The sequence below is a fragment of the Rhodococcus sp. TAF43 genome, assembly GCF_052113525.1.
GTDB lineage: Bacteria > Actinomycetota > Actinomycetes > Mycobacteriales > Mycobacteriaceae > Prescottella.
Genome location: NZ_JBFRDL010000020.1, coordinates 57,427 through 115,097, shown reverse-complemented (window position 1 = coordinate 115,097; position 57,671 = coordinate 57,427). Strand labels below are relative to the sequence as shown.

The window sequence follows — 57,671 nt, the reverse complement described above, 5'->3', positions numbered from 1 at the left end:
CGGTCCGCGCCTCATCGAGTTCGCTACTCATGCCGGATCACCTTCGTCAGCCAGCAGATCCATCTTTCGGAGCACGGACCGCAGCTGCTTGTCGAGTTCCCGGGAAGTCGCGGTCGCCGAACCAGGCAACGCGCGAATCACAACGTCGGTGTCGACGGGAACGGTCTCGACCAACCCGGCACAGATATGACGAAACCGGCGGGCGACTCGATGTCGAATCACCGCCGGCCCGACAGCCTTGCTGACGACGAGCCCGAAACGGGGACCGTCGATACTCACCAGGGTGTCGGTCGAGCCACGCTCGAGAGCGTGGACGACCAGATCTCGTCTACCCATTCGACGTCCGCCACGCACCGTCGCGGAGAAATCCGAGCGACGACGCAGGCGGTACGGCTCAGGTAACACCCCGAGCTCCTGAAGTCGGTATCGAAATCAGGCGGTGAGCTCGGCGCGGCCCTTACGGCGACGCGCCGACACGATTGCACGACCCGCACGGGTCCGCATACGAAGACGGAAGCCGTGAACGCGCGCGCGGCGGCGATTGTTCGGCTGGAACGTCCGCTTGCCCTTGGCCACGGTCAACACTCCTCGAAGCTCGGTGACGCCGGTCGGCGTCGGTCTAACATTTCAAATGGAAAATCTGGTGATCACACGAGAGCGCTGGGGCGCGACCTCTGGCCAGCGCACATCCTCCACCATCGGGTGACTGTTCGAGGGTACTGATCGCCACAGGCAAGGTCAAACCGGATCGGTCTCGAGACCTCGAGAGATCCTCGACCGGGATCCGCGGCGGGGCCGAACGCGCCAATTGCGTGGAATCGCCGTGCAGGAACCGACCGATTGTTACCGTCCCTGCATGGCACAGCCGAAGCCCGGATGCTCGCGTCGCACCGTGGATCTCGCCCGCTGCGAATCAGCCTTCCCCCTGCGACGCTCGAGAATCGGGACTGTAAGGCAACTAACATCACCACGCGCGGCCCGTGTCGACGCCGGCAGTGCCGGCACTTCCCCCGCCTGAGCGCATACCACCAGGTGACAGCCTCGAGTATTCGGTACGCGCCGAATGCCGAGTGGACGAACCCCGCACTCGAGCGTTGTCCACATCTGTGGATAATTGTGTGGAAACACAGCTCGGGTGGCATATTCGTTGCCCAGTAAGGGGTCCAGCCTCACCGGGGGGAGCTCAACCGACAACCACGGCGACGGGCCGTTCAGGCCCGCATACGGGGAGGACACACAGTGAACGACGATCCGAACGCCTTGGCGAATGTCTGGCGCGACGTCGTTGCAGAACTGACCTCCGATGCCGGGGACGGCGCAGCACTCACCAAGGCACAGAAGGCGTGGCTCGCACTCGTCAAGCCGCTCACGTACGCACAGGGTTTCGCGTTGCTGTCGGTGCCGTCGCCGCTGGCGCAGGAGGCGATCGAACGCGATCTGCGGGAGCCGATCCTGCGGGCCCTCAACCTCCATCTGGGGCAGAAGGTCGAGGGGCTGGGTGTGCGCATCGCCGCACCGTCCGAGGACGCCGACACCCTCGGCGAGCCCCTGAGCAGCAACGACATCGACTCCGCGCCCCGCGCGAACGAGCGTGTCGGGTCCACCGATTTCGCCGACGCCGGGTCGGGCGCGCACCGCCGACGCCATCTCGCGATGGGCGCCGCCGACCCCGTCCCGACGGACCTCGCCGAGCACGAGGAGGTCGACGACGACCGCGAGGCGCTGGCCAGCGTCCACGAGTCCTGGCCGTCGTACTTCACCAAGCCGCCGACGAGCACTGCGACGGCGTCGTCGGGTGGCAACAGCCTCAACGCGAAGTACACGTTCGACACGTTCGTCATCGGCGCCTCCAACCGGTTCGCGCACGCCGCGGCCGTCGCGATCGCCGAGGCACCGGCCCGCGCCTACAACCCCCTGTTCATCTGGGGCGCGTCCGGCCTGGGCAAGACGCACCTGCTGCACGCCGCCGGCCACTATGCGCAGCGTCTGTTCCCCGGCATGCGGGTCAAGTACGTCTCCACCGAGGAGTTCACGAACGACTTCATCAACAGTCTTCGTGACGACCGCAAGGTCGCCTTCAAGCGGCGGTACCGCGAGACCGACATCCTGCTCGTCGACGACATCCAGTTCATCGAGGGCAAGGAAGGTATCCAGGAAGAGTTCTTCCACACCTTCAACACCCTGCACAACGCGAACAAGCAGATCGTGGTGTCCTCGGACCGCCCGCCCAAGCAGCTCGCGACGCTCGAGGAGCGGCTGCGGACCCGCTTCGAGTGGGGTCTGATCACCGACGTCCAGCCGCCCGAACTCGAGACGCGGATCGCGATCCTGTCGAAGAAGGCGCGGATGGACCGTCTGGATGTTCCGCACGACGTCCTCGAGTTGATCGCCAGCCGGATCGAACGCAACATCCGCGAACTCGAGGGGGCGCTCATCCGTGTGACGGCGTTCGCGTCGCTCAACCGGCAGGCGCTGGACCTCAAGCTCGCCGAGGTGGTGCTCCGGGACCTGATGCCCGATTCGGCGGCACTCGAGATCAACGCGGCGACGATCATGGCGGTGACCGCCGAGTACTTCAACACGTCGATCGATGACCTGTGCGGCCCCGGCAAGGCCCGACCGCTCGCGCAGGCCCGCCAGATCGCCATGTACCTGTGCCGCGAGCTCACCGACCTGTCGCTGCCCAAGATCGGCCAGACGTTCGGCAGGGACCACACCACGGTCATGTACGCGGACAAGAAGATCCGCAAGGAGATGACCGAGCGGCGCAAGGTCTACGACCAGGTGCAGGAGCTCACCGCTCGCATCAAGCAGCGCTCCAAGAGCTGACAAGAACCGACAAGAACCGACACAGCCGGACCGTCTCGAGAACGGCACCGCCGCACGATCCACCGACATCCGCACGGATTCTCCCGTGCGGATGTCGTGCTTCCGGGGTGACTCGAGACACGAATCCGAAAGAATTCACACCTGTGGATAGGTGTGTGTATAAGGTGTAATCGTTGTGGACAACTGTGGGACAACTTCGAACTGTCTCGAGGTATCCACAACCGCGCCCGATTCGTCCTCGAGTACGTCCTCGAGAAGTCCCCATGCCTCGAGTGCCGGGGACCAGCAACTTCGAGCGTCCATCCACAGATTCCACAGTGCCTATTACTGAGATTGAAGTCTTCTCGAGAGAAGTTCTTTGAAAACAGGCCCTGTGAACATCCGGGCGAACCCGACTGTTCACAGCCCGCCTCGAGGTGTCTCGAGGCGCCGGCGCCCGCTTTTCAACACGACCTCCGAACGCATACGGTGTCCTCTGGCCGCTGTGTCAGACTGCTAGCGCAGCCTCTGCAGCCTTCGTGCGCAGCTGCTGCAGATACGTCCGTGCCTACCGAGAGGAACACCCGAGCGATGGAGCTTGGAAGTATGAAGTTTCGCGTTGCTCGGGAGGACTTCGCCGACTCCGTCGCATGGGTCGCGCGCAGTCTGCCTTCGCGGCCGCCGGTGCCCGTCCTCGGTGGCGTGCTGCTCGGTGCGGACGAGCAGGGACTGACCGTCTCCGGTTTCGACTACGAGGTCTCCGCGCAGGTGCGCGTCTCGGCCGAGGTCACCACCACCGGTCAGGTCCTCGTGTCCGGCAAGCTCCTCGCCGACATCACCCGGGCCCTGCCCAACAAGCCCGTCGACGTCACCGTCGACGGCACTCGCGTGCTGATCACGTGCGGCAGCGCCAAGTTCTCGCTGCCCACCATGCCCGTCGAGGACTACCCGCAGCTGCCGACGCTGCCGCAGCAGACCGGTTCGGTGCCGGTGGATCTGTTCTCCGAGGCCATCAGCCAGGTCGCCGTCGCGGCCGGCAAGGACGACACCCTCCCGATGCTCACCGGCATCCGCGTCGAGATCGAGGGCACCAACGTCGTGCTCGCGGCCACCGACCGTTTCCGGTTGGCTGTCCGTCAGCTCGAGTGGATGCCCACCGCGGGCGAGACCTCCGCCGCGGTCCTGGTGCCCGCCAAGACGCTGTCCGAGTCCGCGAAGACGCTGGGCGGCAACACCCTCGCGCCCGTCGAGCTCGCGCTCGGTTCCGGGGCATCGGTCGGTTCGGAGGGCATGCTCGGCATCGTCGCCGACGGCCGCCGCACCACCACCCGCCTGCTCGACGCCGAGTTCCCCAAGTTCCGCCAGCTGCTGCCGGCCGAGCACACCGCGATGGCCACGGTCGAGGTGGCACCGCTGGTCGAGGCGATCAAGCGTGTCGCCCTGGTCGCCGAGCGCGGCGCGCAGGTGCGGCTCGAGTTCAACGCCGACGGTCTGCTGCTGTCCGCCGGTGGCGACGATGCCGGCCGCGCCGAGGAGTCGCTCGAGGCCGACTTCCAGGGTGAGCCGCTGATCATCGCGTTCAACCCCGGCTACCTCATCGACGGCCTCTCGTCGCTGCACTCGGAGCGCGTGCTGTTCGGCTTCACCACGCCCAGCCGCCCCGCAGTGCTGCGCCCGGCCGGCGAGGAAGCGCCCGAGCGCGGCGAGTCCGGTGCGTTCCCGGCGCCGGAGAGCGACTACACGTACCTGTTGATGCCGGTTCGACTGCCGGGCTGATCCCCGCGTCGCAGCCGACGCCCCGCGGGCCCCGCTCGAATCACCACTAGTGGAGGGACATCTCACGATGCAGCTCGGACTGGTCGGACTCGGCAAGATGGGCTTCAACATGCGCGCGCGTCTGCGTGACCGCGGGCACGACGTGGTCGGCTACGACCCGCGGCCCGAGGTCAGCGACGTCTCCTCGCTCGCCGAGTTGGCGTCGCGCCTGTCCGGTCCCCGCGTGGTGTGGGTGATGGTGCCTGCCGGCGAGATCACCCGCCGCACCGTGGCGGACCTGTCGACGATACTCGAGTCCGGTGATCTGGTGATCGACGGCGGGAACTCCCGCCACACCGACGATCGGATGCACGCGGATCTGCTCGAGTCCCACGGCATCGGATACCTGGATTGTGGTGTCTCCGGCGGTATCTGGGGTCTCGACGAGGGCTACGGCCTCATGGTGGGCGGCTCGGACGCCGACGTGGCCCGGGCGATGCCGATCTTCGACGCGCTGCGTCCCGACGGCGACCGGGCCGGCGGATTCGTCCATGCGGGACCGGTCGGTGCCGGTCACTACGCCAAGATGGTCCACAACGGCGTCGAGTACGGGCTGATGCAGGCGTACGCCGAGGGCTACGAACTGCTCGAGGCCGAGGACCTGATCACCGACGTGCCCGGCGTGCTGCAGGCCTGGACGCACGGCACTGTCGTCCGGTCGTGGCTGCTCGACCTGCTGGTGAAGGCGCTCGCCGAGGACCCCGGGTTCGCCGAGATATCCGGGTACACAGAGGATTCCGGCGAGGGGCGCTGGACGGTCCAGGAGGCACTGGACCACGCGGTCCCCGCGCCGGTGATCTCCGCCGCGCTGTTCGCACGGTTCGCGTCGCGTCAGACCGATTCCCCGGCCATGAAGGCCGTGTCGGCGCTGCGGAACCAGTTCGGCGGGCATGCCGTGCGGGCTGCGGATTCGGGAACGGCGACCCAAGGCTAGTGTTCGTCCGCAAGTTCTCCCTCCGCGATTTCCGGTCGTGGGACGCCGTGACCGTCGATCTCGAGCCCGGTGCCACCGTGTTCGTCGGCCGCAACGGGCACGGCAAGACCAACCTGCTCGAGGCGCTGGGGTATCTGTCGACGCTGTCGTCGCACCGGGTGTCGGCCGATGCCCCGCTGATCCGGGCGGGCGCCGCCCAGGCGTACGCGGGGGCGATCGTGGTCAACCACGGCCGTGAGCTGGGCGTCGACATCGAGATCAACGACGGTAAGGCCAACCGGGCCCGGATCAACCAGTCTCCGGTCCGCCGACCGCGGGAGATCGTCGGGATCCTGCAGACGGTGTTGTTCGCGCCCGAGGACCTGTCCCTTGTCCGTGGCGATCCGGGTGACCGCCGGCGATTCCTCGACGAACTGCTGACCTCGCGGATCCCGCGGATGGCCGCGGTGCGTGCCGACTACGACAAGGTACTGCGCCAACGGTCGGCTCTGCTCAAGACCGCGGGTGGTGCGTTGCGCCGCGGGTCCAGATCGACCGACGGTGCGAGTGCTCTTGCCACACTTGATGTCTGGGACGGGCATCTCGCGGTGCACGGCGCCCAACTGCTCGAGGCGCGGCTGCGTCTGGTGCACGACCTCGCCCCGCACCTAGTGACGTCGTACCGCTCGCTGGCCCCCGAGTCGCGGCCGGCGTCGGTGCGCTATCGCAGCAGTCTCGGTACCTCGCTTCCTCCCGAATTGTTGGATCCGACAAGGGAACCCGAACGTGAGGACGTGGAACTGCTCGAGGCGAGCTTTCTGCACGAGCTGTCGGTGATGCGGCAGCGGGAGATCGAACGCGGGGTGTGTCTGGTAGGCCCGCACCGCGACGACTTCGAGCTGTATCTCGGCGACCAGCCCGCGAAAGGCTTTGCCAGCCATGGTGAATCGTGGTCGTTCGCGCTGTCGATGCGACTGGGCGCGTTCTTCCTGCTGCGCGACGACGGCAGCGACCCGGTCCTGATGCTCGACGACGTGTTCGCCGAGCTGGACCGCAAGCGCCGGACCGCGCTCGCGGGCGTGGCGGCCGAGGCAGAGCAGGTGCTCATCACCGCCGCGGTGGCCGAGGACGTGCCGGACGAGCTGTCCGCGACCCGCTTCGGGGTGCAGGCGCACGACACCGAGCGGGGCCGGATCTCGCAGATCACCGCGCTCGGCCGGATCACCACGACGGGAGGCGAACTATGACCGACGAGCAGCCCGAGACCCAGTCCGGTCCGCAGCCGGAGCTCAAGGGCATCGACCTGGCCCGGCGGGCGCTCGAGGAGGCGCGCGCCGCGGCCAAGGCCAACGGCAAGGCCGTCGGACAGGGGCGGTCGTCGCCGCGCGGCGGCGGCATCCGGGCGTTGCGGTCTCGCCGTCGGAAGAGCTGGTCGGGGGCCGGACCGGACGACCGCGATCCGCAGCCGTTCGGTGCGCTCGCCGGCGCCATCGCCAAGCAGCGCGGCTGGTCGCCGCGGGTATCCGAGGGCACCGTGATGGGCCGCTGGGTCGACGTCGTGGGCGCGGACATCGCGGCGCACGCCGAGCCGACCGGTCTGCGGGAGGGCGTTCTCAGCGTGTCGGCGGAGTCGACGGCGTGGGCGACGCAGCTGCGGATGATGCAGTCGCAGATCCTCGCGAAGATCGCGGCGGCCGTCGGGCACGGTGTCGTGAAGTCGCTGCGGATCACCGGTCCCACCGCTCCTAGCTGGAGAAAGGGCGATCGGCACATTTCCGGTCGGGGCCCGCGGGACACCTACGGCTGAGCCCTAGGTTTACCTATAACGCCGTGTTACAGTTACGCCACTTCGTCGAGTGAGTGAACTGGGTCACGATGCTGCCGTGGTGCGGCGGACGGGATCCGCGTCAGTACCTGGGAGTGGTCATGTCCGTAATGCACACCGCGCATACGCCCGCCACCGCGGAGCCGGAGCACATCCTTCTGCAGGCCCGCAACGTCGAGTTCGACTGGTCCGACCTGCCGATGCACTGGATTCCCGGTGATCCGTTCAGCACCCACGTGCTCAACGTCCTGCACCTGCTGCTGCCGGCGGGCGAGGAGTGGTTCGTCGAGACGTACAAGGAGGCCCTGCCCCTCATCGAGGACGACAGGCTCCGCGAGGACGTCGTCGGATTCATCGGCCAGGAGGCGATGCACGCGGGCGCTCACACCGGCGTGCTCGAGCACCTGCGGGCGAACGGCCTCGATCCGACGCCCTACACCGAACAGATGCACTGGGCGTTCCGGAAGCTGCTCGGCCCCAGGCCGCTCACCGGTCGCCGCGCCGAGAACCACCTCATCGAACGTCTCGCGATCATCGCGGCCGTCGAACACATCACCGCGTTCCTGGGGGACTGGGTGCTCAACGCCGACGGGCTCGACCGCGCCGGCATCCACCCGACGATGCTGGATCTGCTGCGCTGGCACGGCGCCGAGGAGGTGGAGCACCGCTCGGTCGCCTACGACGTGATGCGTTACTTCGACAAGCGCGAGTCGCGCCGGATCCGCACCCAGCTGATCGCGACACCGATGATCGTGTGGCTGTGGGTGCGCGGCACCCGCTTCCTGATGCGCAACGATCCCGAACTCGCGAACTGGGCACCGAGCCGTCGCCGTCCGCGGATGTCCGACTTCGTCGCCGCCGGCCGGCGTGGAACCCTGCCCACCGCAACGGAACTCGGCAAACGGATGTCGACCTACTTCCGTCGTGACTACCACCCGGGCAAGGAGGGCTCCACGGCCCAGGCCGTGGCCTACCTGGCGTCCTCCCCGGCGGCGCGGGCGGCCTCGCGGTGAAACTGCCCCGCGTGCGCGACCTGCTCACCGCTCACGAGGCCCTCACCCGACCGGCGCCGCCGGCCGACCTGCAGGGCCGTGACCGTCCCGACCGTGCCATGACGATCGTCGAGGCCGTCGCGGACAAGTACCTGCGCGTGCTCACTGCGTACGACTACGACCCGGCCGTGGCGGGTCACAACCCGGACACCGCGATGACGCTCGTCGTCACCGAGCGCACGATCGTCGCCGAGGACGAGAACGTCGCGGCCCTGACGTTCGCGGCCGTGGACGGCGGTGACGTGCCGACGTGGCAACCGGGCTGTCACCTCGACTTCCATCTGCCGTCGGGCCGGCGACGCCARTACTCGCTGTGCGGAGACCCGGCCGATCGCCGGCACTATCGCATCGCGGTCCGCTCGATTCCCGACGGTGGGGGCGGGTCGACCGAGATGCACGGGCTGACCCCGGGCACCACCGTCACGGTGCGCGGTCCGCGTAACGGCTTCCCGTTCGTCCCCGAGGGCGCGGCCCTTTTCGTCGCCGGCGGTATCGGCATCACGCCGATCATCGCGATGGTGCGTGCCGCACGGGAGGCCGGAATGGACTGGCAGTTCGTCTATTCCGGGCGTTCACGCGAGTCCATGCCGTTCCTCGAGGAGATCGCGTCGTGGGAGGCGGATCGGGTGTTCGTCCGCCCCGACGACGAGTTCGGCCTGCCCACCACGACCGACCTGCTGGGCCGCGCACCGGCGGGGGGAGCGGTGTACTGCTGCGGTCCCACCCCGATGCTCGACGCCGTCCGCGGCGGCTTCGCCACCTCGGGTGCCAAGGCGCTGCACTTCGAACGGTTCGGCGCGCCACCGGTTCTCGACGGCCAGCCGTTCGAGGTGCAGTTGGTGAGCACCGGGGAGGTGCTGAACGTGCCGGCCGACGAATCGGCGCTCGAGGTGATCCGGGAACGACTGCCCGGTGTCGGCTACTCGTGCCGGCAGGGCTTCTGCGGCACGTGCCGGGTGCGGGTGCTGTCGGGGACACCGGACCACCGCGAATCGCGTCTGACACCCGAGGAACAGCAGGACCAGATGCTGATCTGTGTCTCCCGCGCCGACGGCGGACGCCTCATCCTCGATCTCTGATCCGTGAGCCGAAAGGCTTGACCGAGAGGAACTTCCATGAGCACGCCGCACTCCGTCGACCCGGGCTCGGTGCCACCCCCGCTCGTCACCAACGGCGCCGTCCGGCTCGCGGTCTTCGAGCAGGGCAACCCGGACGGCGAGACCCTCGTGCTGGTGCACGGCTGGCCCGACACCCACGAGCTGTGGCAGCACGTGATCCCGCATCTGGCGGACCGGTTCCGGATCGTCAGCTACGACACCCGCGGCGCCGGGGCCAGCTCCGCGCCGACCGCGGTGTCGGCGTACGCGCTGCAGGAGCTGGCGAAGGACCTGTTCGCGGTGATCGACGCTGTCAGCCCCGACGCGCCGGTGCACGTACTCGCGCACGACTGGGGCGCGGTGGAGTCGTGGGAGGCGGTGTGCGAGCCGGGGGCGGAGCGGCGGATCGCGTCGTACACGTCCATCTCGGGACCGAACCTCGACCACCTGGGTGCGTGGATGCGGCGCTCGCTGGCGCAGGGCCGGGTGGCCGGACCGCTCGCACAGGCCGCGGCGTCGGCGTACACGGTGCTGTTCCAGATCCCGGGGGTCGGCACGCTGCCGTTCCGGCTGGGGCTGTGGCGGATCTGGCCCACGTTCCTGCGGTTCTTCGATCGGATGGACCCGTCGCTGGTCCGGCCGTCGCCGACGCTGCGCTCGGACATGGTGACCGGGCTCAAGCGGTATCGAGCCAACATCCGGCCGCGGCTGCGTCACCCGCGGGAGCGGCGCACCGACGTCCCGGTGCAGCTGATCCTGAACCGGCGGGACCTGGCCGTGCGTCCGGTGGGTTACGAGGACACCGGGCGGTGGGTCTCGGACCTGCGGCGACGTGAGCTGCCGGCCGGGCACTGGTCGCCCGTTTCCCACGGGCGCGACGTGGCCCGACTGACCGCCGAGTTCGTCGATGATCTTCGCAGGGACACCGCAACCGACAGCCTCGGGGCCGGTTCCGCCTAGGGTTTCACCCGCCGGGGGCCGAGAAAAGTCGTCTGCGGGGCAGCTGGGGGTGTGTTAGGCGCCCTGTATGTCTGCACGTACACGTAAGATGGTCGGGTAACTAGCGGCGAATCTCGACACACCGCTCGCGGTGCTTCGTTGTGCGTGGCCGACAGAGACCTCAACAGAGACCTCAACAGAGACCTCAACAGAGACCTCGACAGAGACCTCAGGGAACTTACGGCCACCGTGTCTCGAAGCGCAGTGTAGAGCCGTGTCGGCACACTACGGAGAAGGAGAGCTACCCACCCGTGGCTGCCCAGAAGTCAGACAAGAGCAACACCTACGGCGCTTCCTCCATCACCGTCCTCGAAGGACTGGAAGCCGTCCGCAAGCGTCCCGGCATGTACATCGGTTCCACCGGTGAACGCGGCCTGCACCACCTGATCTGGGAGGTCGTCGACAACTCGGTCGACGAGGCGATGGCCGGCTACGCGAGCAAGGTCGAGGTGACCCTGCTCGAGGACGGCGGCATCCAGGTCGTCGACGACGGCCGCGGTATCCCCGTCGCGATGCACGCCTCCGGTGCTCCCACCGTCGAGGTCGTCATGACCCAGCTGCACGCGGGCGGCAAGTTCGACTCCGACGCCTACGCGGTGTCCGGTGGCCTGCACGGCGTCGGCATCTCGGTCGTGAACGCGCTCTCGACCAAGGTCGAGGTCGACATCAACGTCGACGGTTACCACTGGTCGCAGACGTACGACCACGCCAAGCCCGGTCCGCTGGTGCAGGGCGAGCCGACGAACGAGACCGGCACCACCGTCCGGTTCTGGGCGGATCCCGAGATCTTCGAGACCACCACCTACAACTTCGAGACGGTCGCGCGCCGCCTGCAGGAGATGGCCTTCCTCAACAAGGGCCTCACCATCACCCTCACCGACGAGCGCGTCGCCGAGGAGGAGATCACCGACGACGTCGTCAGCGTCACCGCCGAGGCCCCCAAGACCGCCTCCGAGACCGAGGAGGCGGCGGCCGCGCCGACGCCCAAGGTCAAGTCCCGCGTCTACCACTACCCGGGCGGCCTCGAGGACTACGTGCGGTTCATCAACCGCACCAAGCAGCCGATCCACAACTCGGTCGTCGGATTCACGGCGAAGGGCACCGGACACGAGCTCGAGATCGCGATGCAGTGGAACTCCGGCTACTCGGAGTCGGTGCACACGTTCGCGAACACCATCAACACCCACGAGGGCGGCACCCACGAGGAGGGCTTCCGTGCGGCGCTCACCTCGGTCGTGAAGAAGTACGCGAAGGACAAGAAGCTCGTCAAGGACAAGGATCCGGAGCTCACCGGTGACGACATCCGCGAGGGTCTCGCCGCGATCATCTCGGTGAAGGTCGCCGAGCCGCAGTTCGAGGGCCAGACCAAGACCAAGCTCGGCAACACCGAGGTCAAGTCGTTCGTGCAGAAGGCCTGCAACGAGAACATCGCGCACTGGTTCGAGTCCAATCCCGCGGACGCCAAGACCATCGTCACCAAGGCGGTGTCGTCGGCGCAGGCCCGGACCGCGGCCCGCAAGGCGCGTGAGCTGGTCCGCCGCAAGAGCGCCACCGACATCGGCGGCCTGCCCGGCAAGCTCGCCGACTGCCGCTCCAACGATCCGAGCAAGTGCGAGATCTACATCGTGGAGGGCGACTCCGCAGGCGGCTCGGCCAAGTCCGGCCGTGACTCGATGTACCAGGCGATCCTGCCGCTGCGCGGCAAGATCATCAACGTCGAGAAGGCCCGCATCGACCGCGTCCTCAAGAACGCCGAGGTCCAGTCGATCATCACCGCGTTCGGCACCGGCATCCACGACGAGTTCGACATCGCCAAGCTGCGGTATCACAAGATCGTGCTGATGGCCGACGCCGACGTCGACGGCCAGCACATCGCGACGCTGCTGCTGACGCTGCTGTTCCGGTTCATGCGTCCGCTCGTCGAGCAGGGCCACGTGTACCTGGCGCAGCCGCCGCTGTACAAGCTCAAGTGGCAGAAGGGTTCCGCGCCGGAGTTCGCGTACTCCGACCGCGAGCGCGACGGCCTGCTCGAGGCCGGTCTGGCGTCGGGCAAGAAGATCAACAAGGACGACGGCATCCAGCGCTACAAGGGCCTGGGCGAGATGAACGCCAAGGAGCTGTGGGAGACCACGATGGATCCGAGCGTCCGGGTGCTGCGTCAGGTCACCCTCGACGACGCTGCGGCCGCCGACGAGCTGTTCAGCGTGCTGATGGGCGAGGACGTGGAGGCGCGTCGTAGCTTCATCACCCGCAACGCCAAGGATGTCCGTTTCCTCGACGTCTGAGTGACCACCCTACCGAGCCGGGCGTTTTGTGATGTCTATCACTTTAGCGCCCGGCTCGGCGCTATCCGGTGAAGGTAGTAGGGCACGCCGGTATCACTGTGCCTGTTCGGTCGGGGTCGACCGAACAGCGCGGGGGTCGGTCGTCCACATGAATCACGACACGATATCGACTCGGGAACGATAAGGCTCTGCCTGGCGTCCCGGAGCATTTAGACTCCGGAACCGCCCAGGGCTGTCCTCGACTCCCTCCGGCGAAACTTGTTCTGTGGTCCGGGGGAGGGCACGAGCGCGGCATCTTGTGCTGGACCTGGGTGGAAAGTGAGCTTGGACGATGAAGACCCAATCGCCGCCTGTCAGCAGGCTGGGGAGGCTGTGGAACCTCGAGGGCTGGGGTCTGCGCTGGAAGGTCACCGCGGTGGTGGCACTCCCGATCACCGTGGCAATGGTGCTGGGCGGTCTGCAGGTGAAGGACGAGTTCAGTCGTGCAGTGAGATACAGCAACACTGCGGACCGGGTCGCGGGTGTTCCCGACATCGTCACGCTCAGCAACGAATTCGGCCTGCTCTCCGCCGGCTACGCGGCCGGTACGTTCAAGAAATCGGACCTCGGGGACTTCAACGAATCGGTCGTCGCGGCTCACGCCGCCGCTGACAATCCCGCGATGCCCGCCGACCTGGCCGATCTGGTGCGGTCCTCACTGGTCGTGGTCGAGAGCCTCGTGGCCGACATCGAGTCCGGCACCGTGGCCCGCCCGAACCTGCCGGCCGAGACCGCGAAGGTCCGCGAAGACCTGATGCGCGTCGTCGACGAGATCGTCGGACCCATCGACGACCCCACCGTCATCGTTGCCTTCCGTCACCTGCACGACCTGGCTGGTGCGCAGCAGGCCCTCACGGACCAGGTCGCCGGCATGATGACCCACCTCATGGACACCTCCAAGCCGCCGAGTGCGATGGTCGCCGCGGGCGGTGCGGAGCTCGCGCTGATCGACGCCATGATGCGCGCGTACCCGGACTCGGTGCCGGTGCTCGAGAAGGCGCGGGATTCAGGGAGGGCTCGTCTCGACCTGATCATCAACTCTCCGGCCAGCCAGATCCAGTTCCAGATGCGTGATCTGTTGTACGCGAGCGTCGACAACTACACCGGCCTCGTCGCGAAGACATCCAACACCATCGCTGACACGGTGGCCGCACGCGCCGACGAGACTTCCGCCGCAGCGTTGCGCGCCGCGGTCGTGGTGCTTCTGACGCTCCTCGCGACGATCGTGCTGGGTGTGCTGGTCGCCCGGTCGCTGATCCGCCCGATCCGCCGACTCCGGCGCGGAACGCTCGAGGTGGCCAACGTGGACCTGCCCGAGGCGATCGAACGGATCAAGGTCGGCGACGGCTCCGCGGTCACCGACTTCGAACCGATCCCGGTGCACACCACCGAGGAGATCGGCCAGCTCGCGCGCGCCGTCGACGACATGCACGGTCAGGCACTCCGGCTCGCCGGCGAGCAGGCGCACCTCCGGCTGCAGATCGGCGACATGTTCGAGACCCTGGCCCGGCGCAGCAAGTCGCTGGTCGACCAGCAGTTGGGCCTGATCGAGAACCTCGAATTCGAGGAGAAGGACCCCAAGCGGCTCGAGAGTCTGTTCCGGCTCGACCATCTCGCGGCCCGCATGCGCCGCAACGGCGACAACCTGCTGATCCTGTCCGGTAACCGGGTCCGACGCGCCCAGTCCGCCCCCGTGCAGATCGGCGACACGGTGCGCGCCGCGATGTCCGAGGTCGAGAACTATCAGCGGGTGCAGCTCGGGTCCACTCCGAACGGCGCATTGAGCGGTGCGGTCGCGGCCGACGTCGCGCATCTGCTCGCCGAACTGCTCGACAATGCGCTGCGCGCCTCCCCGCCGGACAGCAAGGTGTGGATCACGTTCGCGCGTGCCGTCGACGGCGGGGTGCTCCTCGAGATCGAGGACAGTGGAATCGGTATTCCCGCAGAACAGCTGGACGAGATCAACGAGCGTCTCGCATCGGGTGGCGCGGTCGGTCCGGAGACGGCCCGGCACATGGGCCTGTTCGTGGTCAGCCGCCTCGCGGCCCGCCACCGGCTCACGGTCCGCCTGCGGCGGACATACGAGTCCGCGTCCGATCAGGGCGTCACCGTGAGCGTGCACATTCCCGACACCCTGCTGGTCTCGCAGCTCGAGATGCCACAGACCGGTCCGGTCCCGCGCGTGGGCACCGCCGGGCTGCCGCAGGTGACCATCGTCCACTCCGGCGAGATGCCGCAACTGGTCGCCGAACCCGCCCGGCAGGAGCCGGTGCCCGCGGCGAACCCGGCGAGCGCCCTGCCGCGGCGCACTCCCGGTGCGACGGAGCTGCCGCGGCGCACTCCCGGCGCGACGGAACTGCCGCGGCGCACTCCCGGCGCCGCCGTTCCCGCGCCACTGTCGGTGGATCCCGCTCCCGTGCACCACGCGCCCGAGGAACAGTATTCGCCTCCGCCGACGCCTCCGCCCGCACAGGCGCCCGCGCCGCTGCCGCCCGTGTCCGAGCCCGCCGCACCGGCTTTCGGCAGTACCGACTCCACCGAGTCCCCGGGCGCCCAGTCGGTCGACATCACGCCGCCCGCAAGGCGTCACCGTTACCTGAGCAACGCTGCCAAGACCGCGTCGTTCTTCCAGCCGCGTCCGAATGTGGCTCCGTCCCAGGACGTTACGACCACCGGAACGCCGATCTTCTCCGGCATGGTCACGGACTGGCTCACGGATCCGACCGAGTCGGAGAATCTCGGCAAGTTCGAATGGACGTCGGCCGCCGACCAGGGTTGGACCGCCGCACACCGGGCCAGTGAGGCCCCGGTCGAGGCCAGGACCGAATCGGGTCTGCCGCAGCGTAAGCCGGGACATCGGCTGGTGCCGGGCGGGGTCGACGCCGGCGACCGGGCCGCGAACCGGTCGCGGCTGCGTGACCCGGAAGCCGTCCGTGAGAACCTGAGCCGCCACCAAAAGGGAACTCGCGAGGGCCGCGCAGTGAGCTCGGCCGACCGCGCCAGTATCGGAGGAGACAGATGAGTATCGATCAGGGAATGGTGTCGAACGGGGATCAGGGCTCCGGCGGCGCCCGCCCGCTCGACTGGTTGGTCTCGAATTTCGCCAGGGAGATCCCGGGCGTCTCGCACGCCGTGCTGGTGTCCGCGGACGGCCTGCTCATGGCGGGCAGTGAGCATCTGCCGCTCGATCGTGCGGAGCAGCTCGCGGCGGTCACCTCCGGGCTCGCCAGCCTGTCCGCGGGGGTGTCGAACCTCTTCGACGGTGGCGGAGTCCTGCAGTCGGTCGTCGAGATGCAGCGCGGCTACCTGTTGCTGATGAGCGTCGGCGACGGATCGCACCTGGCCGCGCTGACCTCCTCGTCGTGCGACATCGGGCAGGTCGGCTACGAGATGGCACTGCTGGTCGAGCGGGTCGGCAGCTCCGTGCAGGCCACGCCGCGATCGATGTTCGGATCCTGACAGGACCGTGGCCATGAACGACGAGTACGACGAGGTGAGCGAGCGCGGGCCGAGCCTGGTGCGCCCGTACTCGCTCACTTCCGGCCGGACGAAACCGGCGGTGGAACTGGCGCTGGAGGCTCTGATCCAGGCGCTTCCGCCCCGGGATTATCAGACCCCGGACCTGGGAGACATCGAGGCGACGATCATTGCGCTGTGCGCGCAGTCGCCGTCGGTGGCCGAGATCGCCGCCCGAGTGGGTGTGCCGATCGGTGTGGCACGGGTGCTCGTCGCCGATCTCGTCGAGTCCGGTCACCTGCGGATCCTGGCAACTCTCCAAGACGACGCGAGCGACACCGAACGTCGCGAACTTATCGAAAGGGTCCTCGGTGGACTACGGAACATCTAGCTCTGAGCGCAACCGGGTGACCTCGACCAAGATCGTCATTGCGGGCGGCTTCGGTGTCGGCAAGACCACTCTCGTCGGCGCGGTGTCGGAGATCGTCCCGCTGCGGACGGAGGCACTGGTCACCAACGCCTCCGACGGTGTGGACAATCTCACGGCCACCCCACAGAAGTCGACCACCACCGTGGCGATGGACTTCGGGCGCATCAGCCTCGCACCGGACCTGGTCCTGTATCTGTTCGGAACGCCGGGACAGCAGCGGTTCTGGTTCATGTGGGACGACCTGATCCGCGGTGCGATCGGTGCGATCGTGTTGATCGACACCCGCAGACTGGACGAGTCGTTCGCCGCGGTCGACTATTTCGAGGCCCGCAACCTGCCGTTCGTGGTCGCGGTCAACGAGTTCGACGACGCGCCGCGGTACCCACTCGAGGAGATTCGTCAGGCACTCGCGGTGTCGGCGCAGGTGCCGATCCTGTCCATCGACGCCCGCAACCGGGAGTCGGCGAAGGCCGCATTGGTCGCGATCACCGAGTACGCGCTCACCCGGCTCGGTCAGACGGTCGGGTAGAACCCCGCCGGCACCAGCTTCGCCGGCGCATCCGACTCGACGCGTAAGGCCGGGCAATCAGCGAGTGCTGCCAGGTCTGGCTGACCTGCACCTATAGACTTGACGGGTTGCGCGTGCCTGGCATCGGAGCCATCGAGCTTCAACGCTTCGCACGCCCAGGGTCCACAGGCTCTACCAGGACCGTTTTGCTGAGAAGAAGAGGAGCCGATGACTGACACCACGTTGCCGCCGGAGGAATCGGGGCACGACCGCATCGAGCCGGTGGACATCCAGCAGGAGATGCAGTCCAGCTACATCGACTACGCGATGAGCGTGATCGTGGGCCGCGCGCTGCCCGACGTGCGCGACGGCCTCAAGCCCGTGCACCGCCGCGTCCTGTACGCGATGTACGACAACGGCTACCGCCCGGACCGCGGCTACGTGAAGTCCGCGCGCCCGGTCGCCGACACGATGGGTAACTACCATCCGCACGGCGACAGCTCCATCTACGACACCCTCGTGCGCATGGCGCAGCCGTGGTCGCTGCGCTACCCGCTGGTCGACGGCCAGGGCAACTTCGGTTCCCGCGGCAACGACGGCGCGGCCGCGATGCGTTACACCGAGTGCCGCCTCACGCCGCTCGCCATGGAGATGGTGCGCGAGATCGACCACGACACAGTCGATTTCGTCCCGAATTACGACGGCAAGACGCAGGAGCCGACGGTTCTCCCGAGCCGTATCCCGAACCTGCTGATCAACGGTTCCGGCGGTATCGCGGTCGGTATGGCCACCAACATCCCGCCGCACAACCTGCGCGAGGTCGCCGAGGCCATCTACTGGGCGCTCGACAACCACGAGGCCGACGAGGAAGCCACCCTCGAAGCGGTCATGGAGCGGGTCAAGGGCCCCGACTTCCCGACGGCCGGCCTGATCGTCGGCGGCCAGGGCATCCAGGACGCCTACCGCACCGGTCGCGGCTCGATCCGMATGCGCGGTGTCGTCGAGATCGAGGAGTCGGACCGCGGCGCCACCCAGATCGTCATCACCGAGCTGCCCTACCAGGTCAACCCGGACAACCTGATCACCTCGGTCGCCGAGCAGGTGCGCGACGGCAAGATCGCCGGCATCTCCAAGATCGAGGACCAGTCCTCGGACCGTGTCGGCATGCGCATCGTCGTCGTCATCAAGCGTGACGCCGTCGCCAAGGTGGTGCTGAACAACCTCTACAAGCACTCGCAGCTGCAGACCAGTTTCGGCTGCAACATGCTGTCCATCGTCGACGGGGTGCCGCGCACCCTGCGCCTGGACCAGATGATCCGGCTGTACACCACGCACCAGCTCGAGGTCATCGTCCGGCGCACGCGCTACCTGCTGCGCAAGGCCGAGGAGCGGGCCCACATCCTGCGCGGTCTGGTCAAGGCACTGGACGCGCTCGACGAGGTCATCGCGCTCATCCGCGCGTCGCAGACCGTCGACATCGCCCGCGCCGGCCTGATCAACCTGCTCGACGTCGACGACATCCAGGCCGACGCGATCCTCGCGATGCAGCTGCGTCGCCTGGCCGCTCTCGAGCGTCAGAAGATCATCGACGAGTTGGCCGAGATCGAGCTCGAAATCGCCGACTACAAGGACATTCTCGCGAAGCCGGAGCGGCAGCGCGCGATCGTGCGGGACGAGCTTGCGGAGATCGTGGACAAGTACGGCGACGACCGTCGCACCCGCATCATCGCGGCCGACGGCGACGTCACCGACGAGGACCTCATCGCGCGCGAGGACGTCGTCGTCACGATCACCGAGACCGGCTACGCCAAGCGCACCCGGACCGACCTGTACCGCTCGCAGAAGCGCGGCGGCAAGGGCGTGCAGGGTGCCGGGCTCAAGCAGGACGACCTGGTCAAGCACTTCTTCGTCAGCTCGACGCACGACTGGATCCTGTTCTTCACCACCAAGGGGCGCGTGTACCGCGCCAAGGCGTACGAGCTGCCCGAAGCCAGCCGCACCGCCCGCGGCCAGCACGTCGCGAACCTGCTGGCGTTCCAGCCGGACGAGCGGATCGCGCAGATCATCCAGATCAAGACCTACGAGGACGCGCCGTACCTGGTGCTCGCGACCCGCAACGGCCTGGTCAAGAAGTCCAAGCTCACCGACTTCGACTCCAACCGCAGCGGCGGCATCGTCGCCGTCAACCTGCGCGGCGAGGACGAACTGGTGGGCGCGGTGCTGTGCTCGTCCGACGAGGACCTGCTGCTGGTCTCGGCCAAGGGACAGTCGATCCGGTTCGCCGCGACCGACGAGGCGCTGCGCCCGATGGGCCGCGCGACGTCCGGTGTGCAGGGCATGCGGTTCAACCAGGACGACGAACTGCTCTCGCTCAACGTGGTCCGTGAGGGCACGTACCTGCTGGTCGCCACCTCCGGTGGCTACGCCAAGCGCACGCCCATCGAGGACTACGTCGCTCAGGGTCGTGGCGGAAAGGGCGTTCTCACCATCCAGTACGACCCGAAACGTGGCACCCTTGTCGGTGCGGTCATCGTCGACGACGACGACGAGCTGTACGCGATCACCTCGGGCGGCGGTGTCATCCGCACCGCAGCCAAGCAGGTGCGTAAGGCCGGCCGTCAGACGAAGGGCGTGCGGTTGATGAACCTCGGGGAGGGTGACACCCTGCTCGCGATCGCGCGTAACGCCGACGAGCCCGAGGAAGCTGCTGCGGGTTCGTCCGATGGAGCGAAGGAGTCGTAGTTGAGCACTCCCCAACAGCCCGGYGACGGCAAGAAGGACGGTAAGCCGGACGAAACGCCCGGTAAGCCGGCCTCCGGCTCGGCCGACGCGAATCCTGCTGCGGGGTCGGCCGAGTCGGCCGCTCCCGCGCAGGGCAGCGCTCCCGCGCAGGGTCCGGGTCCGCAGAAGCCTCCGGTCCAGAAGCCGGCGGAGCAGAAGGCACCTGAGCAGAAGCCCGCGGAGCAGAAGGCGCCCGAGCAGAAGCGGCCGGGACAGACGCCGCCGTGGCAGCGGGGACAGCAGCAACAGCAGCGTGTGCCGCAGACCAACCTGAGCCGCCCGGGTGGACCCGTCCCGGGTCAGGGTGCGCCGGGTCAGGGTGCGCCGGGTCAGGCCGGGGGGCCCAAGCCTCCCGTCGGCCCGGCCAAGCCGAGCACCAACGGCAAGGCGGCCCCGTCTGCCCCGGCCAAGTCCACCCGGCCTGTCGTGACGGGCACGGCCGCTCCCAAGCCGCCGGCTCAGCCCCAGGCTCAGCCGCCGGCCGGGCCCAGCAGGCCCGCCCGGCCCGTCGTGACCGGTACGGCGGCCCCGAAGCCACCCACGTCCTCTCCTGCGGCCCCTGGCGGGCCGCAAGGGGGTGCGGGCGGCCCGGAGGCGGGACAGACCGCGAAGGCGGCGGCGAAGGCCGCGGCCAAGTCGAAGGCGGCGGTCATCGACGGGCCCACCCGCAGCATCGCCCGCACCGATCTGGCAAAGGACATGCCGGACCTGTCGGCGGTGAAGCATCCGGTGCCCGCCGGTGCCCCGGCTGCAGCCGGCTCGGCCCGCAAGGCGGCCGCTGCCGCGCTCACCGTGTCGACCCCGGCCGAGGGTGAGGGACTACGGGCGACGGTCCAGGTGCGCCGCGTCGACCCGTGGTCGATGCTCAAGGTGTCGCTGGTGATCTCGGTGGCGCTGTTCTTCGTGTGGATGGTCGCCGTGGGCCTGCTGTACGTCGTTCTCGACGGCATGGGCGTGTGGGACAGGCTCAACAGTGCCTTCACCGAGATCGTGACCGACACCGGCAGCGGTGGACTGGTGACGTCCGGTCAGGTGTTCGGTTACTCGGCCCTGATCGGGCTGATCAATGTGGTGCTTATCACAGCGATCGCGACGATCGGTTCGTTCATCTACAACCTGTGTTCCGACCTGGTCGGCGGCGTGCAGGTCACTTTGGCAGACCCCGACTGACCAGGCAAAAGAGTGCCCCGCCGGAGCCGTTTTGGTATCCGACGCTTCGGTGGGGTAATCTTCTGCCCGGTTCAAGGGCCTATAGCTCAGGCGGTTAGAGCGCTTCGCTGATAACGAAGAGGTCGGAGGTTCAAGTCCTCCTAGGCCCACTCCACGTGCCAACGAAGGGGTTACCAACGTGAAGGTCATCCTGATTACGGGAGCCGGATTGCTGGTGGCTCTCGGGCTCGCCAAGTTGCTGTCCAAGCGACGCGGTGAAGATGTCTGGCACGAGGTCACAAGTCGCTGAATTCGGTTTCCGGAACCAGTGCAGACGGGGCCTTAGCTCAGTTGGTAGAGCGCTGCCTTTGCAAGGCAGATGTCAGGAGTTCGAATCTCCTAGGCTCCACAGGTTAGTACGCAGATCAGAGCCACTTTCTCGGGAATGAGAAGGTGGCTCTTTCTCGTTGCTGGGCACATTTTGGGCACACTCGGCGCTCGAGTCTGATGATTCCGAGCCAGGTCTAGCGAGGTTGTGCAGCCGCTTCGCGATCATCCCGAGGTCGTCAAACAGGTGCCCGTAGCGGTCCAACGTCAGCGCAGCCGACGAGTGCCCGAGCATCCGCTGCAACGTCTTGATGTTCGCGCCGGCCGTGATCACCAGCGACGCCGCCGTATGCCGCAGCTCGTGCGGTGTCAGGCCCTCCGGGACCGCCGTCGCCTTCACCGCCTTGTCCCACCACCTCCGGCGCACGTTCCCGGCCCGCAGATAGCCGCCACGGCTGTCGGGGAACACCAGGGCATCGGGGGAGCAGCTTTCTACGCGCTCGCGCAGCAGATCGACGACGAACCCCGGCACTGGCACATCCCGCGCCTGGTTCGACTTCGTGCTGATCGGCTGCCTTCGCCGACAGATCGACCTGGTGAACCCAAGCCTGTGTGGGGCCCTTCATTGTTCCAACTGTTCGATCTTCCACAGGTGGATCAGCCGCCGGACTCCAGGGTGACGGCATTGCCTGAAGATGTCGAGGGGCGGTAGCCCGTGACTGTCCGACGGAGTCGCGCCCTCTCTCCGCTGGGCCTTCCCCGCAGAAGAGGTCCGACCTGATCGGCTTTCAAACACGGGCAGGTCCGGCCCAGTTCTGCGCCGATCGCCGCAAAGGGTACGCACTGGTGCGTACCCCTGAAACTTCTTGCGAGTGACACGATGTCCCTTGCGAGCTCACTCGACGGGAGCGTTGCCCGCCCGCTGGCCCGCTGCATCCGGATCTGTGCCTACATCTGGGCGACGGCGTCGCGGACGTTGGGCAGGCCGAGCAGTGCACGCATCACCTCGTACGGGACCGGGCCATCCATGTGCTCGACGAGCGCCCTCAGCACGAGCCGGCCGGGGACGACCACCCCGAGATCGGAGACTTCGGCTGGCGCGTCCTTGGCGTAGTCGTCCCATTCCTCGCCGTGCCAGGTGCCGACGCGAATCGGGTTGTGGATTGTGTCGACGGCGTAGACCGTGAACGGCCCCGGCAGTAGCGGAAGCAGATGCTCGGTGACGAGCTGTCGCAGTATCGGGTGAGTGTCGATGTCCCAGCGTTGTCTCGGCTCGATGAGTCCGGCGTCTTCGGCGTCCTGGATCCACTCCCCGACGACGTCGCCATCAGTGAATCCCCATTTGCTGAACAGGCCATTGGCGGGCAGGTACAGGTCATTCACCGGTGCTTCTTCCTCATCTGTCGTTTGCGGCGGAGGTTGGCGCGGCGTCGTCGGAGGGACCGCGCGCTGCGGGGCAGGGCGTCCCCGAACAGCAGTCGCAGCGCGCCCCGGATCACATCGGGGAAGGTGACCGAGACCGAGTACTCGCGGGCCGACGGTGGTGGTTCGTACAGGCAGGCTCTCCGACACGCCGGACCATCACGGGCCCGTTCTTCGCGGACCATTCCTCGTTCTCGCGCTGCATCCGCTTCGCCCGATGCTCGGCAGGCTTCTCCCACCACGTCGCCGCACACGAGTTCGTCATGGCTCGAGTATCCCAAGATGCGTACTTGGGCGCTGGCGTCGTTGCTGTCACCCGATAGCTGGTCGTCGCGCGACTATGCCATCACCCGGCTCGTCGTCGGAGGTGAGGAGCAGACTCCAATTCGTCTGCCGGGCCAGTGCATCGAAGACCCTCTTGGCGCGTTCCCGGCGCGGGGCCAGTTCTCCGAGGTAGCGGATCGCGACCAGTGTCTCGTCCGAATCTGAATCACCGTAGATATCGACCCGCGTGCGATCGTCTGGGTTCATCACGGATGCCGGCCATCCTTGACGACAGCTCCCAGGACCTCGGCTACAAGGGCCGCTACAACCACAGATGCAGGTCCAGTCACTTCGACGTAGTCGAGATTTGCCACCCTCGGAACCTCACGCATCTATGGATCATCCATCCCCGCCCGGCCGAGAGACGATTGTGAATCTCGGCCAGACGGAGAAGCGACGCGCGGGACTTGCACCCGGACCTTCCCGCTGTACGGGGGTGAGCTACTTCCTCCAGGGGCCGCAACTGGAGTGGCGCTTTCCTTCGGGAGAGCGCCTTTTGTGTTTCCGGGGTCCCGTGCCACGGCGGACGTCGCACACGCCCTGCTGCGCGACATGGTGCGCTGCGCGGTAGACGGCGCGCGGGCGGCGATTCTGCGCGCAGCAGGGCGGCTGGGGGCCTTCTGGGGCCCGGGCGGGTCGATCAGCCCGTGATCATGTCTTCCTGGCCCCAGACGGCGCGCATGCTGACGATCTTGCCGGCGTCGTCGAACTCCATGATGTCGATGGGTGCGATCTCGGCGGTCTGATCGCCGATCTTCGTGATCAGACGGAAGTGGAAGGCCGCGGTGTTGGCCGCGATGCGCAGCGTCACCAGCTCGGCCTCCTGGTCCAGCGGCTCGATGATCGCGTAGAACTCACGGATCGACTCGCGCGTGGTGCGGGGCTCGGTGCCCACGGGATCCTCGACGCTGGCGCCCTCGGCGTACAGCGCCAGGATGTCGTCGGCGGTGCCGCTCGCGACAGCCTTGATGTAGCTCTCGACGGTGCTCCGGATGCTCTCGGGTGACGCGGCCATGCTGCTCCTCCATAGTTGGAACCTGTTTCAGTTTGCGAGGGTATCGCAGCGCTGCGGTCGGATGGCTCCAGCCGCGAATGACGAAACGGGTGAAGGCGATCGGAGCGGTCCTCCCGCGCGTAGCACGCATACCGTTCGTTCAGTGCGGGAATGGTTCGAACTGGGACTGGCATCACAGAAGGCTGGATATGCTGTGGCGAGGCCCAGTTCGACTCGCCCACCTCGGGAGCTGCCATGAAGCTCGGGAAGATGGTCGCCACAGCCGCTTTCGTTGCGATGACCGTTGCCGTCGGTGCCGGCACCGCCTCGGCCGATCCGGCCGCGATCGTGAATACCGCGTCGGCCCAGGGGAACGACCAGGGCGTCGGGTTCACCACCGCGGTCGACCCGTCCGGTGCGACGGTCACGACGGTGCTCGATGCGGGCACGTTCCGCATCGAGGCGGACGGTGCGCAGGTGAGCGTCGTGCGCGACGACGGCACCGTCGTCGGCGCCGTTCCGCTGGCGTACCGCCTCGGCGGGCAAATGTTCCCGATCGCGGGCAGTGTGGGGACGGACGGGCGCACGCTGACGCTGACGCCGGATCGAAATCCTTTGCAGACCAATCCGGTCCGCATCGACGACCCGGTTGCGCAGCAGAAGCTGATCGAAGAGGCCCAGAAGAACCAGGCGGGCGCAATCATCGGCAACATCGTCGGTTCCGCGGTAGGACTGCTGGTCGGATGCATCGTCGGCGTGATCGGCGGGTGCATCCCCGGTCTGATCGTCGGAGGATTCGTCGGAGCGGCGATCGGAATGGACATCCAGGGCGGGCCTCCGATGCGGCAGGCCTTCATCGACTTCATAACCCCCTGACGTTCAACGTCATCCGACCCCGACGCCGCGTCGCGTCGGGGTCGGATAGTTGTACCGTGGTCTATTCCGGGTGAAACCACTACACGAACGTCCATTTGGCGCTCAAATGGACGCGTGCGTGTGAACGAGGTGGTGAGCGGACCCGTCCGTTCGTTGTGGGCGAGGGCCGGTGCCGCGGTGTACGACCCGATGTTGGTGAAGGCGGAGCGACGCGGAATGGCGGAGCGCCGGCGCCGACTGCTGGCGTCGGCCGAGGGCGCGGTTCTCGAGATCGGTGCCGGTACCGGGCTCAACGTGCCGTACTACCCGACGACCGTGTCGTCGCTGGTGTTGACGGAGCCCATCGCCCCGATGGCGGCGCGACTGCGCAATCGGGTGCGGACGTTGCGGCCCGACGCCGAGGTGGTCGAGGCGCCGGGGCACCGGTTGCCCGCCGCGACTGGCATCGTCGACACCGTCGTGAGCACGCTCGTGCTGTGCACCGTGCCGGACCCCGATGCGGTCCTAGGCGAGATCGCTCGGGTACTGCGTCCGAACGGTCGTTTCCTGTTCTGCGAGCACGTACGCTCGGAGGATCCGGCTCTGGCGCGGCGGCAGGATCGCCTCGCCGGGCCGTGGTCGGTGTTCGGGCAGGGGTGCCGGTGTGATCGCCGTACTCTGTCATCGATCTCGGGGGCGTTCGGGGACGTCGAGGTCGATCATGGAGCGTGGCAGGGGATGCCGGCGTTGGTTCGTCCACTGGTGATCGGACGGGCGATGCACGGCACGGTGTCCGGTCGCGGCACGTCGCCGCGACCGGTGATCTGACAAAGGTCGGTAGGCCATGGAAGCAGGGGGATGAAGTGAGTCGTACCGGAAAGGTACCGGTCTCGGCCGAGGGCGGGAAGGAACGGCCGGACAAGCGTGACGAGATCCTGACGGCGTCGTCGGAACTGTTCGCGGCCAAGGGATATACGGGTACGTCGATGCGGGACATCGCGGGCGCCACCGGGATGCTGGCCGGCAGCCTGTATTACCACTTCGATTCGAAGGAAGCGTTGGCCGCGACGATGGTCCGGGGCCTGCGCGACGACATCGTCGTCGCGGTGCAGCGTCCCGCGGTGGCGTCGGACTCCCCGATCGAGGCGATCCGGCGATTCGCGCTGGACATCGCCGACGCGTCCGCCCGCCATCCCGGCGCACTGCAGGTGTGCCTGGGTGTACCCGGGACGCGGGACGAGGAGCTTCAGGGCCTCCTCGCGGCCGAGCCGCGGTGGTCGGAGAAGAAGTGGCAGACGCTGATTCGCAATGCCGAGCAGGCGGGCGTACTGCGCTCCGAGGTCGATTCCCGGATCCTGCGCGAGGTACTACGGGTCGCGCTCACGCACAGCGCGACGCTCGCGCCCACCGGATTCTCGGCGCGCAAGGTCGCGGGTTGCACGATCGACATGTTGTTCGGCGGACTCGCAACCAAGCCTGCCGACGACGATCTGTCCGACTCGGCGTCCGCCCGGGTGGCGCGCAAGGTGATCGCGTCGTGGGACCGCGAGGACTCGATGATCTTGTCCGACAAGCAGGATCGCATCCTCGATGCTGCCCGGTTCGTGTTCGCCGAACGCGGGTTCGATGCGACGACGACCCGGGACATCGCCACCGCGGTGGGGCTGACCCAGGGCAGCCTGTACCACCACTTCGAGTCGCGGGAAGCAATCCTCGTCGCGATCCTGCAGCACTTCTCGTCCCGCATGCGCGCCGCGCACGAGGAGATCGGGGCGGTGGGCGGGACACCGCTCGAGACCATTGACGCGCTGATCCGGATGCGCAGTGCTGCCGGTAAGCGGTTCGACGCCGAGATCGCGATTCTCAAGTCGTGGGTGATGCTCACCGGCAAGGAGCACTTCGACTTTCTGAAGAAGGACGGCCGCAAGTTGCTGCGAGTGTGGGATCGCGCCTTCGCGGCGGGCGTGCGTGACGGCAGCGTCACGATGCCGGGATCGACTCGGTTGGTGTTCCAGTGCATGGGCGAGATCCTGTGGTCCACACACGGACTGCCGCGTGTCTCCACCGAGCGCATGACCCGGTACAACCTCGAGACGGTCCTGTGGGGGGCCTCACCCAAGTAGCACGACGTCGGCGCGACGACGGGAGGAAGTCGTGATCGGGAGGTGGTGTGCCGCAGCGGCGGCGGTGATCGGTGTAATGGTGGCCGGTGCACCGGCCGCGGCGGCGCCACCGGACTTCTACCTCCCGCCGCCGGGGTTACCCGCGGGCCCGGCCGGGGACGTGATCCGGGCCGAGCCGATGCCGCTGGTGTGGCAGGTGGGGGTACCCAACATGGTCACCGGCGCCTACTTCGATCCGGCACTGCCGTGGACCGGACCCGGTCCGCGTCCGCTGGTGAGTATGGCGGCCGGCACCCAGGGCCAGGGCGATCAGTGTGCGCCGTCCCGGACGCTCGGCGACGTGATCCGGTACGTCTCGCCGAGCGAGACGGTGACGTCGTACGAGATGGTGTTCGTCAACGCCTTGCTGTCGCAGGGGATCGCGGTGGTGATCACCGACTACGAGGGGCTCGGAACCCCGGGGACACACTCGTACGTCAACCGGGCGTCGGAGGCACACGCCGTGCTCGACGCGGCCCGCGCCGCGATGCGCCTGCCCGGCACCGCGCTCAGGCCGCACGCTCCCGTCGGGTTCTGGGGCTACTCGCRTCAGACCTATCCGGAGGCCCGGGAGCTGATCGATTCCGAACTCAACGACCGCGGCCGGCAGATGCTCGCCGACGTGCAGAACCAGTGCGTCAACGAGACGAAGGCGACGTACGGGTTCCAGCGCACGGAGGCGTTCACCCGCACCGGTGAGCCGCTGAATCCGTTACCGCCGATCAACCCGGGCACGGGACTCAACCACGCGCTCCCGTACGTGTTCGGGGTGCCGGAGTCGGTCACCTGGATGACCGACCGCTTCGCGGGTCGGCCGGCGCCGACCACCTGCCGGGTTTCGTGAGCGGCTAGCGCGGGTCGGTCACCGACGGCGGCTCGGCCGCCACCGGCGGCATCTCGGGCCGTCGGGTGAGCGCGACGACGGCCGCCCCCACCGCGGCCACGACCGCACCGAGGCCGATCAGCACCCGTCGGCGGCCGGCCGAGGACGTCGGGGTGGAATCACTCTTGGTCGCACGCGTCATGCCTCCACTCTTACACAGCTCGCACACGTCGCCCGGAGCGCAATGGCACGATAGGGGGGTGACTTCACAGACTGCTACCGCAACGCTGCACACCAACCGCGGCGACATCAAGATCGCCCTGTTCGGTAACCACGCGCCGAAGACCGTCGAGAACTTCGTCAGCCTGGCCGACGGTTCCAAGGAGTACTCCACGCAGAACGCCAAGGGCGAGGCCTCCGGCCCGTTCTACGACGGCGCCGTCTTCCACCGCGTCATCGACGGCTTCATGATCCAGGGCGGCGACCCGACCGGCACCGGTCGCGGCGGCCCGGGCTACAAGTTCGGCGACGAGTTCCACCCGGAGCTGCAGTTCGACCGCGGCTACCTGCTGGCCATGGCCAACGCCGGCCCGGGCACCAACGGCTCGCAGTTCTTCATCACCGTCGGCCCCACCCCGCACCTGAACCGCCGCCACACCATCTTCGGTGAGGTGCTGGACGAGGAGTCGAAGAAGGTCGTCGACGCCATCGCCACCACCGCGACGGACCGCGGCGACCGCCCGGTCGACGACGTCGTGATCAACAACATCACCATCGCGTAAGGATCCACGAATGACGAACCCCGGCTGGGGTGGCACGGCGAGCGAGGGCACCCCGCCACCTCAGCCGAGGTGCGTGCACCACCCCGATCGTCCCACCGCCCTCTCCTGCACCCGCTGCGGTCGTCCGGCGTGCCCGGACTGCCTGCGTGCCGCCTCCGTCGGCCACCAGTGCGTCGACTGTGTCGCCGCTGGTCAGCGTGATGTGCCGCAGGCACGTACCGTCGCCGGTGCACCGGTACGCACGCAACTGCCGACGCCGCTGCTGACGTACGTCCTGATCGCGGTCAACGTGCTGATCTTCGCGGTCACCGCCGTGCAGTCCCGCAGCGTGATGGACAACCACATCGCGTCGCCGCTGTTCCTCGACTGGGTGCTGTGGGGTCCGGCCGTCGCCGCCGGCGAGTTCAGCCGCATCGTCACCAGCGGATTCCTGCACATCGGCCTGATGCATCTGGCCGTCAACATGTTCGCGCTGTACGTGATCGGCCGGGACACCGAGATGGTGCTCGGGCGGGCGCGCTACCTCGCGGTCTATGTGATCGCGCTGCTCGGCGGATCGGCGTCCGTACTGATGCTCGACCCGCTGATCCCCACCGCGGGCGCGTCGGGCGCGATCTTCGGTCTGCTCGGTGCGCAGGCGGTGATCCTGCTCCGGCTCAAGCGCAGTCCGATGCCGGTGCTGGCGGTCATCGCGATCAACGTGATCATCAGCGTCACGATCCCCGGGATCTCCCTGTGGGGGCACATGGGCGGCCTGGTCGCCGGTGCCGCCGCGACCGCTGCCCTCCTGTACGTCCCGGGTGCTGTCGGCGCCAGGGACCGCAAGACCGCCGGCACCGCCGGTTGGTTCGCCCTCGGTGGCGTCGGACTGCTGACGCTGGTCGTCACCGCTGCCGCCGTCGCCGCCATCTGACCGTAGCGCCGGTCAGTCGCTGCCCGCGGCCCGATCCTCCGGCGGCACCAGTCGGTGCACGGACAGGGCGTCGAACACCACCACCGGGTCGACGCCCAGGTCCCAGCGTCCGAAGATCAGCAGACGTTCGGCGCCGTCGGGATCGACGGCGTCGATCTCGAGCATCGGCACCCGCCGGCCGAGCCGCGGGTAGCGGACGATGCGGATCCGGGCGATGTCGTCGGGCCGGTACGTGCGCCGGCCCGTCAACCGCGTCACCGCGACGGCGGAGCCGCCCGCGCCACCGGCGGCGCGCACGATCGCGAGTTTGGGGCGCTGTCTTGCGCCGAGACCGGCGAGCACGAACATCCCGACCGCGGCCAGCACGGCCAGGAACTGTCCCGGCGCGTCGAGTCCCAGCAGCAGCGCCGCGAGGAGCATGGCGATGCCGCCGGCGGCGAGAGCCACCACCGCGCCGAGTGGGGTAGACCACTCGAGCGGCGGTTCATGATCGACTTCATCCTCAGGCATGTGGACAAGTACCCCCGTTATCCACAGGGGTTATCCACACTGGGGATGAATAACACGCGTGTAATTGACTGCCTGGGGATAACTCGGCCGCTGAAACAGACCGGCAGGTCAACGCCATCTCATCGTCATGATCAGGCCCACGACCATGAAGCCGAAGCCGATGAGGAAGTTGTAGGCCCCCAAGTTGTTCATCCATGTGAGGTTTTCGCCCGCGAGGTAGTACACAATCAGCCAGGCCAGTCCGACCAGCATGAATCCGAGCATCACCGACACGTACAGCGCGCTCGACGGCCCGGCCTTCACCTTCACCGGGGTGCGGTTCGCGGGATTGATCGTGTAGTCGGTCTTCTTCCGGACCTTCGACTTCGGCATGACTTCCTTATTCGTGTGGATGGGCCCAGCGGGCTCGGGGCGGATCGGTCGCGCGGCGAGCGCGGTGCCCGGATCGGTCCGGGCCGACAAGGTACATTCGGCAGTACCTGTTGTGTAATACACGCTAACTCAAACAAGCACAGCCAGGACCGGTCGCGCACCGAATCGTCCGTGGTGGGAGTGGTGGTCGAGGGTGCCGGACGTCGAGGAGGAGCCGCAGGGCAACCGCCCGCGGTTCGGCTTCTGGCCGATTGCCGTCCTCGTGGTCTGCCTGGTCGCGGGGCTACTGCTGGCGACCACGCGGCAAGTCTCGCACGGCAACGAAATCCGCGCCGCCGATTCGACCCGTTTGTCCGACCTCGTGCGCCGTGCCCAGACCGAGGCGGACGCCGCCGCCCGCACCCGTGACGAGCTGGCCGCGCAGGTACAGGACCTGCAGGAGAATGCGGCCGGCACCGACACCCGAGTCGCCGAGGCGCTGGACCAGAGCCGCGCGCTTGCCTCCGCGGCCGGGCTGACCGCCCTCACCGGGCCCGGTGTCGTCGTCACCCTCACCGACGCCCCCCGCGACGCCGACGGCAAGTACCCGGCCGGGGCGTCGCCCGACGACCTCGTGGTCCACCAACAGGATGTGCAGAGCGTGCTCAACGCGCTGTGGACAGGTGGCGCCGAGGCGATCGCGATGCAGGACCAGCGGATCGTGAACACATCGGCGCCGCGGTGCATCGGGAACACGCTGCTGCTGCACGGGCGCACGTACAGCCCGCCGTACGTGGTGACCGCGATCGGCGACCCGGCCCGGCTCGCCGCGACCCTCGCGAACGAGCCCGGCATCAAGACGTTCAAGCAGTACGCCGTCCGCTACGGCCTGGGATACACCCAGCAGGAATCCGGCCACCTGACGGTTCCCGCATACACCGGGCAGCTGCACACCGAGTACGCGCAGCCGGTCGCGTAGCAACCGCCCGATCCCGCGCATTACTCTTCTTCCCATGCGCATTCTGGTCGTCGACAACTACGACAGCTTCGTGTTCAACCTGGTCCAGTACCTGGGTCAGCTCGGGACGCAGGCCGAAGTGTGGCGCAACGACGACCCCCGGCTGACCGGGGACGACGCGATCGCGGCCGCCGCCGCCGACTTCGACGGCATCCTGCTCAGCCCCGGCCCCGGCACCCCGCAGCGGGCCGGCGCGACGATGCCGCTGGTAGGAGCCTGCGCCTCCGCGCAGACACCGCTGCTGGGCGTGTGCCTCGGGCACCAGGCGATCGGCGCGGCATTCGGCGCCACGGTCGACCGAGCGCCCGAACTGCTGCACGGCAAGACCAGCATCGTCCACCACAACGGCGGCGGTGTCCTCGCCGGCCTGCCCGACCCGTTCACCGCCACCCGCTACCACTCGCTGACCGTCGCCCCGGACACCATCCCCGCCGAACTGGAGGTCACCGCGCACACCGACAGCGGCATCGTGATGGCGATGCGGCACCGCGCGCTGCCCATCCACGGCGTCCAGTTCCATCCGGAGTCGGTGCTGACACAGGGCGGGCACCGGATGCTCGCGAACTGGCTCGGCGTGTGCGGTCAGGCACCGGCCGAGACGCTGGTCGCGACGCTCGAGGACGAGGTCGCCCGGTCGCTGGGGGACGCGCTCACACGCTGACCGCCCAGCGACCGTTCCGGTCGACTAGCGGGGAATCCCGAACTCGCCGACGCCCACCGACAGCGGTGCGTCCTTGGCGACGTCGCTGCCCGGGGGCTGCGACTGGGTGAGGATCTTGCCCACCAGATCGGTGTCGAGCGTCTGCTGCTTGGTCTGCGACAGCTGATTCGACGACCCGGTCCAGCCGGCCTTGCGCAGCGCTTYCAGCGCCTGCGAGATCGTCATCTCGGTCAGGCTCGGCATCGTGAACAGCTTGCCGTTGGAGACGCGGACGGTGATCGTGTCGCCCTTCGCGGCGCTCGATCCGCCGGACGGGGACGAGGAGATCACCTGGCCCTCGGGCTTGCCCGAGTCCACCTTCTCGACCTCGACCTTGAAGCCCGCGCCCTCGATGTTGGGCTGCGCCACGTCGATCGTCTGCCCCACGACGTTCGGCACCCGCACCTGCTCGGGGCCCGAGCCGAGAACGACCACGACGGTGGAGTCCAGGTTGGTCTTCGCTCCGGCCGACGGCTCCTGGCCGACGACCATGTCCAGCTGACTCGGGTCGGACGGCGCGCGCTCGACCGTGTCGTCGAGGCGCAGACCGGCCGCGTTGAGCGCCTGAATCGCCTCGTCCTGCGTCAGACCGGCCAGTTTGGGCACCTGTACCTGCTCGGGGCCCGACGACACCACCAGCGTGACGGTGCTGTTCTCGTCCACCGAACTGCCCGACGTGGGATTGGTTCCGATGACATTGCCGTTCGCGACCACCGCGTCGGGCCGGGACTGGATGGTGGTGTCGAGGTTGACGGTGCGCAGCTTGGCCTCGGCCTCCTGCGCGCTCAGCCCCGCGACGGTCGGCACCGTGACCTTCGTCGGCGTCGACAACAGCGAGAAGGTGAACACGCCGATGATGCCGACGACGACGAGTGCCGCGAGCGCGACCAGCACGTTGCGGGTGGTGTTGCGCTTCTTCACGGGGGGCGCCGACGCCGGGATCGCGGCCGGAGCGGCGGTGGCCGTGGCCGTCCGCGCCGGCTCGGCCTGGTATCCCGCTCCGGTGCCCGCGCCGCCGTCCACGGCGCCGAACATCGTGGTCCGGTCCTCGTCGGTCAGCACCATCGGGGCGCTCGGACGCTGACCGCCCAGCACCCGCACCAGGTCGCTGCGCAACTCCGCGGCGCTCTGGTACCGGTTGGCGGGATTCTTGGCCATCGCCTTGAGGATCACCGAGTCCATCGCGCGCGGCACCGCGGGATTGACCAGCGACGGCAGCTTGGGATCCTCCCGCACGTGCTGGTACGCGACGGCGACCGGCGAATCACCCTTGAACGGGGGCTCACCGGTGAGGACCTCGAACAGCACACAGCCCAGCGAGTAGACGTCCGAGCGGGCGTCCACCTGATCGCCGCGGGCCTGCTCGGGCGACAGGTACTGCGCGGTACCGATCACGGCCGCGGTCTGCGTCATCGGGCTCGAGCTGTCCGCGATGGCGCGCGCGATGCCGAAGTCCATCACCTTCACCGCGCCCGCGCGGTTGATCATGATGTTGGCGGGCTTGATGTCGCGGTGCACGATGCCGTTGCGGTGACTGAAGTCCAGGGCCGCGCACACGTCGGCGATGATCTCCATCGCCCGGCGCGGCTGCAGCGGACCCTCGGTGCGGATGAGGTCGCGCAGGGTGTCGCCGTCGACGTACTCCATGACGATGTACGGCAGCGGCCCGGCGTCCGTCTCGGCCTCGCCGGTGTCGTACACCGCGACGATCGCCGGATGGTTCAGCGCGGCCGCGTTCTGCGCTTCGCGGCGGAACCGCAGGTAGAACGTGGGGTCGCGGGCGAGGTCGGCGCGCAGCACCTTGATCGCGACATCCCGGCTCAGACGCAGGTCCCGTCCGAGATGCACCTCGGACATCCCGCCGAACCCGAGAATCTCGCCCAGCTCGTACCGGGAGGAGAGATTGCGCGGTGTCGTCATGGCTGTCCTTGTGTGGCCGTGGTGGTGGTGGCCGTCGTGGTGGTGGTTGTGGTCGGTGCCGTCGTGGTGGTCGTCGTCTGCGGCGGTGTGGTGGTCGTCGTAGTCGGCGGCGGTGTCGTCGTCGTGGTTGTGGTCGGCGGCGGCGTTGTCGTGGTGGTCGTCGTGACCGGCGGCGGTGTGGTGGTCGTCGTCCTCGTGGTGGTCGGCGGCGTGGTCCGCGTCGTCGTCGCCGGCGCCTTCGACGTCGATGTCGATGTCACCACCGGCGGGGTCGACGGTTCCTTCGACCCGCCGTCGAAGAACAGCATGCCGAGCGCCGCGAGGGAGGCCAGCGTGAGCAGCGCGCCACCGGCCCACGCGATCGCCTTCTGACCGCTGGTCCAACCGCCGTCCCCGTCCTCCGGGTCCGGGATCTGGCCGGTGTCACCGGTGTAGTTGCGCTGCTGCGTCGGCATCATCGCGGTGGGAGCGGCGACCGGGACCGGGGCCACCACGCTGGTCGCGCCGGTCGGTACCCGACCGGGCGGCGGCGGGCGGCGACCGGCGCGGACGGCGGCCACGGCGTCGGCGAACTCGCCGCCGTTCGAGTACCGGCCCGCCGGATCCTTTGTCAGCGTGATGTCGATCAGCTCGCGGATCGGGGCCGGCAGTTCGGCCGGCATCGGCTCCGGCGGTTCCTGCACATGCTTCATCGCCACCGTCAGGGTGCCGCCGCCACCGAAGGGGCGTCGGCCCGACAGCGCCTCGTAGCCGACCACACCGAGCGAGTACACATCGCTGGCGGCGGTCGCCTCCTGGCCCAGGGCCTGCTCGGGCGCGATGTACTGCGCGGTGCCCATCACCATGCCGGTGCGGGTGACCGGCGAGGCGTCGACGGCCTTCGCGATGCCGAAGTCGGTGATCTTCACCTGGCCGGTGGGGGTGATCAGGATGTTGCCGGGCTTGACGTCGCGGTGCACGACGCCCGCCGAATGCGCGACCTGCAGCGCGCGTCCGGTCTGCTCGAGCATGTCCAGGGCATGCGGAATCGACAGCCGACCGACGCGCGCGAGCACGGCGTTGAGCGGCTCACCCGCGACCAGTTCCATCACCAGGTACGCCAGGTTGGCGCCGGCCTCGTCACGGGTCTCGCCGTAGTCGTACACGCCGGCGATGCCCGGATGGTTGAGCTGCGCGGTGGTGCGGGCCTCGATGCGGAACCGCTCGAGGAACTCGGGGTCGGACGAGAACTCGGCCTTGAGTACCTTCACCGCGACCCGACGGTCGAGGCGGCTGTCGGTGGCCTCCCACACCTGACCCATGCCGCCGGTCGCTATCAGCCGTTGCAGGCGGTAGCGCCCGCCGATCACCGATCCGTTCGTCAACGACATGGCTCAACCCCTCTGCAATCCGGCCGCGATGACGGCCCGCCCGATCGGCGCCGCGACCGATCCGCCGGTCGCGGCGAGCGCGCGGTCGCCGCCGTCCTCGACGATGACCGCGATCGCGACGGTCGGGTTCTGTGCCGGCGCGAACCCGATGTACCAGGCGTGCGGCGGGGTGTTGCGCGGATCGTTGCCGTGCTCGGCGGTGCCCGTCTTGGAGGCGATCTGGACGCCCGGGATCTTCCCGCCGCCGGCCGTGTTGTTCTCGGAGCCGATCATCAGCTGCGTCAGCGTCGCCGCCACCTCGGGCGACACGGCCCGGCCCAGCGACTTCGGCGACGTGGTCGCCAGGTTCGACAGGTCCGGTCCCTGCAGCTGCGACACCAGGTGCGACTCCATCCGCATGCCCCCGTTGGCGATGGTGGCCGCGATCTCCGCGTTCTGCAACGGAGTGAGCGCGACGTCACGCTGCCCGATGCTGGACTGGCCGAGCGCGGCGTCGTCGGGGATGGGGCCGATGGTGCTGTCCGCCACCGGGATCGGGATGCCCGGAGTGCCCGGTCCGATACCGAACGCCGACGCCTGCTCGGCGAGCGCGTCGGATCCGGTCTTGATGCCGAGCTCGACGAACGCGGTGTTGCACGAGCGGGCGAACGCCTCCCGCAGCGACGCCGTCGGCCCGCCGCCGCACGTGGTGCCGTTGTAGTTCTCGAGCGTGGTCGACGTGCCGGGCAGCGTGATGTTCGGTGCGGCCGTCAGCTGCTCGTCCGGGTTGGCGCCGTTCTCGAGCGCGGCCGCCGTGACCACGACCTTGAACGTCGACCCCGGCGGGTACGTCGCCGACACCGCGCGGTTGAGCATCGGCTTGTCCGGATCGGAGCTGAGCTCGTCCCACGCCGCGGACGTCTCGGCGCCGTCGTGGCCGGAGAGCCGGTTGGGATCGTAGCTGGGGGTGCTGGCCATCGCGAGGATGTTGCCGGTGCTCGGTTCGATCGCGACGACCGAACCGGTGTAGCCCTTCGCGGTCAGCTCGTCGTACGCGACCTGCTGCATCACCGGGTCGATCGTGCTCACGACGTTGCCGCCGCGCGGATCGCGGCCCGAGACGAGGTCGAAGAACCGCTTGCTGAACAGGCGGTTGTCGGAGCCGTTGAGGACCGGGTCCTCGGCCTTCTCGAGGCCCGCGCTGCCGTACTGCATCGAGTAGAAGCCGGTGACCGGGGCGTTCGCGAGCGGGCTCGACGGCGCCGCCGGGTTCGGCGGATAGGTGCGCAGGTACTTGTAGCGGTCGTCGGTGGGCACCGACGATGCCAGCACCTGCCCGCCGGCGGAGATCTGACCACGCTGACGCGAGTACTCGTCGAGCAGCACGCGCGAGTTCCGCGGGTCGTTGCGCAGATCGTCGGCCTTGATGACCTGCACGTAGGTGGCGTTGGCGAGCAGCGCGACGACCATCACCATGACGGCCAGCGCGACGCGGCGCAGGGGAGTGTTCATTGGCGACCCAGCATTTCCGTCGGGGCGTCCGCAATGGGTGCGGGCCCCTTCTTCTTGGGGGCTGCGGGGGTGCGGGCCGCGTCGGAGATCTTCATCAGCAGTGCCAGCAGCAGGTAGTTCGCGAGCAGGGACGACCCACCGTACGACATGAACGGTGTGGTGAGACCGGTGAGGGGGATCAGCTTGGTGACGCCGCCGACCACCACGAACAGCTGGATCGCGATCGTGAACGACAGGCCGGCCGCGAGCAGCTTGCCGAAGCTGTCGCGCACCGCGAGCGCGGTCCGCAGCCCGCGGATCACGAGGATCAGGAACAGCATGAGGATCGCGGCCAGGCCGATCAGGCCCAACTCCTCACCGATCGCGGCGATGATGAAGTCGGTCTTGGCGAACGGCACCTGTGACGGGCGTCCGCTGCCCAGACCGGTGCCGGCGACGCCGCCGGTCGCGAGCCCGAACAGCGACTGCGAGATCTGGTAGCCGGTGTTCTGGTAGTCGCCGAGCGGGTCGATCCACGTGTCCACGCGCACCCGGACGTGCCCGAACATCTGGTACGCGAAGAAGAACCCGATGATCAGCAGGACCCCGCCGATCAGCAGCCAGCCGACGCGTTCGGTCGCGATGTAGAGCATCACCAGCACGGTGCCGAAGATCAGCAGCGACGTACCGAGGTCCTTCTCGAACACCATGATGCCGACCGAGACGACCCACGCCACCAGGATCGGGCCGAGGTCGCGGGCGCGGGGCAGGTCCATGCCGAAGAAGTGACGGCCCGCGGTGGTGAACAGATCGCGCTTGGCGACCAGCACCGCCGCGAAGAAGATGATCAGCAGGATCTTCGCGAACTCGCCCGGCTGGATGCTGAAGCCCGGCAGCCGGATCCAGATCTTGGCGCCGTTGACCTCGGAGAAACGCGCCGGCAGCAGCGCCGGGATCGCGAGCAGTACCAGGCCCGCGAGTCCCACCGTGTAGCTGTAGCGGGCGAGGAGTCGGTAGTCCCGCAGCAGGATCAGCACGGCGATGAAACCGCCGAGCGCGAGTGCCGTCCACATCACCTGCTGGTTGGCGTCGGGCGACGGGATCGGCAGCCCCTGGTACACCGCGTTCTCGGCGTCCGCGAGGTCGAGTCGATGGATCAGCACCAGGCCGAGCCCGTTGAGCAGGGCGACGATCGGCAGCAGCAGCGGATCGGCGTACGGCGCGTACCGGCGCACCGCGAGGTGCGCGACGAGGAACATCGCCGCGTAGGCCAGCCCGTACTTGGCCAGGTCCCACGTCAGGGTCTGCTCCTGGCTGGCCTCCACCAACACCAACGACACCGTCGTGACGACGATGGCGCAGCAGATCAGCAGTAGTTCGGTGTTCCGCCGGGTCGACTGGATCGGCGGGGGAGCGAACCCGCCGGGCGGGCTGGGGAACGGAGCGTCGGACGTGGACATCAGCTACCGGTCCTGCAGTTCTGGCCGGGGACCTGTTCGATCGGCGCCGGTGCCGGCTCGGCCGGGGGAGCGGCCGTCGGCGGCGGCGCGCCCTCCGGGGTCGGCGCCGGGGGTGCCGGTTCGCCGGTGGGGGCCGGGGYGGGCGCAGGGGCGGGACTCGGGGTGGGTGCGGGCTCGGGCGTGCACACCGGCAGCAGATCGCTGGCGGCGAGCCGGCGCATCTGCTCGGTGGCGTCGTCCTTGGTGCCCGACGGCAGACCGGCCCGGACCTGTTCACGCGCGGACGGCTGCAGGTCCTCGACCTTCATCACCCGGCATTCGGTGGGGAGCTGGTCGGGGTCGACGAGCGTGAGGGTGCCGTCGTCCGCGACACAGCCGACGAACGCGCTCTTCTGCAGTTGGTAGCCGAGGACCGAACCGGGAATCCCGCGCAGCACCGTGACCCGGTCGTCGGAGGCGCCCACGTAGTAGTAGCTGCGGATCATCGTCCGGCCCACGATCAGACCGACCACGACGACCACGATCAACCCGAGGCCGACCAGGGTCCAGCGCAGCTTGTGCGACTTCTTCGGCGGGGCCTCCGGCGCCGGTGCGACGCGCTTGGGGGTGGCGCGCGGCGGGCGCATTGCGGCGGCCCGGCCGGCGGCGGTGTTCGGCGGCGGGGTGTCCTCGTCGTCGTCATCGGAGGCCGCGCCCCCGACGATGGGGTGACTCTGGCCGTAGTCCAGGTCGATGACGTCGGCGACGATGACCGTCACGTTGTCGGGACCGCCGCTGCGCAACGCCAACTCGATGAGGCGATCGGCGCATTCGTCGTTGGTGCCCTCGCGCATCGTGTTCGCGATGGTCTCGTCGCTGACGACGTCGGACAGGCCGTCCGAGCACAGCAGGTACCGGTCGCCGGCGCGGGCCTCGCGCATCGTCAGCGTCGGCTCGATCTCGTTGCCGGTGAGCGCGCGCATGATCAGCGACCGCTGCGGGTGGGTGTGCGCCTGCTCGGCGGTGATGCGGCCCTCGTCGACGAGGGACTGGACGAACGTGTCGTCGCGGGTGATCTGGGTGAGCTGGTCGTCGCGCAGCAGGTAGGCGCGCGAATCGCCGATGTGCACCAGGCCCAGCCTGCTGCCCGCGAACAGGATCGCGGTGAGCGTGGTGCCCATGCCCTCGAGCTCGGGATCTTCCTCGACCTGGTCGGCGATCGTCGCGTTGCCCTCGTGGGTGGCCGCGTCGAGCTTGCCGAGCAGATCCTCGCCGGGCTCGTCGTCGTCGAGGTGGGCCAGCGCGGCGATCATCAGCTGCGACGCGACCTCACCGGCCGCGTGCCCGCCCATGCCGTCGGCGAGCGCGAGCAGCCGGGCACCGGCGTACACGGAGTCTTCGTTGTTGGCGCGGACGAGACCGCGGTCGCTGCGGGCCGCGTAGCGGAGAACCAGGGTCACGGGCGGAGCTCGATCACGGTCTTGCCGACGCGCACCGGCGTACCCAGCGGGACGCGCACCGCGGTGGTGACCTTCGCCCGATCCAAGTAGGTGCCGTTGGTGGAGCCCAGATCCTCGACGTACCAGTCGGCGCCGCGCGGCGACAGGCGCGCGTGGCGGGTGGACGCGTAGTCGTCGGTGAGGACGAGCGTCGAGTCGTCGGCACGGCCGATGAGGACCGGCTGCGTGCCGAGCGTGATGCGGGTGCCCGCGAGGGCACCCTGGGTCACCACGAGATTCTTCGCGACCTTCTGTCGGCCGAGCGACGGCAGCACCGACGCGGTGCGCGTGTACCGGGGCGCTACCCGGCCACCGCCGGCGCCGGCGTAGATGTCACTGCGCAGCGTCTTGATGACGGCCCAGACGAAGAGCCAGAGCAGCAGCAGGAAGCCAGCTCGCGTCAGTTGGAGAATCAGTCCCTGCACTGCTCGACACCTCCTTCGGGGGCACGGCCGCGCGGATGCGCAGCCGGGGCATTTTCAGCTGGCTGCATCATATGTGGAAGCCGCCGGTGGTGATCATGATCTTGCGCCGGGCCCGGTGTCCCGAGCCGCTGCGCGCGCTGTTGGTACGAGGTGTCCTAGGTGGTCAGAGGATACGCACCAGGATTTCGGAGTGTCCGGCGCGAATCACGTCACCGTCGGCGAGCTGCCAGTCCTGGATGGGCGCGCCGTTGACGGTGGTGCCGTTGGTGGAGCCCAGATCCGCCAGCATCGCGACCTGGCCGTCCCAGCGGACGTCGAGATGGCGCCGGGACACGCCGGTGTCGGGAAGGCGGAACTGCGCGTCCTGCCCGCGTCCGACGATGTTGCTGCCCTCGCGGAGCTGGTAGAAGCGCCCGCTGCCGTCCTCGAGCTGCAGGGTCGCGGTGAGCGTGCGCCCGGCCTCGGGGGCGTAGCCGGCCTGGTAGCCCTGGTCGTACCCCTGCTGGCCGTAGGCCTGGTTGTAGCCGGCCTGCTCGTAGCCGCCCTGGTAGCCCTGGTCGTACCCCTGCTGGCTGTAACCCTGCTGGTCGTAGCCGCCCTGATAGTCCTGCTCGTATCCCTGGTTCTGGTAGCCCTGGTCGTAGCCGGGCTGGTTGTAGTCCTGGTGGTAGCCGGGGTACTGGCCCGGGTACGGCTGCTGCGCGTCGTACTGCTGCTGGTAGTCCTGCTGGTAGCCGCCCTGGTCGTAGCCGCCCTGCTGCGGATAGCCCGCGTCCTGCGGATAGCCGGCGTCCTGCGGGTAGCCGCCCTGCGGTGCGGCCCCGTACGCCTGCTGGCCGTAGCCCTGCTGGTAGTCCTGCTGGTACTCGGCGGCCGGTGCCGTCTGCTGATCCTGTCCGGGGTGCGCGCTGCCGTTGTGCGGGTACTCGCGGTCCTGGCCGCGGTCGTCCCTGGGCTCGCGGCCGGGCTCGTAACCGGAGTTCTGCGTCATGGGGCCTGCTCCTGGGGTCGGTGATACGGGTACGGGGGCGCGTCCTGCCCGAGGGTCGGGCCCGGATCCGGCGGCCTTGCCGCGGCGTGCATCCGGATCGACCGATCCCATCGTGCGGAACTGCCCGGTGTGCAGTGTCGGTGACGCCTCGAAACGGACGTCGATGTCACCGTAGGTCTGCCACCCCTGTTCGCGGATGTATCCCTCGAGGTGTCGCGCAAAAGATTTCACAGTCAGCTCGTGATCCGACGCCAGCTTCTCGTGATCGGACTCGTTGATGGTGATCACGTAACTGTTCGGGGCCAGGTAGTGGCCGCCGTCGAGCTGCTGGACGCGGTCGGTGGCCTCGCGCTGCAGCGCGGCTTCCACTTCCTGAGGTACGACGCCACCGCCGAAGACGCGCGCGAAGGCGTCTCCGACGGCCCCCTGAAGCTTGCGCTCGAAACGTTGAACGATCCCCACGGCATAACCTTGCTGTTGTTGGTCGCGGTCTGTCTGCGTGTCGCGGCGGCAATACTGCCTGCCACCGCCCTTGCATGATATCCGGACACCCTGTCGGAGGCGGTCCGGTAGCCGACCCGGAACCTCGCTTTTCGCCCCCTACCTGCACGAATCGTCATTTTTGAGGAGTGCATGCTAGTGTTTTCCACGTCGCTCGGGCGAGTGGCGGAATGGCAGACGCGCTGGCTTCAGGTGCCAGTGTCCTTCGGGACGTGGGGGTTCAAGTCCCCCTTCGCCCACAATGAACGAGGTCACGAACTCGAAAGAGTCCGTGGCCTCGTTTTCGTTTCGGGCCACCGGTCGTCGACGTGTTCGCAGAGTTCCCCGATGGGGCTGATCCTGACGTCGCCGTGCGGATCCACCCAGACCGGTTCCGTTCCGTGCAGCCGAGGCACGAGCAGATGGCGACCCAGACTGCGGCTTCACCGAACTCGGCATCCATCGTCAGACCGTGGCCGGCGTTGAAGCCGCTGACACCTCGAACGCCCTGCCAGCCGATCGAGACGTGGTACTCGCTGTCGAGCGAGAAGTCCCAGACGAGACGATCGACGTTCACTTCCCGCCCGTACCGCAGGCATCGGAGATCGCGTGCGACAGCGCCGAGTGCCCGCACCCATGCCCCGGGTGGGTCGAAAGCCGGGTTTCCGTCCGGTTCGGCGGCGCTGTCGTGCATCGGGATGCGCCACACCAGGCTGTCGTGGTTCCACGGATCAGGAAACGGCATGACGTCATCTTTGCGTGTTCCGGGCGTCCGATGAGCCTCTGCGCCCATTCCTTCTCTATCGGCGCGGCATTCCGTCGCTTGCGGCGAGGAGTGGGCGCTCAGGCCGACTGCGCAGCGCCCGCGACCACCCGCCCCCGGTCGCGCACGGGCACGGCGAGGCCGAGCGTCCGACGCGGATCTCGTCGATGCCGCGGATAATCGTTTGTTCGTCCCCCGGGCCGGTCGTATCGTGGCGGTGATTAGCTGTCCGAACGATCGAAGGGATAGGTCCTGCTATGGATCCGATCACCGAACGCGACCTCCGCGCATCGTTCGTCAACTGTTCGAAAGGCGACGCGAAGCGCCTGCCCGCGCCGCGTGATCTGGACGGCCGGCCCTGGGACGACCTGGACTTCCTGGGCTGGACCGATCCCGCCTTCCCCGGCCGCGGCTACGTGGTTCTGCCCCGCGCGGACGGCGCGGTCGGCGTCGCGATGCGGTTCGAACCGAACGGCTCCGGCAAGTCGCAGATGTGCGCGATCTGCCTCACCACGCACACCCGTGGCGGTGTCGCGCTCATGACCGCGAACAAGGTGGGCGAGTCGGGGCGGGCGGGGAACTCGGTGGGCATCTACATGTGCATCGACCTGGCCTGCTCGCTCTACGCACGCGGCAGGAAGAAGCCCACGCTCGGCAGTCGGTACCGCGAGGACCTCAGCCCGGAGGAGAAGACGGAACGGGTCCGCGAGAACATCAACGCGTTCGTCGACCGGTTGTACGCCTGACCGACCGCCGACCGGATCAGTCGGGCGCGGCCGTCTGTGAGAGCGGCCGGTCGGCTTCGGGAGGCCGCCGCTACTGGACCTGTTGTCGTCGCACCATCTCGGTGATCCAGATGGGCGCGGACGGGGACGTACAGTTCGGGGGAGTCGGGTAGTTCCCGAGCACCCTCAGGCGGTCACCGATGTCGATCGCGTCGGCCCGGAGCTCGGCGTGACGGGGACACAGCCCGCCCGGCTGCGGCGGGGGAGGACATGCCCGGCCGATCTTGCCGCGAAGAGCAGGCCGACCAGTGCCAGCCCGGTCGCATCGCGGATCCGGTACCGGCGGTTGTCGCTGCACACCCGCTCGAGTTCGCTCCGGGGAATCGGCCGTGATGTCACCACCGGTTCGCCGGACGCCACCACCGTCACGCGCAGTTCGTCCGCAGGCACCGGATTCACCACGGATCCGCAGACGGTCTCCGTCTGACCGACACTGTCTGCCGGAACCGAGTAGGTCGCGAATATCGCTGTCGCGCTGCCGGAAAGCGCCAGAGCGGCGACGACGGCACACGTGAACCCGAACAGATGCCAGTACCTGCTGCGCCGGCGTTCACGCCACCAGGCAACGGTGAGCGCGGCGCCGACGGCGGTGGACAGCACCCAATGCCACCACGGGGAAGCGCCGATCAGGAGGTACCCCGACCACGCGACGGCCGCCCAGAAGGCTGCGGTGATCCAACCGGTGGATACGCGTTCCGAGCGGTGTTCCTGGAGCGTCACCACCGCAGTCTCGCAGCTGGGTTGCGGGTTCGGCGCCACTTCGGGCCGCGTCTGCTCAGGTGGTCGCGCCCGCCACCACCCGCCCCGCATAGGCGCGCAGCAACTCCACGAGCTCGTCGTCGTCGACCGCGAGCCGCCCCGTGGGGCCGATGGCGGCGAGGCACCCGACGACGGCGCGCCCCCGGTCGTGCACGGGCACGGCGAGGGCGGAGCGTCCGACGCGGATCTCGTCGACCTCGCGGGCCGGCTCGCCGCGCCGGATCACCGACAGTTCCAGTTCCAACGTGTCCGGGTCGGTGATGGTGCGGGCGGTGACCTTCCGGAGCGGGCCGGACGCCAGGTCGGGTCGCGACGCGAGCAGCAGTTTGCCGATCGCGGACGCGTGCGGTGCGTTCACCAGTGTCCGCTCGCCGCTGAGTTCGTGGTCGGGGTCGCGGTCCACCAGGCGCACCCGGCCGGCCGTGTACGACGCGAGGTACACCCCGTACCGCACCTGCGCGCGCAGCTCCTCGAGCACGACGCGGTTGTCGACGGGGGTGGCTTGTTCTGCGGCCCCGGCCAGTTCGCGGGTGCGACGGCCCAGGGCGAACCCGGACAGGTCGGCGATCCGCACGAGGTAGCCGTCGGCGACGAGGAGGTTCAGCAGTCGATAGGCGGTCGCCGGCGGGATGCCGGCCAGGGCCGCGATGTCTTTCGCGGACGCGCCGGAGCCCAGTCGGGCGGCGGCCTCGAGCAGTGCGAGGGCGCGCTGCACCGCACGCGGTTCGTTCCCTCCGAGGTCGCGGACCGCCATCAGCGTCCGCCCCGGCCGACCAGGATGGTCTCCCCGGTCGCGTCGGCGGCGAACAGCCCCGCACCAGGCAGGACGTCGGCGGTCTCGGCGCTGTCGAATGCACCCATCCGCAGCAGGGCGTCGGGCCGGCGACGACGTAGATGAGCGCGCCACGACAGCCCCGAAGCGAGGATCACGATCACCGCGATCGGCACCACGTACGACGCGTCGATCATGTTGACGTACAACAGGTATCCGAGCACCGCTACCCCGGCGCCGCTGCCGAGCGCGCCGGCGGCGAGCACTCCCGGTGTCTGCTCGCCGATCCGGCTCAGGAACAGGACCGACGCCACCGCCACCACGACGTACGCGACGATGACCGCGCCGCGCACCACCAGCCGCAGGTCCCCGAACACGACACCTGTGCCGAGTATCGCGAACGTCCCGCCGCCGAGCATGACGACGCCGACCACGAGCGTCAGCGCGACGTCCGGCGTGCGGAAGGAGCGGTGCACGCGGGCACACCACGACGGCAGCACCCGCTCGACGCCGAGCGAATACACCAGGCGCGACGCGGCATTCGACGACGACATCGCCGACGCGAGCCACGAGCAGCACAGTCCGACGTTCAGCACGATCACCACCAGCGGGCTCACTCCGGTCGCGGTGCCGTGCAGGTACGCGTTGACGAGGGTGTCGCTGCGMCCGGTCCACGCCGACCATCCGGCGAGCACGAACAGCGAACCGCAGATCACCGGCGTCAGCAGCACGGTGCGGGTGACGGTCACCAGCGGTCGGCGGGCCTCGGGACCGAAGAAGGCGGCGCTCTCGAATCCGGCGAGCGCGAACAGTGCCGCGAGCATCAGCGCGAGCATCCCGTGCCCCGACGTCGGTGGGACGATCGCGACCTGGGAGGCGCTGTCGCCGAACAGCATCAGGCCCACGATGAATGCGAGTGAACAGGTCTCGATCGCCAGGATGGCGATCGCGGCGAAGCGCACGCTGCGCACCAGGCACAGCAGGATGCACACCGCCAGAACGGGATACACGATCGGTGCCGGTGCCCCGATGCCCGCGAACGCGAACAGCGCGATCACCGCCTGCCCGCCGTGGTAGAGCGTCATCACGGCGCTGCCGACGTACTTGACCAGCATCGCGACCGCCGCGGTGAGGGCGGCCCGTGACCCGGATCCGCGGAAGGCGAAGCTGTGGAGCCCGCCGGCCGCGGCCATGCGCCGGGTGAACTGCGAGAGGCAGAATGCTATGAGGGTGACCGCGACCGTCGCGGCCAGGATCGTGAGCATGCCGCCGAGCAGGTGGCCGTGGGTGAGCATCGTGACCGGCAGTACCACCATCGACACGGCCGGCGCGGTGGTCGCGACCGACTGCGCCAGCACCTCGACGCCCGACAGCTGCCGGCGGCCGAGCGCCCGCATCGGCGACAGCGCAGGCCGCCCGGGTTCACGGACGGTGAACGAGCGCGCGATCGCGTCGGTGAGTGCGGACATAGCGCGTGACGCTAGTCCGGCTGTGTAACAGGGATATTGCCGGCGTGCTTCCACCGATCGCACCCGCCCGAGACGCTTTGAGCACGCAGTGGCCCGCGTTCTCAGTCGGCCGCGCTGAACCGTTTCACCGGTGACAACTTCCCGACCCGAGCCGTCTCCAGGATGAGTCCCAACGGATCACCCGGATCGCCGGGCGGACATTTGGGAGCGTGAAATGGCATTCACACGTAGATCTTTCATGCAGGCGCTCGGCGTTACGGGTGGCGCGGGCCTGGCGTACGGGGCGATGTCCTCGATCGGTCTGGCGCCGGCCACCGCGGCGACGCCGAGGCGCTTCCAGTCGCTGGCACCGGGTGACCTGGTCGGTTCGGTCGCGGGGGATCACTCGGTGGTGATCCTCGGCGGCGGACCGGCGGGGCTGTGCGCTGCGTACGAGATGCGCAAGGCCGGGTACAAGGTGACCGTGCTCGAGGCGCGGACCCGGCCCGGTGGCCGCGTGTGGTCGGTGCGGGCCGGTACCGAGGAGACGGATCTGGGCGGCGAGACCCAGAAGTGCACGTTCTCCGAGGGCCACTTCTTCAACCTCGGCGCCACCCGCATCCCGCAGGGGCACATCACCCTCGACTACTGCCGCGAGTTGGGCGTCGAGTTGCAGATGTTCGGCAACCAGAACGCCAACACGATGGTCAACTACACGGGCAGCCGGCCGCTGGCCGGCCAGTCCATCACCTACCGGGCGGCGAAGGCCGACACGTTCGGGTACATGTCCGAACTGCTGCAGAAGGCCACCAACCAGGGCGCGCTCGACGACGTCCTCACCAAGGGGGACAAGGACGCACTCTCGGAGTTCCTCACCAGCTTCGGTGATCTGTCCGACGACGGTCGCTATCTCGGTTCGCCGCGCCGCGGCTACGACACCGAGCCCGGCGCCGGTCTCAACTTCGGCACGCAGAAGCAGCCGTTCGGGATGCAGGATGTCATCCAGAGCGGTATCGGCCGCAACTTCGCGTTCGACTTCGAGTACGACCAGGCGATGACGATGCTGACTCCGGTGGGCGGCATGGACCGCATCTACTACCGCTTCGCGGAGGAGATCGGCGACAGCCTCGTCTACGGTGCGGAGGTCACGTCGATGAAGAACGCCCCGGCGGGCGTGACGGTGGAGTACAGCGTCGGCGGGCAGCGCAGGTCCGTCACCGCGGAGTACGCGATCTGCACCATCCCGCCGCACCTGATCGAGCGGCTCGACAACAACCTGCCGTCCGAGATCATCACCGCGCTGCGGGCCGCGAAGCCGTCGTCGTCGGGCAAGCTCGGCATCGAGTACTCCCGCCGCTGGTGGGAGACCGAGGACCGCATCTACGGCGGTGCGTCGAACACCGACCGCGACATCTCGCAGATCATGTTCCCGTACGACCACTACAACTCCGACCGCGGCGTCGTGGTCGCGTACTACAGCTCGGGGCGACGCCAGCTCGGATTCGAGTCGCTCACGCACCGGCAGCGTCTGGCGAAGGCGCTCGCCGAGGGCTCGGAGATCCACGGCGACAAGTACACCCGTGACATCTCGTCGTCGTTCTCCGGTTCGTGGCGGCGCACCAAGTACTCGGAGTCGGCGTGGGGGCGTCGTGGGCCGGGGCCGGGGACTCGCACGGTGGCATGGCCACGCCCGAGTACACCAAGCTGCTCGATCCGGTGGACCGGATCTACTTCGCGGGCGACCACCTGTCCAACGCCATCGCGTGGCAGCACGGCGCGTTCACGTCGGCCCGGGACGTCGTCACGAACATTCATCAGCGTGTGGCCCAGGCCGCCTGAATTCCAGTCACATTCGCAGAGGAGCCACCATGAAATCCGTTGCCCGCAAGACCTTCGCCGCCACCCTCGCCGCGTCGGCGCTGCTCGTCACGGCGACCGCGTGCTCGTCCGACACCGCCGAGGCCGAGACCACACCCGGGAGCACCTTCGTTTCCAAGTCGGTTCTCGAAGTGGGAGAGGCGAATCCGATGATCGCGCAGGGTGTCGCGATAGGCGCGAACACCGCGGTCTACAAGACCAGCGGCATCGGACCCTCCGCGTCCGACAAGTCGGCGCCCGAGGGCACCCCCGAGTCGTACATCGACAGCCAGTTCGGCGGGGGAGTGCTCCCCGCCGGTGTGACGGTCACCGAGGCGCAGGGCATAGGCGTGCTCGAGAAGATTCGCGACAATCTCGAAGCCCAGGGACTGACGCTCGAGGACGTCGTCACGATGCGGGTGTTCCTCGACAACGCCCCCGGCACCGACCGGGCCGACTACGCCGGCTGGAACCGCGCGTACCGCCAGTTCTTCGCCAACACCAACCTCGAGACCGGCGACACCGTGCTGGTCCCGATGGGCACCGCGGCGCCCGCCGCGCCGATCGAACGGAACAGCGCCCGCCCCACCCGGTTCGCGCTCGAGGTCGGGACGCTGCCGGTGGCGGGCTGGCTCGTCGAGGTCGAGGTGGACGCCGTCTACCCCGACGGCAAGGAGCCGTCCTGATGGGCGCGCTGAGCCCGGGGCACTGGGCGATCGTGGCGGTGGTCCTGCTGGTGCTGTTCGGGTCGAAGAAGCTGCCCGACGCCGCCCGCGGCCTGGGCCGGTCGCTGCGCATCCTCAAGAGCGAGGTCGGTGAGTTGCAGGCCGACGACCAGTCGACCGAGGTCGGGGCACCGGAATCCGCGAAGCGCCTGTCGGCGTAGTTCCACCGAGAAGAGAAGCCGCGCAACGGAAATCTGTTGCGCGGCTTCTTCACGTCCGGAGGCCGCCGGTCACGGCCGGGGCCAGGGCCGTCCGCCCATTCTCTCGATGTCGGTATTGAACCGTTTGAGGTAGGCGGCGAAGGCGGCGACGTCCTCGGCCTCCCAGTCCTCCATCATCTTGTCGAGCGCCGTGATGCTCCCCGCCCGTTCCGCATCGAGGCGGGCCTTGCCCTCCGCGGTGATGCGGAACTTGCGGGCCATCCCGCCCTCGGGGTCGGGGATACGTTCGAGGAGTCCGCTACCGAGCATCGAGGTGGTCTGCCGGTGCAGGGTGGAGGTGTCGAGGCCGAGGGCGTCGCTGAGCTGTCCGATCGACATGGGGCCCTCGATGTCGATGCGGCTGAGCAGCACGTAGGCGCTGCTGTCGAGGTGGCCGCCGCTGCGGCGGGGGCGCGGGCTGTTGTGGTGCACGTGTCGACCGAGCAGCATGGTCTCGAAGTCGATCAGATGCGTGGGTTTCTGCATTTCGGTCCTCTCACAACCCGCATCGGTCCTCGGCGCTCGATGCCCTCCCATTGTGCCCCGCGAAACCGGACATATCACCCTAGCTGGGATTTTGCGCGATACAACTCGATTGCACGATACAAGTTGGTTGTATGCTGCAACTAGTTTGAGTAACGAAATCCGTTGATCTTAGAAGTTGGGAGTCCCGTGGACAGCTCCGCGTCCACCGCCCGTTCGGGCGGCATCGTCACAGTGCTGGCGGTAGCCGGCATCGTGGCGGCACTTATGCAGACCCTGGTGGTGCCGCTGATCGGCGACCTGCCTCGCATCCTCGACACGACGGCGTCCAACGCGTCGTGGGTCATCACGATCACGCTGCTCGTCGGCGCCGTCGCGACGCCCGTCACCGGACGGCTCGGTGACCTGCTCGGCAAGCGGCGCATGCTGCTGTTCTGCTCGTTCCCCCTCGCGGCCGGTTCGGTGATGTGTGCACTCGCCGACTCCCTGGCTCCGATGGTCATCGGCCGCGGCCTGCAGGGCCTCGGCATGGGAATGGTGCCCCTCGGTATCAGCGCCCTGCGTGAGCTGGTGCCGCCGCAGAAGCTGGGATCGTCGATCGCCCTGATCAGCGCGACCCTCGGCATCGGTGGCGCGCTCGGTCTGCCGATCTCGGCGGCCGTCACGCAGAACACCAGCTGGCGCGTGCTGTTCTGGGGCTGCGCGGTGCTCAGCGTCGTCATCGGCGTCCTGATCTGGCGTCTCATCCCTGCCACCCCGGCCATGGCCGCGGGCGGCCGGTTCGACTACGTCGGTGCGATCGGCCTCGGCGCCGGCCTGGTGAGCCTGCTGCTGGCCGTCTCCAAGGGTGCCGTCTGGGGCTGGGGCAGCGCGTCGATCCTCGGACTGTTCGCGGCCGCGGTCATCGTGCTCCTGGCCTGGGGATGGTGGGAGCTGCGCACCAGCGATCCGCTGGTGAACCTGCGCCTGGCCGCCGGCAAGCAGGTGCTGCTGACCAACTCCGCGTCCGTCGTCGTCGGGTTCTCGATGTACGCGCAGTCGCTGATCATTCCCCAGCTGCTCCAGCTGCCCGAGTCCACCGGATACGGCCTCGGTCAGTCGATGCTCGCGATGGGTCTGTGGATGCTGCCCGGCGGCTTCGTGATGATGGCCGTCTCGCCGCTCGGCGCGAAATTGTCCGCCGCCCGCGGCCCCAAGGTCACGCTGGTGCTCGGCGCGCTGGTCATCGCCTTCGGTTACGGATCGTCGATGCTGCTGCTCGGGTCGACGTGGGGTCTGCTCGTGGTCGTCTGTATCTCCAACGCGGGTGTGGGCCTGGCCTACGGCGCGATGCCCGCGCTGATCATGGGTGCGGTGCCGCCGTCGGCGACGGGCTCGGCCAACAGCTTCAACACCCTGATGCGCTCGGTCGGTACGTCCGTGGCCGCCGCGGTCGTGGGCGTCGTGCTGGCGCAGATGAGCGTCGACGTCGGCGGTCACACGATGCCCACCGAGGCCGGGTTCCGTACGGGTCTGCTGATCGGCTGTGGTGTCGCACTCGTGGCGGCGGCGATCGCGTCGGCGATTCCCGGCCGCAAGCCCGCCGCGTCGACGCATCCCGTCACGGCGGATGTCGACGAGAAGGTCGCCGCCAAGGCCTGATCAGGGCGTTCGATCCGGGCGATCGGACACTCCGCGAAGAAGTTCCGATCCCTGTGAGACAAACGTTCAACAGGTGCTACTGTTCGTCCTGCACTGGCCGCAGCTGTTCACTCGCTGCGGCCAGTAGCTATTTTGGCCCCCGCCCGCGCCGCGGGTGGATGTTTCACGCGAAACGGGAACCCAGCCTGACGGCGGCGTCGCGCACACCGATCCAGTGCCGCGCGGTCGCGACCCGGCCGACCAGGTGCGACGCCCGGACGAGTCGACGGGTGGGACGCCGCCGCGCCCGGTCGTAGCGGCGCAGCGCGTCGGCGACGCGGTGCTCGGTCAGCAGGCGGCCCAGCGTCACCGCATCGACCATCGCCTCGCACGCGCCGCGCCCCAGATTCGGGGCCATCGAGTGCGCGGCGTCGCCGATCAGCGCGACGTTGCCGCGCACGTACGACGGCAGTGGCGGCGACTCGTAGAGGTCGTGGTGCAGCACGACGTCGGGGTCGACCTGTTCGAGGATCTTGCGGATGTCCTGGTGCCAGTCGCCGAACCGGGCCCGCAGGAAGTCGAGCCCACCGGTCGACTCGGCGGGGGAGCGGACCGCCGCGAACCAGTTCACCAGCCCGCCCTCGCGCGGCGTGATACCGAACAGCGCACCCGGCCCCCACGTCTCGCTCACCGAGGCCGCCTCGCCCGGAATCCATCCGCGCCAGGCGGTCATTCCCGTGTACCCGGGTCGGTACTGCGCCCCGAACAGCACGTCGCGGGTGGCGCTGCGGGTGCCGTCGGCGGCGACGACGACGTCGAACCCGGCGAGCGTCGCGAGGTCGGGGGACGGTGTCGCGAAGCGGACGACCCCGCCCGGCAGGCCGTCGAGCAGCACGCCGTGCAGGGCGGGCCGGGAGATCAGGTAGGCGGTGCGGCGTTCGCTGTCGACCCGTCCGATCACCGACCCGTCCGGCCGCAGGAACGCGGCGCGGCGCTGCATCGCGCCCAGCTTCCGAACCCCGTCAGCGACGCCGGCATCGTCCAGTGCCGCCACCGCCTGCGGCCACACCCCCAGCGCGGTTCCAGTCGTGGGCGGGGCCGCGGACCGCTCGAAGACGGTGACGTCCCAGCCGCGCCGGGTCAGATGGTTGGCGGCCGTGAGTCCACCGATGCCGCCCCCGAGGATCGCTGCGCAACCAGCCATGCGAGGGACCGTACCGGAGGTGTCGCAATCCTCCCGGGCAGCGTTTCACGCCGTCCCCGGATCGTCTGGGTGTTTACAGGCTCGTGGGCACGGCGTCCAATGGAGATGAGAACTGATGCGCCGCCGTGACGGTGAGCGAGGTGGATGTCTGGTTTCGGGCCTGAGAGCGTGCCGGGTGCCGTCGGGAGTCGGCCGGACACAACCATGGTCGTCCCTGGTGGCGATGGCGGCGTCGGTCGCCCGACTCCGGCGATTCGTCGGCTTGGAGAAGGGAATACGCATGATCTCGTTGTCCACATCTGCAGCCGCGGTCGCCGTGTCGGTGGCGGGGCTGATGTTGCCCGGTCCAATTGTCCACGCGGACAACGTCACCACGACGATCTCGGTCGGCGGCGGACCGACTCAGGTGGCGATCGCGCCGGACGGTTCCCGCGCCTACGTCACCAACTACTTCGACGACACCGTCGCGGTGATCGACACCGCCACCGACTCCGTCGCCGCGACCGTGCCGGTCGGCAAGTTCCCCACCGGCGTGGCGCTGAGCCCCGACGGGGCACGGGCCTACGTCACCAACTCCGAGAGCGGCACGGCGTCGGTGATCGACACCGCCACCAACGCGGTCGCCGCCACCGTGCCCGTCGGTGCGAGCCCGGAGGGTGTGGCGATCACGCCCGACGGTTCCCGCGCCTACGTCACCAACTACGACGGCGGCACGGTGTCGGTGATCGACACCGCGGCCAACGCGGTGACCGCGATCGTCCCCGTCGGCCGCCTTCCGTCCGAGGTCGCGATCACTGCGGACGGCACCCGGGCCTACGTCGCCAACCAGGGCAGCGACGAAGTGTCGGTGATCGGGATTCCCCTCGACGTCGTCGTCGGGACCGTTCCGGTCGGTGACGGGCCGTTCGGGGTGGCGCTCACGCCGGACGGCACCCGGGCGTACGTCACCGCCTGGGACAGCGACGCGGTGTCGGTGATCGGCCTCCCGGTGAACGCCGTCGTCGCGACCGTTCCGGTCGGCGACAGCCCGTTCGGGACGGCGGTGACCCCGGACAGCGGCCGCGCCTTCGTGACCAACTACGCGAGCGACACCGTGTCGGTGATCGACACCGCCGCGAACGCCGTCGTCGGGACCGTCACGGTCGGTGACAGCCCGTCCGCGGTCGCGATCACCCCGGACGGCACGCGCGCCTTCGTGACCAACTACGACAGCAACACGGTGTCGGTCGTCGCGATCGAACCCGGGGCCTGATCGGCACCGCTGCAACACCCCCGACACCGCAGCGAGATGCGGCCGCAGCGCGGCCGTAGGACGATCGTGGCGAAGCTGCAATTCGCCGCCCTCCCGGGGACGAAACATTCGTCCTAGGCTGTGACGTGCGCTGCATTCGCCCAGAAGGCGAACGCAAACTCGCAGGTCACAGCGTAGAGAGGGGAGCCTTGGTTGCGTTTGTCCCAGGGGTGTGAATTAACCTTTTCTCAACACGGTGGACTCATGACCGTTTGAAACGCCCTCGAGCAACGTCGCCGGGGCGGACGTCAGTCCCGTGCCGAGGCTCAATGACGAGCCATTCTCGGTCGGTGCCGAACACAGTGTCGTGTCGGTACATGCTCTGCAGTTGTATGGCCATCAGCGCTGCTGGTCGTCGGTGCATTTACGCATACGAAGGCAGTAGGTATGAAGCATCTTCCCGGGCCCCAGGGGCTCTACCACCCGGCAAACGAGCACGATGCGTGCGGCGTCGCATTCGTCGTCGACATGCACGGTCGTCGCAGCCGCGACATCGTCGAGAAGGCGATCACCGCGCTGGTCAACCTCGAGCACCGTGGTGCCGCGGGTTCCGAGCCCAACACGGGTGACGGTGCCGGCATCCTGCTCCAGGTTCCGGACCGGTTCCTGCGCGCCGTCGTCAACTTCGAGCTGCCCGCCGAGGGCACCTACGCCACCGGTATCGCGTTCCTGCCCCAGGGCGCCGACGCCGCCGACGAGGCCGCGTCCGGTGTCGAGAAGATCGTCGCCGAGGAGGGCCTGACGGTCCTCGGCTGGCGTGCGGTCCCCACCGACGACTCGTCGCTCGGCTCTCTCGCCCGCGACGCGATGCCGACGTTCCGTCAGGTGTTCATCGGAAGCGCCGGTTCCGCCGAAGACACCGTCACGGGCATGGACCTCGAGCGCCGTGCGTACGTCATCCGCAAGCGCGTCGAGCACGAGCTCGGTGACGCCGGTGCCGGCGAGGACGGCCCGGGCCGCGAGTCGGTGTACTTCCCCAGCCTGTCCGGCCAGACGTTCGTCTACAAGGGTATGCTCACCACCCCGCAGCTCAAGGGCTTCTATCTGGACCTGCAGGATGACCGGCTCGAGAGCGCGCTGGGCCTGGTGCACTCGCGCTTCTCCACCAACACCTTCCCGTCGTGGCCGCTGGCGCACCCGTTCCGCCGCGTCGCCCACAACGGTGAGATCAACACCGTCAGCGGCAACGAGAACTGGATGCGGGCCCGCGAGGCGCTCATCCGCTCGGATGTCTTCGGTGAGGGCGCGCTCGACAAGATCTTCCCGATCTGCACGCCGGGCGCCTCGGACACCGCCCGCTTCGACGAGGTGCTCGAGCTGCTGCACCTCGGCGGCCGCAGCCTGCCGCACGCCGTGCTGATGATGATCCCGGAGGCCTGGGAGCGTCACGAGAGCATGGATCCGGCGCGCAAGGCGTTCTACCAGTACCACTCTGCGCTCATGGAGCCGTGGGACGGACCGGCGTCGGTGTGCTTCACCGACGGCACCGTCGTCGGCGCCGTGCTCGACCGCAACGGCCTGCGCCCGTCCCGCGTGTGGGTCACCGACGACGGCCTCGTGGTCATGGCGTCGGAGGTCGGTGTCCTCGACATCGCCCCCGAGAAGATCGTGCGCAAGATGCGCATGCAGCCGGGTCGCATGTTCCTGGTCGACACCGCGCAGGGCCGCATCATCTCCGACGACGAGATCAAGTCGGAGCTCGCGGCCGAGCACCCGTACCAGCAGTGGATCGACGAGGGTCTCGTCCAGATCGACGACCTGCCGGAGAGCAAGTACACGTACATGACCCACGACCGGGTCGTGCTGCGCCAGCAGATCTTCGGCTACACCAACGAAGAGGTCAACCTCCTCGTCAAGCCGATGGCGATCACCGGTGGTGAGGCGCTCGGCTCGATGGGCACCGACACCCCGATCGCGGTGCTCTCGGCGCGCCCGCGGATGCTGTTCGACTACTTCCAGCAGCTGTTCGCTCAGGTCACCAACCCGCCGCTCGACGCGATCCGCGAGGAGATCGTCACCAGCCTGGGCGGCACCATCGGCCCCGAGGCCGACCTGCTGAACCCGTCGGCGGMGTCGTGCCGACAGATCGTGCTGCCGCAGCCGATCCTGCACAACGACGACCTGTCGAAGCTGATCCACCTCAACGACAATGCCGAGTTCCCGCACTTCCGCAGCGTCGTCGTCCGTGGTGTGTACCCGGTCGCGAAGGGCGGCGAGGGGCTGCGCAAGGCCCTGGACACGGTGCGCGACAAGGTTTCCGAGGCGATCGCGGGTGGCGCCCGCATCATCGTGCTCTCGGACCGCGAGTCCAACGAGAAGTACGCGCCGATCCCGTCGCTGCTGCTGACGTCCGCGGTGCACCACCACCTGGTGCGCGAGAAGACCCGCACCAAGGTCGGTCTCATCGTCGAGTCCGGCGATGCCCGCGAGGTCCACCACATGGCGGCGCTGCTCGGCTGCGGTGCCGCGGCCGTCAACCCGTACATGGCCTTCGAGACCATCGACGAGCTGCTGCAGAGCGACCAGCTGCAGGGTTTGACGCTCGACAAGGCCGTTTCGAACTACATCAAGGCCGCCGGCAAGGGCGTGCTGAAGGTGATGTCGAAGATGGGCATCTCGACGCTCGCGTCGTACACCGGTGCCCAGCTGTTCCAGGTGATCGGCCTGTCGCAGGAGGTCGTGGACGAGTACTTCAGCGGCCTGCACTCCAACCTCGGCGGCATCGGCCTGGACGAGATCGCCGCGGATGTCGCTGTGCGGCACGCCAATGCGTACCTCGACCGTCCGGAGCTGCGCGCGCACCGCGAGCTCGAGGTGGGCGGCGAGTACCAGTGGCGTCGCGAGGGCGAGTACCACCTGTTCAACCCGGACACGGTGTTCAAGCTCCAGCACGCCACCCGGACCGGCCAGTACGAGGTGTTCAAGGAGTACACCAAGCTGGTCGACGACCAGTCCGAGCGCCTGGCGTCGCTGCGCGGTCTGTTCAAGTTCAAGACCGTTCTGCGCGAGCCGATTTCGATCGACGAGGTTGAGCCGGCCAGCGAGATCGTCAAGCGGTTCTCGACGGGCGCGATGAGCTACGGCTCGATCTCCGCCGAGGCCCACGAGACGCTCGCGATCGCGATGAACCGTCTCGGTGGACGCTCCAATTCCGGTGAGGGCGGCGAGCATCCGTCGCGCTTCACGCCGGACGAGAACGGGGACTGGCGCCGGTCGGCGATCAAGCAGGTCGCGTCGGGCCGCTTCGGTGTCACGTCGAACTACCTGACCAACTGCACCGACATCCAGATCAAGATGGCGCAGGGAGCCAAGCCCGGCGAGGGTGGCCAGTTGCCGCCGCACAAGGTGTACCCGTGGGTCGCCGAGGTGCGCGGCTCCACCCCGGGCGTCGGCCTCATCTCGCCGCCGCCGCACCACGACATCTACTCGATCGAGGATCTGGCACAGCTGATCCACGACCTGAAGAATGCCAATCCCGCGGCCCGCATTCATGTCAAGCTGGTCTCGGAGATCGGTGTCGGCACCGTCGCCGCGGGTGTCTCCAAGGCACACGCCGACGTGGTCCTCATCTCGGGTCACGACGGTGGTACGGGCGCGTCGCCGCTGACGTCGCTCAAGCACGCCGGCGCCCCGTGGGAGCTCGGCCTCGCCGAGACCCAGCAGACGCTGCTGCTCAACGGTCTTCGCGACCGCATCGTGGTCCAGGTCGACGGTCAGATGAAGACCGGCCGCGACGTCATGATCGCGACGCTGCTCGGCGGCGAGGAGTTCGGTTTCGCCACCGCGCCGCTCGTGGTCTCGGGTTGCATCATGATGCGCGTGTGCCACCTCG

At 68.4% G+C, this 57,671-nt stretch carries 51 protein-coding genes, 3 tRNA genes and 2 pseudogenes (2 of these 56 only partly in view); 33 read left to right on the top strand and 23 right to left on the bottom strand.

All coding sequences use genetic code 11. The annotated features are described in order from the left end of the window. The 3 genes in view from yidD to rpmH are tightly spaced (at most 27 nt apart) and all read right to left on the bottom strand, a layout consistent with a single transcriptional unit that may run on beyond the window. Positions 1-31: the start of a membrane protein insertion efficiency factor YidD gene (gene yidD, locus AB4Z09_RS14725; protein WP_442240071.1), read on the bottom strand. 311 nt of this gene lie to the left of the window's left edge; the window shows 31 of its 342 coding nt (coding positions 1-31); its start codon is at positions 29-31; the stop codon falls past the left edge of the window. After that, complete coding sequence (rnpA, locus tag AB4Z09_RS14720; protein WP_114720273.1) at positions 28-405, bottom strand: ribonuclease P protein component; 378 nt, start codon at positions 403-405, stop codon at positions 28-30. The genes yidD and rnpA overlap by 4 nt, the downstream gene beginning before the upstream one ends. 27 nt (positions 406-432) lie before the next feature. Then, a complete protein-coding gene (gene rpmH / locus AB4Z09_RS14715) occupies positions 433-576 on the bottom strand; it encodes a 50S ribosomal protein L34 (RefSeq protein ID WP_005516618.1) in 144 nt (47 codons plus the stop codon). A gap of 663 nt (positions 577-1,239) precedes the next feature. Between rpmH and dnaA the strand changes: the two genes are divergently transcribed. The 17 genes from dnaA (at position 1,240) to AB4Z09_RS14630 (ending at position 21,566) form a co-directional block, all read left to right on the top strand. Next, entirely contained in the window at positions 1,240-2,829 is a 1,590-nt protein-coding gene (gene dnaA, locus AB4Z09_RS14710; RefSeq protein ID WP_114720275.1) for a chromosomal replication initiator protein DnaA, read from the top strand. Positions 2,830-3,399: 570 nt separating this feature from the next. Continuing rightward, positions 3,400-4,584: a DNA polymerase III subunit beta gene (gene dnaN, locus AB4Z09_RS14705; protein WP_114720277.1), complete on the top strand. Its 1,185-nt coding sequence runs from the start codon at positions 3,400-3,402 to the stop codon at positions 4,582-4,584. Positions 4,585-4,651: 67 nt separating this feature from the next. Next, positions 4,652-5,557 (top strand): phosphogluconate dehydrogenase (NAD(+)-dependent, decarboxylating), encoded by a 906-nt coding sequence (gene gnd / locus AB4Z09_RS14700; protein WP_442240070.1) that lies wholly within the window; start codon positions 4,652-4,654, stop codon positions 5,555-5,557. Continuing rightward, complete coding sequence (recF, locus tag AB4Z09_RS14695; RefSeq protein WP_442240069.1) at positions 5,557-6,783, top strand: DNA replication/repair protein RecF; 1,227 nt, start codon at positions 5,557-5,559, stop codon at positions 6,781-6,783. The genes gnd and recF overlap by 1 nt, the downstream gene beginning before the upstream one ends. Continuing rightward, positions 6,780-7,343 carry a DUF721 family protein gene (locus AB4Z09_RS14690; RefSeq protein WP_114720281.1) on the top strand — a complete coding sequence of 188 codons (564 nt, stop codon included), beginning with the start codon at positions 6,780-6,782 and terminating at the stop codon, positions 7,341-7,343. The genes recF and AB4Z09_RS14690 overlap by 4 nt, the downstream gene beginning before the upstream one ends. A 119-nt stretch (positions 7,344-7,462) precedes the next feature. Then, a complete protein-coding gene (locus AB4Z09_RS14685; RefSeq protein WP_441346791.1) occupies positions 7,463-8,374 on the top strand; it encodes a metal-dependent hydrolase in 912 nt (303 codons plus the stop codon). Then, the gene (locus tag AB4Z09_RS14680) at positions 8,371-9,492 is read left to right on the top strand and encodes a PDR/VanB family oxidoreductase (RefSeq protein WP_174907166.1); all 1,122 of its coding nucleotides are present in this window, start codon (positions 8,371-8,373) and stop codon (positions 9,490-9,492) included. Before AB4Z09_RS14685 ends, AB4Z09_RS14680 begins: the two co-directional genes overlap by 4 nt. A gap of 36 nt (positions 9,493-9,528) precedes the next feature. Beyond that, positions 9,529-10,470: an alpha/beta fold hydrolase gene (locus tag AB4Z09_RS14675; protein ID WP_442240068.1), complete on the top strand. Its 942-nt coding sequence runs from the start codon at positions 9,529-9,531 to the stop codon at positions 10,468-10,470. 290 nt (positions 10,471-10,760) lie between these two features. Continuing rightward, the gene (gene gyrB, locus AB4Z09_RS14670) at positions 10,761-12,794 is read left to right on the top strand and encodes a DNA topoisomerase (ATP-hydrolyzing) subunit B (RefSeq protein WP_114720287.1); all 2,034 of its coding nucleotides are present in this window, start codon (positions 10,761-10,763) and stop codon (positions 12,792-12,794) included. Positions 12,795-13,125: 331 nt separating this feature from the next. Beyond that, entirely contained in the window at positions 13,126-15,855 is a 2,730-nt protein-coding gene (locus AB4Z09_RS14665; RefSeq protein WP_442240067.1) for an ATP-binding protein, read from the top strand. Between the two features lie 14 nt (positions 15,856-15,869). After that, positions 15,870-16,292, top strand: coding sequence for a roadblock/LC7 domain-containing protein (locus AB4Z09_RS14660; protein ID WP_174914266.1), 423 nt, complete (start codon positions 15,870-15,872; stop codon positions 16,290-16,292). A 13-nt stretch (positions 16,293-16,305) separates the two neighbouring features. Further along, complete coding sequence (locus AB4Z09_RS14655) at positions 16,306-16,680, top strand: DUF742 domain-containing protein (RefSeq protein WP_114720293.1); 375 nt, start codon at positions 16,306-16,308, stop codon at positions 16,678-16,680. A gap of 16 nt (positions 16,681-16,696) precedes the next feature. After that, positions 16,697-17,248: a GTP-binding protein gene (locus tag AB4Z09_RS14650; RefSeq protein ID WP_442240066.1), complete on the top strand. Its 552-nt coding sequence runs from the start codon at positions 16,697-16,699 to the stop codon at positions 17,246-17,248. A 207-nt stretch (positions 17,249-17,455) separates the two neighbouring features. Next, a complete protein-coding gene (gene gyrA, locus AB4Z09_RS14645; RefSeq protein ID WP_429517473.1) occupies positions 17,456-19,969 on the top strand; it encodes a DNA gyrase subunit A in 2,514 nt (837 codons plus the stop codon). Next, positions 19,970-21,178, top strand: a complete 1,209-nt coding sequence (locus AB4Z09_RS14640; protein ID WP_442240065.1) for a DUF3566 domain-containing protein — start codon at positions 19,970-19,972, stop codon at positions 21,176-21,178. A gap of 75 nt (positions 21,179-21,253) precedes the next feature. Beyond that, positions 21,254-21,327, top strand: a tRNA-Ile gene (locus tag AB4Z09_RS14635). Between the two features lie 166 nt (positions 21,328-21,493). Next, positions 21,494-21,566, top strand: a tRNA-Ala gene (locus tag AB4Z09_RS14630). Here AB4Z09_RS14630 and AB4Z09_RS14625 read toward each other — a convergent pair. The 4 genes from AB4Z09_RS14625 to AB4Z09_RS14610 all read right to left on the bottom strand — a co-directional run bounded on the left by AB4Z09_RS14625 (position 21,540) and on the right by AB4Z09_RS14610 (position 24,245). Further along, positions 21,540-22,052 carry a site-specific integrase gene (locus AB4Z09_RS14625; RefSeq protein ID WP_302675496.1) on the bottom strand — a complete coding sequence of 171 codons (513 nt, stop codon included), beginning with the start codon at positions 22,050-22,052 and terminating at the stop codon, positions 21,540-21,542. The two genes, AB4Z09_RS14630 and AB4Z09_RS14625, sit on opposite strands and share 27 nt — an antisense overlap. Before the next feature lie 380 nt (positions 22,053-22,432). Continuing rightward, positions 22,433-22,867, bottom strand: coding sequence for a hypothetical protein (locus AB4Z09_RS14620; protein ID WP_174907177.1), 435 nt, complete (start codon positions 22,865-22,867; stop codon positions 22,433-22,435). 351 nt (positions 22,868-23,218) lie between these two features. Then, entirely contained in the window at positions 23,219-23,437 is a 219-nt protein-coding gene (locus AB4Z09_RS14615) for a hypothetical protein (protein WP_174907178.1), read from the bottom strand. Positions 23,438-23,870: 433 nt separating this feature from the next. Then, complete coding sequence (locus AB4Z09_RS14610) at positions 23,871-24,245, bottom strand: nuclear transport factor 2 family protein (RefSeq protein ID WP_174907180.1); 375 nt, start codon at positions 24,243-24,245, stop codon at positions 23,871-23,873. A 234-nt stretch (positions 24,246-24,479) separates the two neighbouring features. Here AB4Z09_RS14610 and AB4Z09_RS14605 point away from each other — a divergent pair, with 234 nt between their 5' ends. From AB4Z09_RS14605 to AB4Z09_RS14590, 4 genes are all read left to right on the top strand, one after another. Beyond that, positions 24,480-25,100 (top strand): hypothetical protein, encoded by a 621-nt coding sequence (locus AB4Z09_RS14605; protein WP_174907182.1) that lies wholly within the window; start codon positions 24,480-24,482, stop codon positions 25,098-25,100. Positions 25,101-25,214: 114 nt separating this feature from the next. Then, positions 25,215-25,907, top strand: a complete 693-nt coding sequence (locus tag AB4Z09_RS14600) for a class I SAM-dependent methyltransferase (protein WP_217487168.1) — start codon at positions 25,215-25,217, stop codon at positions 25,905-25,907. Positions 25,908-25,942: 35 nt separating this feature from the next. Further along, positions 25,943-27,202, top strand: a complete 1,260-nt coding sequence (locus tag AB4Z09_RS14595) for a TetR/AcrR family transcriptional regulator (protein ID WP_174907184.1) — start codon at positions 25,943-25,945, stop codon at positions 27,200-27,202. 31 nt (positions 27,203-27,233) lie between these two features. Further along, the gene (locus AB4Z09_RS14590; protein ID WP_442240064.1) at positions 27,234-28,085 is read left to right on the top strand and encodes a lipase family protein; all 852 of its coding nucleotides are present in this window, start codon (positions 27,234-27,236) and stop codon (positions 28,083-28,085) included. A 4-nt stretch (positions 28,086-28,089) separates the two neighbouring features. On the opposite strand, the gene AB4Z09_RS14585 is transcribed toward AB4Z09_RS14590, so the two are convergent. Next, on the bottom strand, positions 28,090-28,266 hold the full coding sequence (locus AB4Z09_RS14585; RefSeq protein WP_174907187.1) for a hypothetical protein: 177 nt from the start codon (positions 28,264-28,266) through the stop codon (positions 28,090-28,092). A gap of 58 nt (positions 28,267-28,324) precedes the next feature. On the opposite strand from AB4Z09_RS14585, the gene AB4Z09_RS14580 reads away from it, so the two are divergent. Both AB4Z09_RS14580 and AB4Z09_RS14575 read left to right on the top strand, forming a co-directional pair. Beyond that, positions 28,325-28,846, top strand: a complete 522-nt coding sequence (locus tag AB4Z09_RS14580) for a peptidylprolyl isomerase (protein WP_442240063.1) — start codon at positions 28,325-28,327, stop codon at positions 28,844-28,846. A gap of 10 nt (positions 28,847-28,856) precedes the next feature. After that, the gene (locus AB4Z09_RS14575) at positions 28,857-29,759 is read left to right on the top strand and encodes a rhomboid family intramembrane serine protease (protein ID WP_114720311.1); all 903 of its coding nucleotides are present in this window, start codon (positions 28,857-28,859) and stop codon (positions 29,757-29,759) included. Between the two features lie 12 nt (positions 29,760-29,771). Here AB4Z09_RS14575 and AB4Z09_RS14570 read toward each other — a convergent pair whose 3' ends face one another. Then, entirely contained in the window at positions 29,772-30,269 is a 498-nt protein-coding gene (locus tag AB4Z09_RS14570) for a PH domain-containing protein (RefSeq protein ID WP_174907189.1), read from the bottom strand. A 108-nt stretch (positions 30,270-30,377) separates the two neighbouring features. Beyond that, entirely contained in the window at positions 30,378-30,641 is a 264-nt protein-coding gene (gene crgA, locus AB4Z09_RS14565) for a cell division protein CrgA (protein ID WP_114720478.1), read from the bottom strand. Between the two features lie 193 nt (positions 30,642-30,834). Between crgA and AB4Z09_RS14560 the strand changes: the two genes are divergently transcribed. Together AB4Z09_RS14560 and AB4Z09_RS14555 are read left to right on the top strand one after the other, a co-directional pair. Next, entirely contained in the window at positions 30,835-31,599 is a 765-nt protein-coding gene (locus AB4Z09_RS14560; RefSeq protein WP_114720315.1) for a DUF881 domain-containing protein, read from the top strand. A gap of 34 nt (positions 31,600-31,633) precedes the next feature. Beyond that, the gene (locus tag AB4Z09_RS14555) at positions 31,634-32,299 is read left to right on the top strand and encodes an aminodeoxychorismate/anthranilate synthase component II (protein WP_442240062.1); all 666 of its coding nucleotides are present in this window, start codon (positions 31,634-31,636) and stop codon (positions 32,297-32,299) included. A 24-nt stretch (positions 32,300-32,323) separates the two neighbouring features. On the opposite strand, the gene pknB is transcribed toward AB4Z09_RS14555, so the two are convergent. From pknB to AB4Z09_RS14520, 7 genes are all read right to left on the bottom strand, one after another. Continuing rightward, complete coding sequence (gene pknB, locus AB4Z09_RS14550) at positions 32,324-34,258, bottom strand: Stk1 family PASTA domain-containing Ser/Thr kinase (RefSeq protein WP_442240061.1); 1,935 nt, start codon at positions 34,256-34,258, stop codon at positions 32,324-32,326. Continuing rightward, positions 34,255-35,628, bottom strand: coding sequence for a serine/threonine-protein kinase (locus AB4Z09_RS14545; protein WP_174907195.1), 1,374 nt, complete (start codon positions 35,626-35,628; stop codon positions 34,255-34,257). Before AB4Z09_RS14545 ends, pknB begins: the two co-directional genes overlap by 4 nt. Positions 35,629-35,631: 3 nt before the next feature. Next, on the bottom strand, positions 35,632-37,119 hold the full coding sequence (locus tag AB4Z09_RS14540; RefSeq protein ID WP_174907197.1) for a peptidoglycan D,D-transpeptidase FtsI family protein: 1,488 nt from the start codon (positions 37,117-37,119) through the stop codon (positions 35,632-35,634). Beyond that, the gene (locus tag AB4Z09_RS14535) at positions 37,116-38,558 is read right to left on the bottom strand and encodes an FtsW/RodA/SpoVE family cell cycle protein (protein ID WP_114720325.1); all 1,443 of its coding nucleotides are present in this window, start codon (positions 38,556-38,558) and stop codon (positions 37,116-37,118) included. The genes AB4Z09_RS14540 and AB4Z09_RS14535 overlap by 4 nt, the downstream gene beginning before the upstream one ends. After that, a complete protein-coding gene (locus tag AB4Z09_RS14530) occupies positions 38,558-39,997 on the bottom strand; it encodes a PP2C family protein-serine/threonine phosphatase (protein ID WP_442240060.1) in 1,440 nt (479 codons plus the stop codon). Before AB4Z09_RS14530 ends, AB4Z09_RS14535 begins: the two co-directional genes overlap by 1 nt. After that, positions 39,994-40,461 carry an FHA domain-containing protein FhaB/FipA gene (locus tag AB4Z09_RS14525; RefSeq protein ID WP_114720329.1) on the bottom strand — a complete coding sequence of 156 codons (468 nt, stop codon included), beginning with the start codon at positions 40,459-40,461 and terminating at the stop codon, positions 39,994-39,996. Before AB4Z09_RS14525 ends, AB4Z09_RS14530 begins: the two co-directional genes overlap by 4 nt. 163 nt (positions 40,462-40,624) lie before the next feature. Continuing rightward, a complete protein-coding gene (locus AB4Z09_RS14520; RefSeq protein ID WP_174907201.1) occupies positions 40,625-41,914 on the bottom strand; it encodes an FhaA domain-containing protein in 1,290 nt (429 codons plus the stop codon). A gap of 195 nt (positions 41,915-42,109) precedes the next feature. Here AB4Z09_RS14520 and AB4Z09_RS14515 point away from each other — a divergent pair. Then, positions 42,110-42,192 (top strand) — tRNA-Leu (locus AB4Z09_RS14515). A gap of 760 nt (positions 42,193-42,952) precedes the next feature. Next, positions 42,953-43,441, top strand: coding sequence for an FBP domain-containing protein (locus tag AB4Z09_RS14510; RefSeq protein WP_114720333.1), 489 nt, complete (start codon positions 42,953-42,955; stop codon positions 43,439-43,441). A gap of 70 nt (positions 43,442-43,511) precedes the next feature. Here the strand turns inward: AB4Z09_RS14510 and AB4Z09_RS14505 are convergent. From AB4Z09_RS14505 to AB4Z09_RS14490, 4 genes and pseudogenes are all read right to left on the bottom strand, one after another. Then, positions 43,512-43,652 (bottom strand): annotated as a pseudogene (locus tag AB4Z09_RS14505) (DNA alkylation repair protein); the annotation flags it as partial. Continuing rightward, the gene (locus AB4Z09_RS14500; RefSeq protein ID WP_442240073.1) at positions 43,607-44,200 is read right to left on the bottom strand and encodes a hypothetical protein; all 594 of its coding nucleotides are present in this window, start codon (positions 44,198-44,200) and stop codon (positions 43,607-43,609) included. The pseudogene AB4Z09_RS14505 and the gene AB4Z09_RS14500, both read right to left, overlap by 46 nt. A 55-nt stretch (positions 44,201-44,255) precedes the next feature. Then, the gene (locus AB4Z09_RS14495) at positions 44,256-44,993 is read right to left on the bottom strand and encodes an IclR family transcriptional regulator (RefSeq protein ID WP_442240059.1); all 738 of its coding nucleotides are present in this window, start codon (positions 44,991-44,993) and stop codon (positions 44,256-44,258) included. Further along, a complete protein-coding gene (locus AB4Z09_RS14490; protein ID WP_442240058.1) occupies positions 44,993-46,480 on the bottom strand; it encodes an APC family permease in 1,488 nt (495 codons plus the stop codon). The genes AB4Z09_RS14495 and AB4Z09_RS14490 overlap by 1 nt, the downstream gene beginning before the upstream one ends. 238 nt (positions 46,481-46,718) lie before the next feature. Between AB4Z09_RS14490 and AB4Z09_RS14485 the strand changes: the two are divergent. From AB4Z09_RS14485 to tatA, 3 genes and pseudogenes are all read left to right on the top strand, one after another. Then, positions 46,719-48,298, top strand: a pseudogene (locus tag AB4Z09_RS14485) (flavin monoamine oxidase family protein). 29 nt (positions 48,299-48,327) lie between these two features. Next, on the top strand, positions 48,328-49,002 hold the full coding sequence (locus tag AB4Z09_RS14480; RefSeq protein ID WP_174907211.1) for a Rid family hydrolase: 675 nt from the start codon (positions 48,328-48,330) through the stop codon (positions 49,000-49,002). Then, a complete protein-coding gene (gene tatA, locus AB4Z09_RS14475; protein WP_174907213.1) occupies positions 49,002-49,202 on the top strand; it encodes a Sec-independent protein translocase subunit TatA in 201 nt (66 codons plus the stop codon). The genes AB4Z09_RS14480 and tatA overlap by 1 nt, the downstream gene beginning before the upstream one ends. A gap of 69 nt (positions 49,203-49,271) precedes the next feature. Here tatA and AB4Z09_RS14470 read toward each other — a convergent pair whose 3' ends face one another. Further along, entirely contained in the window at positions 49,272-49,727 is a 456-nt protein-coding gene (locus tag AB4Z09_RS14470; RefSeq protein ID WP_174907215.1) for a MarR family winged helix-turn-helix transcriptional regulator, read from the bottom strand. 186 nt (positions 49,728-49,913) lie between these two features. On the opposite strand from AB4Z09_RS14470, the gene AB4Z09_RS14465 reads away from it, so the two are divergent. Then, positions 49,914-51,365: an MFS transporter gene (locus AB4Z09_RS14465; RefSeq protein WP_114720346.1), complete on the top strand. Its 1,452-nt coding sequence runs from the start codon at positions 49,914-49,916 to the stop codon at positions 51,363-51,365. 163 nt (positions 51,366-51,528) lie between these two features. Here the strand turns inward: AB4Z09_RS14465 and AB4Z09_RS14460 are convergent, their stop codons facing one another. After that, positions 51,529-52,548, bottom strand: a complete 1,020-nt coding sequence (locus AB4Z09_RS14460) for an FAD-dependent oxidoreductase (protein WP_442240057.1) — start codon at positions 52,546-52,548, stop codon at positions 51,529-51,531. 280 nt (positions 52,549-52,828) lie between these two features. Between AB4Z09_RS14460 and AB4Z09_RS14455 the strand changes: the two genes are divergently transcribed. Continuing rightward, entirely contained in the window at positions 52,829-53,800 is a 972-nt protein-coding gene (locus AB4Z09_RS14455; RefSeq protein WP_442240056.1) for a YncE family protein, read from the top strand. 426 nt (positions 53,801-54,226) lie between these two features. Then, a protein-coding gene (gene gltB / locus AB4Z09_RS14450) for a glutamate synthase large subunit (RefSeq protein ID WP_442240055.1) crosses the window boundary here: on the top strand, positions 54,227-57,671 show its 5' portion. The gene runs 1,151 nt beyond the window's last position; the window shows 3,445 of its 4,596 coding nt (coding positions 1-3,445); its start codon is at positions 54,227-54,229; its stop codon lies beyond the right edge, outside the window.

Excerpts from the sequence above, each read along its gene's own strand:
- dnaN (WP_114720277.1), top strand. The coding sequence starts at position 3,400 with ATGGAGCTTGGAAGTATGAAGTTTCGCGTTGCTCGGGAGGACTTCGCC.
- gnd (WP_442240070.1), top strand. The coding sequence starts at position 4,652 with ATGCAGCTCGGACTGGTCGGACTCGGCAAGATGGGCTTCAACATGCGC.
- AB4Z09_RS14690 (WP_114720281.1), top strand. The coding sequence starts at position 6,780 with ATGACCGACGAGCAGCCCGAGACCCAGTCCGGTCCGCAGCCGGAGCTC.
- AB4Z09_RS14685 (WP_441346791.1), top strand. The coding sequence starts at position 7,463 with ATGTCCGTAATGCACACCGCGCATACGCCCGCCACCGCGGAGCCGGAG.
- AB4Z09_RS14675 (WP_442240068.1), top strand. The coding sequence starts at position 9,529 with ATGAGCACGCCGCACTCCGTCGACCCGGGCTCGGTGCCACCCCCGCTC.
- AB4Z09_RS14665 (WP_442240067.1), top strand. The coding sequence starts at position 13,126 with ATGAAGACCCAATCGCCGCCTGTCAGCAGGCTGGGGAGGCTGTGGAAC.
- AB4Z09_RS14660 (WP_174914266.1), top strand. The coding sequence starts at position 15,870 with ATGGTGTCGAACGGGGATCAGGGCTCCGGCGGCGCCCGCCCGCTCGAC.
- AB4Z09_RS14655 (WP_114720293.1), top strand. The coding sequence starts at position 16,306 with ATGAACGACGAGTACGACGAGGTGAGCGAGCGCGGGCCGAGCCTGGTG.
- AB4Z09_RS14615 (WP_174907178.1), bottom strand. The coding sequence starts at position 23,437 with ATGAACCCAGACGATCGCACGCGGGTCGATATCTACGGTGATTCAGAT.
- AB4Z09_RS14610 (WP_174907180.1), bottom strand. The coding sequence starts at position 24,245 with ATGGCCGCGTCACCCGAGAGCATCCGGAGCACCGTCGAGAGCTACATC.
- AB4Z09_RS14605 (WP_174907182.1), top strand. The coding sequence starts at position 24,480 with ATGAAGCTCGGGAAGATGGTCGCCACAGCCGCTTTCGTTGCGATGACC.
- AB4Z09_RS14585 (WP_174907187.1), bottom strand. The coding sequence starts at position 28,266 with ATGACGCGTGCGACCAAGAGTGATTCCACCCCGACGTCCTCGGCCGGC.
- AB4Z09_RS14575 (WP_114720311.1), top strand. The coding sequence starts at position 28,857 with ATGACGAACCCCGGCTGGGGTGGCACGGCGAGCGAGGGCACCCCGCCA.
- AB4Z09_RS14570 (WP_174907189.1), bottom strand. The coding sequence starts at position 30,269 with ATGCCTGAGGATGAAGTCGATCATGAACCGCCGCTCGAGTGGTCTACC.
- crgA (WP_114720478.1), bottom strand. The coding sequence starts at position 30,641 with ATGCCGAAGTCGAAGGTCCGGAAGAAGACCGACTACACGATCAATCCC.
- AB4Z09_RS14555 (WP_442240062.1), top strand. The coding sequence starts at position 31,634 with ATGCGCATTCTGGTCGTCGACAACTACGACAGCTTCGTGTTCAACCTG.
- AB4Z09_RS14545 (WP_174907195.1), bottom strand. The coding sequence starts at position 35,628 with ATGTCGTTGACGAACGGATCGGTGATCGGCGGGCGCTACCGCCTGCAA.
- AB4Z09_RS14540 (WP_174907197.1), bottom strand. The coding sequence starts at position 37,119 with ATGAACACTCCCCTGCGCCGCGTCGCGCTGGCCGTCATGGTGATGGTC.
- AB4Z09_RS14535 (WP_114720325.1), bottom strand. The coding sequence starts at position 38,558 with ATGTCCACGTCCGACGCTCCGTTCCCCAGCCCGCCCGGCGGGTTCGCT.
- AB4Z09_RS14510 (WP_114720333.1), top strand. The coding sequence starts at position 42,953 with ATGGATCCGATCACCGAACGCGACCTCCGCGCATCGTTCGTCAACTGT.
- AB4Z09_RS14495 (WP_442240059.1), bottom strand. The coding sequence starts at position 44,993 with ATGGCGGTCCGCGACCTCGGAGGGAACGAACCGCGTGCGGTGCAGCGC.
- AB4Z09_RS14480 (WP_174907211.1), top strand. The coding sequence starts at position 48,328 with ATGAAATCCGTTGCCCGCAAGACCTTCGCCGCCACCCTCGCCGCGTCG.
- tatA (WP_174907213.1), top strand. The coding sequence starts at position 49,002 with ATGGGCGCGCTGAGCCCGGGGCACTGGGCGATCGTGGCGGTGGTCCTG.
- AB4Z09_RS14470 (WP_174907215.1), bottom strand. The coding sequence starts at position 49,727 with ATGCAGAAACCCACGCATCTGATCGACTTCGAGACCATGCTGCTCGGT.
- AB4Z09_RS14460 (WP_442240057.1), bottom strand. The coding sequence starts at position 52,548 with ATGGCTGGTTGCGCAGCGATCCTCGGGGGCGGCATCGGTGGACTCACG.
- AB4Z09_RS14455 (WP_442240056.1), top strand. The coding sequence starts at position 52,829 with ATGATCTCGTTGTCCACATCTGCAGCCGCGGTCGCCGTGTCGGTGGCG.